The following is a 57,671-nucleotide window of genomic DNA, read 5'->3' as shown; positions in this document are numbered from 1 at the left end:
TGTTGGTGGGGTGAGTTGGGAGCAATTGTCACTACTATTTTTTATTGTGCCAGTATTAGTTGTACTTTGTATGCAAGGTAAGTCATTGGATGTGATGATGCTTGGTGATGTAGCAGCACGGCAATTAGGCGTTGATGTTAGGCGTATTCGATGGCTACTGATCTTAATGGTGTCGTTATTAGTGGGTTGTTCGGTGGCACTTGCTGGTGTGATTGGGTTTGTTGGCTTGGTTGTACCGCACCTATTACGGTTACAATTGGGCACCGAGAATCGGTATTTATTGCCGCTATCGGCTATTTGCGGTGGGATATTATTAGTATTAGCAGATACATTATCACGGGTGTTATTGACTGATGCCGATTTACCGATTGGTGTGGTGACAACATCACTTGGTGCGCCTGTCTTTATTTGGATGCTAATGCGTTCGCAGTTGGATTAAATTATGATAACAATGTTTGATAACGGTGATATTTCAACAGCGGCTGCGTTAATATTAAAAGCTCAGAATATTTCTTTTGTACCGCGATTATTACCTATGTCATTGACGCTTTATAGCGGCCAAATCACGCATGTTATAGGGCCAAATGGTAGCGGTAAAAGCACCGTATTATCCATTTTATCGGGTTTGTTTGATTATAATGGTAGCATTAGATTACTTAATGATGACTTAGTTGATTATGATCTGCCTTCATTAGCGCATGTTCGTAGTTATTTGTCGCAACAAGATAAACCCAACTTTTCAATTCCAGTTTTTCAATATTTATTACTTGCAGTGTCAGCTTTACAGCATGTTGATAATGAGCAATTACAAATCGCACTCGATGAGATTTGCAACCGTTTAGATATTCAAGATAAGTTGCCGCGAAATATTCAACAACTTTCTGGTGGCGAGTGGCAACGAGTACGATTAGCAGCGGCATGTTTACAAGTTTGGCCAGCTATAAACCCACAAGCTAAATTATTATTACTTGATGAACCCGCAGCAGCGTTAGATATTGCTCAAGAGGCGTCAATGTATCAATTAGTGCGGTGTATTGCGCAACAGGGCATTGCGGTAGTGATGGTTAATCATGACTTAAATAGAACCTTACGTGAAGCAGATAATGTGGTGATGTTGGATCGTGGTCACTGCGCCGCTTATGGTAATGTTGAACGAGTAATGACAGTTGAAAAGTTACAAGCAGTATTTAAAACAAGTATCCATAGAATAGATCATAATGGCGTTCCTTGTTTGGTTTTTATTGATTAATTTAAGTCACTAGAAATAGATTAGTTGGTGTTAAGCGATAAAATAAAAAGGCAGATAAACTGCCTTTTTAAAGATGAACTAGTTAAGTGATTATTTGATCTTAAATTGTCCGACTAATTGTTTTAACCCATGAGTTGCTTGATCGAGCTGAGTAATAATTTTTTCTGAATTATGATTCTCTTGAATTAATTTGGTCACAATATCTTGAATAGAAATCATATTACTATTAATTTCTCCAGTAACGGCATTTTGTTCAGTGGATGCTGTAGCAATTTGATTTGTACGATCGTCAATAGCATTAACTGCTTTAGTCACAGATTGAAGGCTATATGAGATTTGATTGGTTGAGTTAACGGCTTCATTACATGAGGCCTGACTCTTTTCCATTGCGTTTACGGCTTGAGTCACTAGATAGTGTAATTTGTCTAGCATCTCATTAATCTCGAGTGTACTGCTTTGAGTTCGACTTGCAAGCTCACGTACTTCATCTGCAACTACAGCAAACCCTCGTCCTTGTTCACCTGCTCGTGCAGCTTCAATAGCAGCGTTAAGGGCTAATAAGTTAGTTTGATCTGCAATATCTCCAATTACTTTTAATACATTATTAATACTATGTGACTGTTGGTTCAAATCGTCAATATACCCTGATGCGTGGGTCACTTCATCAACAAGAGTGTTAATTGAAACTAATGAGGTATCAACTTGTTGTTGTGCTAATAATGCATCATCGCTTACTTTGGTTGTTGAAGATGCAACGTCATTAGTGCTCTCTGCTATTTCATTTGCCGCTAAACTCATTTGTTGCACTGCGGTTACAATTTGCTCTGTTTCACAGTTATGGGAGTCTAATGTCGTCGTTAGCATATTTGTCTGTTGGTGGACATGCTGTGCAGCTGTGGTAAGACCTGCTGTTGATTGAGATACTTTAGTCATAATGTTTTGTAGTTTTGAAGCGAAACGATTAAAGGCATTAGCTAATTGGGCGATCTCATCGTTACCTGCTACATCTAAGCGTTTGGTTAAATCGCCTTCACCATCAGCAATATCGTCTAACGCTTTTGCCATTCGTGTAATCGGTTTAGTAATACGACTTGCGACTAATACAATGACTATAATTGATAATAAGCTAAATATAATAGAAAGGATAATGACAGTTTGGATTTGGTTATTTCTACTTTGTATGAGTTTATTATTGTACTTCAAAACATTAGCCTCAATATCATCTAGATAAAGACCTGTCCCTAGGATCCATTTGCCGTTATTTACAGTGGCAGCATAGCTTTTTTTAAGCTGTGGTTGTTGGCCTTCATTTTTAGGAAAGCTGTATTCAACGAATTGGTTATGGCCTTTAGATGATTGAATTAAAGCTTGAATATAACGTATACCATTAGCATCAATGGCTGCTATTTGATTGGTACCCTGAATTGCAGAATTAAGAGGATGGACAACATTAATACCCTCTATGGTGTAAATGAAAAAGTAGCCAGCGTTATTGTCAGCAAAACGTAATGGGTTGAGTAGTGCTTCAATTTCTTTAATTGTGTCTTGTTCATTACTGCCTTTAGCTATCATGTTGTCGATGACATGCTTAGTAATAAGTACTGCATCTTTTAATTCTTTTTGCCTTTCTTCAATAACTGCTGTGCGATAGTCATTAACATTATTTTTTAATGATTGATTTTGTAGATAGATAATAATTGTCATAGCAATACTCAGAATGAGTATCATAGGAGATAGACTAAGTAATAGTAGTTTGAGTTTTATTGATTTGAGCATAAAAATGTAGAGCCTCTCCAATATTGATGATTATATTTATTGATTACTGATAGTTATGAATTCGACGGATATATAAATATATTTATATGAATTTATAAAATAAGTATAAAAAAGAGGCGTAAATAAGATACTTATTCCAAAAAAATCCTGCTATTACATTATCTTGCAGTTAATTTAAAGAAAAAGACAAAAAAATACTCGCCATAGAGACGAGTATTTAAAAAGTAAGTTCTAATATTGATGATTATTTATTTTTTAAGTAAACAATAGTATTAGCTAAATCTTGTAGGCTTTTGTGTGCACTGGTATTTACTAAGTACTTACCATTTACAAGGAATGCAGGCACTGATTCAAGGGCTGAATTACGCACAATATCTTCAGATTGCTGGAACATCTTAAATACTTCTTTTTGTTGAGCTTCTGTTAGCTCGTAAGGACTTTTTAAGTTGTTATCATGGAAGATTTTATCAAGTGCAGTTTTACGTTGTTCAACTGTCATGTCTTTTGGTGAGTCTTGTACGAAAGCAAATAATTGCTCAACTAATGCATGGCTGGGTTTGTTGTCTGTTTGTACCATTGCTGCATAGAAAATGAAGGCTGCTTTTTGAGCACTTTCATTAAAAATAACGTGAACTTGCTTGATATCGCCATTGGTAAGTTTTTTGATTTCAGGAAGAATGCTTTCCATCTTACGGCAGTGGCCACAAGAAAGAGAAAAGATTTCCGTAACACCTTTCATTTCTGGCATTGGGGTTGGGATCACAGAGTATTGATCACCTTCTTGCGGTGTTTTTGAATCAGAACATCCTGATAGTGCAAATACAGTAAAGAGTAGAACAAAAAAAGCTTGATAAATACGTTTCATGTTTCAGTACTTTTAAAAGAAATTATGATTCTATTATGTCGATAAAATACTGTAAATGCATCGACAAAATGATAATAATCAATAAAAAAATGTGCTATTTAATTCCTTTGAGTCTAAATGTTAAGCGTTTATTGTTATCAATTCATTATCCATAAATAAGGTGTGAATATCTCCGTGTGTTAAATTATAGAATAAGCTATTATTGGCGGCTTTTTTACCGCATGTGAGTGTTAATCGATGTACATTGGATTTGATTATGGAACCGCGAATTGTTCGGTTGCAGTGATGGAAGACAGTAAGCCTAAACTTTTACCATTAGAGAATAATAATCAATATATTCCGTCGACCTTATGTGCGCCAACACGTGAATCTGTGTCTGAATATTTATATCGCTTCATGGGTATTTCACCATCAAACGCGACGGGTGAGCAGGTTTTACGTCGTGCTATGGCATTTAATCGTGAAGAAGACATAGAGGTTGTTGCGGGGGATTTGCAATTCGGTCAAGCTGCACTTGATCTTTATCTCGATGATCCCGAAGAAGTTTATTACGTTAAATCGCCAAAATCATTTCTTGGTGCGAACGGTTTACGTGATGGCCAAATTAGCTTTTTTGAAGATCTTGTTTGTGCAATGATGGTTAATATAAAGCGTACCGCTGAACAAAGTTTGCAACAAGATATTGTTAGTACCATTATTGGGCGCCCAGTAAACTTTCAAGGTATTGGTGGCGAAAGTGCTAACCAACAAGCTGAAGGGATTTTATCGCAAGCAGCTAAACGAGCTGGATTTAAAAACGTGAGTTTTCAGTTTGAACCTGTTGCTGCTGGACTTGAATATGAATCTACATTAACGGCAGATAAAACGGTGCTGGTGGTTGATATTGGCGGTGGCACTACCGATTGTTCGTTAATTAATATGGGGCCTAGTTTCCGTCATCTTACTGATCGTAGCTCTAGTTTATTAGCCCATAGTGGTCAACGTGTTGGTGGTAATGATCTTGATATTCATTTAGCGTTTAAACAATTAATGCCACAGTTTGGCTTAGGCAGTAAAACGATTCGTGGTATCGAAATGCCATTTAATCAATTTTGGAATCCGATTGCGATTAATAATGTTGCAGCACAAACTGAATTTTATGGTGATGCTAATTTACGTGCGTTAGAAAAACTTCGTCATGATGCTGCTGATCCACAATTATTGTCGCGATTAATTCATGTTTATCATGAGACGCTTGGCTATCAAATCATTCGTCATGCAGAAGAAGCTAAAATTGCATTATCGAGTCAAGCACATCACACCGTGAATATGGCGTTAATGCAAGATTTGTTTGAAGTTGATATTTCCGCCCAGCAATTGGCTGAAGCAATAGAAACACCAAAAGAGAAAATGCGCGATCTTGTCATTGAGGCAATGGCACAAAGTCAGGTTAAACCAGATGCTATATTTATGACCGGCGGCACTGCACGTTCGCCTATTTTACGTCAATGTATTGAGCAGCAATTACCGAATATTCCTATCGTAAGTGGTAGCTATTTTGGGTCAGTAACTGCCGGCTTAGCACGTTGGGGTGAACGCTGCTATGGCTAATATATTAATAAAAAATAAAAATTCATAGTTAAATGCCTGCGTGAATGCAGGCATTTTTGAATAAGGAAAACTTATGCTGGTTTAGGTGCATAGGCCGAACACCAACCGTTGATGTTAACTGTCTTTCCTGGAAAGATGGCACAAGGCTGCCAGTCACTACTACTGTTATCATTTCGAATCAAAAGGCAATTTTTACAATTTTGACCTTTAACTGTTGAATGATTAACGTATTTTAGTGCACTAGCTTGTGGGCTATCTTGTTTCAGGTGGGGGAGAGCAGCGGCAGAAGCTGAGCGTATTATTATTTTGTTACCCAGTGTTAAGCCAATAATACCGCCAGCTGTTAATCGTAGAAAGCGTCGCCGTGATGATTTTTTTATCATGATCCTTTCCCTATTCGTTATATTGAATAATTATACTAGCATTACTTATATAAGTAGAAATAAGCGATACTATTGTCCATTGTAATATTACTTATTTTATATTTTTAAATAATAGTATATGGATATTAAACAAACCAGAATAGAGATTATTTTTACTGTCTATTTTGTGATATTGATTATTATTATCATTTACTTTTGTTGTTATATTTCTCTTTAAATAAATCAAAATGATATAAAAGATAACTTTTGAACGATGTTTTAATACTATAACTATCTGTTTATAAGGGCATTAAAAAGAATTCATCTTTGATGGTATTTAATATTTCATTTTCGGTGTCTTTATTTATTGTTTTATTTCAGTCTTAATGTAAGAAAATGCATAACTATAATTTGTAGCTGCTTTTTATTTTATATTCATTACTAATAAAACGGTATAGCGTCATTATTCTTGTTATTTCACATTGGGGAGAAATAACATTAAGAAATATACGTGTTTGGATTAGTTTTACCTGAAATCTTTCAAGGAAACAGTACATGTCTGACGAGAACGTATTCAAACAGCCAAAACCGTTCTATTTGATATTTTCAATTGAATTCTGGGAACGTTTTGGTTTCTACGGTATGCAAGCTATTTTAACTGTTTATATGGTTAAAATTCTTGGCATGTCAGAGACAGCATCTTTTACTTTATTTGGTGCATTCTCAGCATTAGTTTATGGTTCAGTTGCTATTGGTGGCTGGGTCGGCGATAAAGTTCTTGGAACTAAAAGAACCATTAAATTAGGTGCAATGGTACTTGTAGTTGGTTACGCTTTATTAGGTTTATCAGCAACCAGCGGTTATGGTGGTTCCGATCTTATCTATATAGCGATGGGCTTTATTACCATGGGTAATGGTTTATTTAAAGCTAACCCTTCAAGCCTATTAGCGAAAGTCTATGGTGAAAATGATCCTCGTTTAGATGGTGCATTTACAATGTACTATATGGCCATTAATTTGGGTTCATTTTTCTCAATGCTATTATCACCATGGATTGCAGAGAAGTTTGGTTATGATATTGCCTTTGGCGTAAGTGCTGCAGGTCTAGTTATTACACTTATTAATTTCTATATTAGTGGTCATATCGTTAAAGGTATTGGCTCTAAACCTGATATGAAACCAGTTAATAAAATATATTATTTAGGTGTTTTAGTCGGCGCAATTATATTTAGTTTTATTAGTGCAATATTATTACAACATCTATTTTATGCGCACGCTATTTTAATTATCGTTGGTAGTACAATTGTTGGACTATATTTTAAAGAATTATTTTCAACCTCAGGTATTGAACGAGCAAAAATGTTTGTTGCTTTTGTATTGATGCTGCAAGGTATTGTGTTTTTTGTTCTTTATTTCCAAATGCCAACATCACTTAACTTCTTCGCGATACATAATATTTCACATGATTTATTTGGTATTAGTGTTGCGCCTGAACAGTTCCAAGCACTTAACCCTTTATGGATTATGATTGCGAGCCCAGTATTAGCGATGGTTTATAATAAATATGGCGATCGTTTTTCAATGCCATTTAAATTTGCTTTAGGTATGGTGCTATGTAGCTTGTCATTCTTAGTATTAGTGCTTGGTGCTCATTTTGCTAATAGTGACGGTATTGTAGATTCAAATTGGCTTATTCTTTCTTATGGTTTCCAATCCATTGGTGAGTTATTCGTATCAGGTCTTGGTTTGGCTATGGTTGCTCAGCTAGTACCACAGCGAATGATGGGTTTTGCTATGGGAATGTGGTTCTTAACGTCTGCAACCGCAGCTGTAGTTGCTGGTTGGGTTGCCACTTTAACCGCAGCACCTGCTAATGTGATAGAGCCTCACCAAACGCTAATGTTATACAGCCATGTGTTTGGCATTATTGGCTATTCTACGGCGGGTATTGCCGTCTTCACTATGCTTATTGCTCCTAAGCTAACCCGAGTTATGCGTGGTGAGGATTCATCAGCCGAGGTAACTACCGCATAACAATTAGTTAAAGTTACGTGCTTAAATAAAACGGATGTCGACTGATAAAGTCATTGGCATCCGTTTTTATTTGGGGGTAATAATGCGAGAGCAGGAGAGCAGGAGAGCAGGAGAGCAGGAGAGCAGGAGAGCAGGAGAGCAGGAGAGCAGGAGAGCAGGAGAGCATCACAATATGGCCAAAGGCATGCAAGATAAGATAGATAAGAATATGGAAGCTGAAGCTTGTTAGAATAAACGTTTAAGTACGTAAGAGGATTAGTAATGAACCCGTTGCTACAAAAAAGCCCCAGTATCATTTTAAAGTGATGAACTGAGGCTTTTTTATTGGGTGCTAATTACTGAGCAGAGATAGGATTACAATTTTCACTCTGTAATTTAAGGCTCGCAAAGTATTGCTGAGTTTCAGCGATTACAACATGACGTAGCATGACTAAACCAATGAGGTTTGGAATTGCCATTAAACCATTAACGATATCAGCAATGACCCAAATCATATCCAATTGCATGAATGCACCGCCAGCGATGAGCACTAAAAATACTAGCTTATAAGGCATTATTGCTTTTACGCCAAATAAGTAAGTAATACAGCGTTCACCGTAGTAGTTCCAACCCAAAATAGTGGTAAAGGCAAAAAACATTAAGCCGATTGATACCATTAATGGGCCGTAATATTCAGAATGCAAACCAGCAGCAAAAGCATGTGTTGTCATTGTTGCGCCGGCAAAATCACCTGTCCATGCACCTGTAACCACTAGAGTTAAGCCTGTCATTGTACAAATAATAATAGTATCAAAGAATGTTCCTGTCATTGATACTAAGCCTTGGCGCACGCATGAATTAGTTTGTGCCGCCGCTGCAGCAATAGGAGCACTTCCTAATCCTGACTCATTTGAAAATACACCGCGAGCAATACCAGATTGAATAGCCAGCATCATTCCAGCGCCGACAAAACCACCTGTAGCTGCGTGGCCGGTAAAGGCTGATTGAATAACTGTTTCAATTGCAGCTGGTAGCGCGTGGAAATTAGTACCTAAAACAATTAGGCAAGCTATGATGTAGAAGCCAGCCATAAGAGGCACAACTGTACTCGCTACTTTTGAAATTGATTGAATACCTCCTAAAGTCACTGTTGCGACTAATAGGGTTAATATAACAACGGTAATTTCTTTTGGCACACTAAATGAAATCTGAGCAGCTTCTACAATGGCATTAGCTTGTGGGAATGTACCAATACCAAAACAAGCAACACCGACAGCAAAAATGGCAAATAGTTTAGCGAGCCATTTGCTACCAACGCCTTTTTCAAGGTAGTACATTGGACCACCAAGGATTTGGCCATTAGCATCGATTTCGCGATATTTGACGGCTAATAAACATTCAGCATATTTGGTTGCCATGCCAAATAAAGCAGCGAGCCACATCCAAAATAGAGCGCCCGGACCACCAAGTTTGATTGCAGTTGCAACACCTACAATATTACCTGTACCTATTGTTGCAGATAAGGCGGTACATAATGCAGCAAAGCTTGATACATCACCTTCGCCACGGCTATCTGGATCTTTTTTGCCACCAAAAACATATCGCAATGCTAGTGGTAGGTAACGGATCTGGATAAAACCAAGTCGAACAGTAAGGTATAAACCTGTACCTACTAATAAAATTAATAGAGGAGGTCCCCAAACGAAGCTATCTAATGTGCGTAGAAAATTAAAAATTGTGTCATGTAGTGGATTCATTATTCCTCCTTCAACGTACAAAGGAAGAGATATAGAACAACAGGTAAATGTTAGTTACAGAATGGCTTCTGGTTGCTGCTCTTATCTCCTCTGTCCTTTTGCCTGAGAGTTTCACCGTAATATGCTACGGTTTGCTCCTTCGGCGCTCGATTTAACGAGTCTCTCCAGAGGCTCCTCCAATAACAGTCCATACCTATTGCATTACTGCAACCTGGTGCCTGAAAGATTTACGAATTAAAACATGATGGGATCATATCGCTTTTCGCTTACTTCTTCGGCGGGCCGACGTGTTATACCATTATGGTATTCGTCATTGGCCGCTCTCCTGCTATCTTCATCGGAACTCATTTCGCCCGCAATGTTAGGGGATAAAAATGTGATTGTCAGCAAAAAATTAAAAAAAAAAGCGCTTGCTGAATAAAATAAGCGTCAGTTGATAATAAATGGAATATTCCGTATAAAAATAAACCAGCTAAGACGATGGTAGTTATTGTGGCATTATTTCTATTGGCGATAATTTATGCGCGAGAGTTAAGGGTTTAAGGTGCTATCAAGTACTGAAATTAATTCATTATTAGCGTCAGAGGTAATCTCCCACCCGAATACACCACCAAGTCCCTGCTTCTTCGCATACTCGGCTTTAGCTTTTAGTGAGCGTTTATCTTCAAAACTAATATATTCTTTATTTTTCTGATTATAAAGCACTGCGGCCTCGGCATGCTCATCATAGTAATAACGGTAACCTAATTTAGGATTTTTAAGAAAATATTTACTGATGTCGTTGTAATTAAAATATCCAGGATCTTTAATATCAGATCCTTTATTTGACCCCCCGTTACTGCTAAGACCTTCGAATTTATTGAGTGGTATTAAATCAACACCTTGCCATCCTCGGCCATAAAAAGGGCTACCTATAATGATTTTTTGTTTTGCCACTTGTTTATTGATAAGCGTTTTTACTAGATTATCGACAGAGGTATTATTCGGGGTGTTTGGTGTGCTGTATAAGTTGCTATGATGACCAACCACGCTATTCCAGTTACCTAAAAAATCAAAGCTCATTAAATAAAGTTGATCTAGATTTTTAGCTACATGAGGCCAATTAATACCTGGCAAGGTTTTAGTATCGGCATTGATAGCTGCCGAAAGTTGATAATGGCGGTTATGCTTATTACCGAGATAGTCTAATTTATGACGTAATTCTTCAATTAAAAGGCTATAAGCTTCTCGTTCTTGAATTACTTGGTCGTGCCCTTTGCCTGATAAACCATGTCCTCCTGGGTATTCCCAATCGATTTGAATACCATCAAAGAAATCATATTTAGTAATTAGTTCTACTGCTGTATCAATAAATGTTTGACGATAGATAGGGTTGGTAGCAACAGTATGAAAAGGTTCAGAGAGGGTCCATCCACCAAAGCTGGGTAGAATACTTAAATGAGGGTATTTTTCAGATAATGCTTTTAATTGACCAAAATTTCCTTTGTAACTAACGTTAGGTGCAGTTTCTCCAGTAAGTTTTATCTGTAATGCTGCATATTCATCGAGAATAATAGCGGTTCCAATCGGTTTATCTGCGCATTGGGTTTTGATTATTTTTTTGATGTTATCTGGGGATGAATGAACAGGGCCGCATACTGCTAGAAAAGCATAGATTAAATGGGTTAATTTTTCGGCAGGGATCATGCTTGCAGAGTATGGGTTGTTGGGAGTGTAGACTTTCCAATCTGGGTAGTAAGCAGCAACAACATAAGGTCGATCATGCTCAGTAGCATAACTAAGGTTTATTTGAGATAAAAAGCCATAGGTTAAAAGAGAGTATGTTGAGAGTGTACGAGCTGCAGTAGAAAGAGAGATCATTTATTTCTTAATTAATCTTATAAAATTATTTGTATTATTAACCAGATAGATAAAAATCATACATAGACTTGTTGTTATATTTTGATGTGAATCACAAAACTAATATCAAGAGCTAACATCAATTTTCACAAGTATTCGGATGAAATCTTGAGTTAGTTATGCTGATAGTTGTATTTTTCATTAGCACATATTGATGTGAAAAGGCGATGGAATCTAATATTTAGAACAACAAATAAAGCCATTCTAAATTATTTTATTAATAGCATGTAATTATCTTCTTATTTAAAGGTATAAATGAGTTGTTTATATTTAAGACGCAATATTGGATGGCTAAGTGCGTTAGTTGTGATGTTAGGGGGTCATGTGATTTGGGTTAATTGCTGCTATAAAGAGAAATATACCAGTGTTAAGAATAATCTTGTGAAATATCATAATGTGTTGGAAGTATCACCTTATGAACTATTATTAACAATGACTGGATATGAATTGATTTTCATTGAAATTGAAAACTCACAATCTAATGGCTTTAAATTATTACGCATTATCAAGCAACGTTATCCTACTGTAAAAATTGTTATTGTGTATCATGAGCTGGACTCTGAATTAGCGATAGTTGCATTGCGTGCTGGTGCAGAAGATATTTTGATTGCTAGTGCAAATAGACAAAAACTTGATAGTTGTTTAAGCCGTTTACATACGCATAAAGAAGATATAGTTATTGATGATGATATATCGCAGCGTGAACGTTCAATATTACCGGCATTATCTATTATCGATAACGATATTAGTGCACCATTGCGTGAAGAGGAACTTGCTAAAGCCTGTGATTTTTCAGCAACATATTTTTCCCGTTTATTTCACACCACGATGGGAGTGACACTGAAACAATATATTATTCAAAAGCGGTTAGATTTAGCTTGTGGATTACTAAGTGCAGATCATGAAAAAATAGCATCGGTTGCTACTTCAGCAGGATTTAAAGATGTCTCTTATTTTTCGCGTGTATTTAAAAAACATATCGGATGTTCACCGGGGAAATTTCGCTCAAATAATTATAAAGGATCATAGTAATTGGATGATCATTTACAGGTTACAGAGGAGTTGTTTATAATTATCGCTTCTTTCTTTTGATGACTTGATTAATGACTACATTTCATGAATTACTTGGTACTGATGATCGCTGCTCAAAAGCAGAAATAAAGAAAAAATATCGACAATTATCAGTTAAGTTACATCCAGATAAAGGTGGTTCTCAAGCATTAATGCAAATGTTGAGCATGGCTTATCAACAAGTAAGTAAAGGTAATGGCAATAAAAAATGTTCGGATATAATGACTATAAATAACAGTGACGGGCGCAAACAGCAAGTTGCTGACTTAAATAAAAAAATATCATTATTAATTAAAGAGAAAATGCAGTTACAAGCGTTGATTGAGCGCTATCAACAACAGGCTAATAATGGGTATAATGCTGGTGAAAATCAGGCACAACAGACATTAGTTTTATTGCAAACCACTAATAATCGTCTTAATGAACAACTTCTATTGTTACGTCGCCAAATCGAAGAGAATGAAATTAATCCGTCTTTAGCTAACAATAGATTAAACAAACAATCTGTTATGATAATATTTTCAGTGTTAATCATTGTTGTCATTTTTATTGGATGGTTTATTTGGCATTATCAATCTCAACATATGCAGCCTCAACCTTTAGATTTGATACCTACTCCTATTACTGTTCAAGTAAAAAATGTAATAGCGACACAAACAACAACGATGGAAAATATTGATGCCATAAACAGTGCTGATAAAATAATGATGACAGATACAGTGGGTTTATGGCAACAGCGCTATTATGAAGGTACTCGTCAACCTTATATTGCAGTTCGAAGTCTAAATGGATCTTATATAGTTAAAGATTGTCAGGGGACATTTAGCTATTATTCTAATCGTTCTCATAATACATCACGAGTATCGGCTAATTTAATTTTTAGCGCTAATGACCGCCAATTTTCAGTATATCGAATACCTTATGGCAATGGGTCGAGTGATCAACAATGGCTAAATAGTCAGAGTCTAAGTATTAATAATAATATTTTTAGTAATAATGGTTATAAATCAAGTTCATTAGCGTTAGCAGCAGTGTGTAATAATACCGTACCATTTTAGTTACTGTGGTTATTTTAAACCTCTAGTACTATAACTAATAGCAATTAGAGAAAGGAATATTAAATGGATTTATCGTCGTACCAAGGGATTATTTTTGATATGGATGGCACCTTGGTTGATTCAATGCCTGCTCATATTAATGCATGGCAACAAACATGTGCTGATTTTGAGTTACCGTTTGAGCGTGATTGGTTTTACGCAATGGGTGGTTCGCCAACCATTAATACTGCAGTAGCGCTATTAAAAAAATACGACATTGATGCAGATCCACAATTATTGGTTACAAGTAAACTGCGTTATTTTGATGAAATAAAACATAAGGGCGATATTATTCCAGCTACGTTTTCGTTATTACGGCAGCAAAAGGCGCTGCATAAACCGATTGCTATTGGTACTGGATGTTATCGACATCATGCTTTAGAAATACTTTCTACTTCAGGTATTTTACCGTTGGTAGATGTTGTCGTAACGGCTAATGATGTCCAGCGACATAAACCCTTCCCCGATACCTTTTTAGAAGCGGCAAGGTTATTGGGCGTACCAGTCTCACATTGTGTGGTGTTTGAAGATACTGAATTAGGTTGCCAAGCAGCACATGCCGCGAGTATGGATTGTTACCTTGTTCGTGATGGGATTATTAGTGAGTTTAGAGCCTTTAAACGATAGGGTTTAGTCATTTAAATAAATACGCTATCCTTGTAGCGTTTTTTTACTTATTAGTGATGTCATTATGACTAACCATTCGTCACGTAAACAGCCTCAACATCAATTATCTGAAACACGTTTTTGGATTCAGCGTTTAAGCAAAACAGCTATTCGAGCAGCTCATATTTTAGGTGTTGCTATCTCCAGTGGTGGTTTTATTTTCCACCTTGATAAAGCGTTATGGCTTAATTGGTGGCTATTATCGATGTTCAGTGGTGGATTGATGATGGCACAAGAAATTTATCGTTCAAAGTTGTGGTTAATTCAGCTTAAAGGCGTGCTGACATTTATTAAGTTAGGGCTATTAGCATCAATTATTCTGATCCCTCAACAACAGCCTAATATTTATATTATCGTCTTATTACTTTCCGTCTTTATTGCTCATGGCCCCGCGGCATTAAGACATTACTCGATTTGGCATCGACGTGTTATTGATGAGCCAAAAGGGATCAGAAAAAAGAGCTTGAATGGGTAATACCACAACCGTTAGTTGACTTCGTCGCTAACGGTTTTTTATTACAACAGAAGCAGCAAAAAAGAATCACAGTTAGTACACTAAAGAGTATGAATGAAAAAAGGAGTCGGAATGATTAAATATGGGGCGTTATATTTATTATTTACGATCATTTTTGCTGCTGCTGTCATGATAGCTGATCGGATTCATAAGAATCAATTACTTAAAGAAACAAAAGATTCTGTTTATTTAGATACAGACAAAGAGCGTGCGACATTTGCAGCTGATATTGTACGTAAATATATTTTAAAACCTGATCAGCTTTTTCCTGCTGTTGAAAATGGGTTACCGCCGTACCGTTATGGGTATGCTGATTTAAATAATAATGGCAGTGATGAAGTGTTTATTATTATGCAAACCGATGAGTTTTGTACTAAAAATGGCTGTCAGGGGTATCTTTTTAGCCATACTCAGAAAAAATTAGCCAGTTGGAAAAGCATTTATCGACCAGTTTTAGTCGCTGATGAATCCCATAATGGTTGGCGTGATATTTTGATTGGCAATGATAATAAAATGCATCGAATTGAATATATTGCTGGAGGTTACCAAACGGATTTAACTAAAGCCCCTGAGTTTAATAATCGTCAACAAGCGTTAATTGCTGTTGGGTTAGCACTTGATAGTAAATATTATCGCAATGGTGGTAGTAATTTAGCCCTAAATTATTCTCAACCTATATTTGACTGCCAGCAATGCTTTTTGTTTAGTTTTAATCGTTATGATGAATCAGATAATGACTTTTATTTATCCGTAAATACCAAAGATAAAACAGTAACGACTTATCCTTAAAAGTGTATCTAATTGTTTCAATTTGTAAGAATTTAATTCATTATTTTTCAACGGTTTATGTTTTTTGTGCGTTATTGTAAGAATTATGTTTTTTACAAAAAAATACGATTGCTTATAGCCATAGTTCGGTATATATATTCCCGTAATAGATATAATAAAAATTAATTATGGAAGTTATTTGTGGCAAATAAAAAGTTGATTGTATTAGCAATATCATCTGCATTAATGATGGGCTGTAATGGTAGTAGTGATTCAAGTGAGCCTATTCAACCACCTCCAGTTGTTGATCCTGAAAAGCCAGATATTACGCCTCCTGTCGATCCTGATACGTCGATTCCACCGTCTGTTCTCGATCCTGCTATTCAAACGCATATAGCATCGATTAGCACTAGTGGTGTGAAAATTATAGGTGATGTAATTTGTAACCAACAACAACTGAGTAGTGATGGCATCTTTACAGTTAAAGATGGTGAATCTTTTACATGTTATTACGGATCTGTTGAGTTACTGAGTGTACAAGTGCCATTACCTAAGGCTGTAACAGGTGCACTTGATCAGAAGATCCTTAATTTTGATACGAATGCTGCTTTTAGTGATCAACTTGTTGCTGAGAATAGTGCATTACTACTAAAAAAAGTTAGTACATGTCAGTCTACTGCTGGTCAAGTGTGTCTTGATGAATTAAATAGTTTTGATATTAGTGATCTTTATGGTTCAGACAATAACGACGCTATTGATGCTTTTTTACATCCAACAGTGTCAGATGAAGCTGATAAAGAAACAGAACAGGTTGATAAAGCACCGAGCTCACATGTTGATCCCAGTGTAAAACCTGAAGTTACAGTCACTGAAACTGATTTAAATGCAGGGTTTATATCCGCTGCGGCAGAAGAGCATTATGTCTATAAGCCATCATCCGAATTGCGTGAAATAACGTCAGCGGTGTTGACCGATGATAATGGCCAACCAATTACAGGTGTTAATTATTACACTGCTTCTTCGCGTGGGATAACGGATGCACAAGGCACATTTGAATATGTGTGGGGTGAAGTAATTACTTTTGGGCTTGATACTTTTACTTTTGGTGAAGTTAAAGGTAATCAATTAAAGTACAAATTAACCGATGTTACTGATAATACAATTATCAAACAAAATATAACGGCATTGATTGAGCGTTATGCTAAAAAAGATGGGAATAGTGTTCTATTTGGCGAAAACGTACATAAAACGTTTGCTCTATATCCGAATGCAATTAATGAAATTATCAATATAAAACTACCTAATGGTGCCATTATTGAAGGTACTAGTTTCACAGTACCTAATGAGTTTGAGCAACAGTTTAACGCAGGATTAGCACTTGATATTGATAATCAGCTACGCTTGTCGTCTTATGACTACCAAACAGAAATTGTTAATACAGTCAAAACAAGTACTGGTAATATCAATGCAACTTTAAAGCAGCTTTATACAGATGTTAATCAATTTCATATTTTTCATGATATTGGATCTTATTATAGCGCTTCAGGGTATGCGCGATTGATGCGTAATCTCAATATATCAAATACAGCATTTCCAATATTAATGCCAAGAAATGATAGTAATTTCTGGCAATCTTTTGGTGAATATCAAGCGTGGACACGTGAGCTAAAGCCTCATGTTGTTGATGCGAAGACAATTGATGCAAATTCTTCGGTGGTCATGAAACGCCCACCTGTTGTTGGTAATTCTAATGTGACCTTTAATTTACCAGGTATTACTGTTGGTGAGATAGGTCAAGGACGTGTTATTTTTATCGGCAACGCTTTTTATTCGTCAGTATTATCTTGTCCTGATAGTTATTGGGGATCAAAATCGTTAACGATTAAGAACCAGCAGTGTTTATATCAAGAGAATGGTGAATTCGTTGATCCAACCCAAAATACTCAATATGATAATGGCGATATGGCACAATTCTTTAAGAATGTGTTTACATGGTTAGCGACAGATTATCAAAATGGAGCACAATCATTAACGGTTGCGACAAATATTATTCAAGCACCATATTTTGATCATGGCCATCAATCATGGTTACCTAAATATGATTTTTTTATTGATCCTCGATTCAATATAACTCTTGAAAATGTAGCGTCTGGTGGTTACGCAGGATTAGATCCGTTATCAACCCCAGTATTATTACTACAGTCCTATGAGTTAAAAATATCAGTCGGATCGGTAACATCGAATATTGAGCAGCCGAAATTAACTTTAGAAGATATTAATGCCCTGATTGAGTATGTAAATGCTGGTGGACATATTATATTTATGGATTCAATTGCCGAAATAAACCCTGAGCCATTAGCTAAATTAGCTGATATGGCAGGCGTTTCATTAGGTGGTTCAAATGTAGCGCATGATACAACTCAACAAAATAATTGTGGGGTAAGTTATTATTGCCAAGGTAACATAACTCCTAATGTTCATACAGTAACTGAAAAAGAACTGGTTGTTTATGAGCGTTTTGAGTATTTATCTGAGCCGGAATCAAAAATAAAAATTAATAGTGATGGTACTATTACGTGGCCTAAGCCAAATAAAATGCCAAAGTTAGAAGTCGCTTCTTTCCCTATCTCAGATGAAGCTGCTAAACGCTATGCTTTTATCGAAGTCGAAAATGCGCAACAAAAACAAGCAGCTATTGATGAAATTAAAGCTGCATTTCCTGGTGTGCAACAATGCAACGATAGCTATGAATTTGAAGTAAACTGTATCGAAACCCGTAAAGGGCATGGTATTCCTTCATTTGGTAATTATAGTCGTACTAATTATGAACGCTATCCTATGAATGTTGAGGTCGTCGACTCAATGGTTCAGGCGGCTAATTTAGGTGCAAACCTCGATAAGTTATTTGCCCATGAATTGTATTACCGAACTAAAGGTCAGCAAGGTAAGCGTTTATCTCTTACTGAGTTAAATCAGACCTATGATAATACTTCAGTATGGATGTGGAATGATGAGCAATATCGCTTTGATGGTGGTGTTGATGAACTTGGGTTTGAAAAAGCGGTTGAATACCTTAACTGCTACACCAATGATCAGCATAACGGTGGTGGAGTATGTACAACAACAACGCGCGATCAGTTGATTCAGCATAATTTTATTACTGAAAATGGTGAATTGCAGCCAAGTTACCCTTTGAATTATCAAGAAAAACCGTTAACTCGGATTATGCTTGGGCGTTCATTCTGGGATTTAGGAATTAAAGTTGATACGACAACGTATCCTGGGCGTCCATTAATTACGAATGACACTGCTAAGGTCGCTATTTCAACAGCAAGCGGTGGGGTGATCGGTACTGCAAATAATATGCAGTCAACGGGACTATGGGCTCCTCAACATCAAGATGTGACTATTAATGGTGGGGTCGCTGCGACCATAACTATTGCATTGGTTGATGACTTAACGGGAATGGAACAACATGAGTTAGGGCTGAAACGTCCACCTCGTGTCCAGAAAAGTTTTGCATATAATGGTTCATCATTAACGTTTCAAGTACCTTACGGTGGTCTAATTTATATTAAACCTACGGTATTAGATTCTGATTTATCATCAATGGTAAATTTTGACTTTACTGGTGTGGCTAAAGCGTCATTTTGGAAAAATGGTCAGTGGGTTAACCCGATTAACACTGATGTTCCTTTCGCTGAAATTGATACTGGTCATGTGATTTATACAACACCGGTTAATAATATAGCGAATTATACTGTTGCCGATATGAAGGGTTTTAGCGATGAGATGAATACTTTTGCAAATGCAGCAAGTGATTTTCATGGTCGTGATCAGCAACAATTAGAAGGAATGAATCGCCGATTTACTTATGATGCACTGCCTGAGTATCGTCATCGATTTGTCAATGATGTACAAATTAGTATTGGTGCAGCGCATTCAGGCTATCCAGTACAAAGTACAACTTATAATAGTGCAGCAACAACAATTCCAACGAGGCCTGTTGATGATTGGTTATTGTGGCATGAAATTGGCCATAATCTTGCCGCTGCGCCTTTTTCGTTCAGTGGTTCTACCGAGGTGACGAATAATATCTTAGCGTTATATATGCAAGAACAACGTCCAGCTCCAGATAATAGTATGAGCCGAGTCAAGAGTGATATTCAGAAAATGCCAATTCTGTTTGCACGAGATAAAGGTCATGTATGGAGTCATGGGAATGCTGGCGTGCGTTTAGTTATGTTTGCGCAATTAAAATTATGGGCAGAAAATCATTTCAATATTGAACCATGGTATGAAAATGCAGAATTACCATCACTATATGGTACTGATCAAGGTTGGAATATGTTCAAGTTGATGCATCGTAAAGCACGTGGTGAAAAGGGTACTAATGAAAATATTAATTATTGTTCAGCATCTGAAACAGGTTTAAGCCAAGGTGATTTATTGATGGTATGTAGTTCTTATGTATCAGGCTACGATTTATCAAGTTTCTTTACTTTGTGGGAGCCGTCAGAAGTGATGTCAGTATTGCCTAATGGTGACAAACTTTATGATGGTGGTATATCTGCGAAAGGATTACAGGTGTTATCGACGCTTAACCTACAACTACCAGAAATTAAGCCTGAAGATATAACAAGCCTAGTTCAATAGAATTGAAGCCTCGTAGTAAATAAACGCCAACAGCCAGTTAGTCAATCTAACTGGCTGTTTTTAATTATGAATAACCAAGTATCAGTCAATCTATACTACAAATGCTCGCTGATATAGCATCCACGCGGTAAGTTGCTGAATATCTTTTTCGATTAAAGCACATAACATATCTTCAGGAATTGGTGTCGATTCAGCATTAAATGGCGGCATAGCACCATGCTTACAACGGTCTGGAAATGTTTTCTTTATCCATTGTAATTGGCTGATCCAACGTGCAGTAGATTGTGGTTTATCTGACTGAATTCCTAATTTCGTTGCTAATAATAAACTATCGTTTAAACGTTGTATTAAAACCAACAAACTTAACCAATCCTTTGATGTGCGAGGGCTTAGATTAGGCTCTTTCAGTAAATTCATTACTTCGCCGTTCAAGGAATAATAACGTTGTTGGCTTTGGTATAAGTTAATTTTTTGTTCCCATTGTGGTTTATCTAATACAGCAACATATAGGATTTGGGATTTTATCATGCTAGAAGTATGACGATCTAACCAGGTCATGGTCCAACTTGGCGCAATAAAATAATTGACTGAAAATGCGATAGTTACCCCGAATAGTGTGTCGATAATTCGATAGAATGACACATACGTATTATCAGGAGAGAGCAAGCTAATCGCAAATACAATCATTGATGTTAACCAAAACACATGAATGTCATAACGTTCTTTATGATAAGAGGTAAATGCGAAAAAAACTGAAATACTGGTTAGTAGTATAAGGTGCTGTGGCGGCACGAAATATAAACAAACAAAACAGTAAATACCACCTAATGCAGTGCCATAAAAACGGTTCCAAATACGATGGTTAGTCACCGCCATTGATGAAGTCAATAAGACAATAAATGCCGTTAATGAGATCCAATATCCTTGGGGAAGGTGATAAAACTCAGTTAAAAATTGTGTAACAGCTAACGTAACAGCAATCTTACCTGCATGGCGCCATTCTTTAGAATTAAATTTAAGTGCCTGACAAAAATCACTAATGAAAGCGCTACTGTCATTAGTGAATAAGTAAATATTTTTACTATAATCGGGTGCTGAAAAAGTATCGAAATTGTAGCATCGCTTGAATTTCTCTATTATATCAATGATATAAACTGTATTTTTATATTCATTAGTCGCAAATGTAGCAGTGATTTGTTGATTGTTTTTTAATTGTTCAACTGTTGTTTCTATCCATGTAAATAATCTAATTCGCGTTGTTTGGTGAAGGTCAAAGCTAAGTACACGTTCTAAACAAATAATATATTCAGACATTTCTAATAAACGCTGCAGTTCGATTTTTATTTGTAATGCACGTTTAGATGATGACACAGAGTTACTGTAATAAGCCAAGTTATGAGCACTTTGGTAGAATAACTGTCGTTTTGTGGCTAGTTGTGTTTCATTTTCAGAAAAACGTAATTCATTTAACCAGTCAGCAAGGGCATTGTGTACCGTTACTGTATGCTGTTGCAGAATTCGACCTTTAAAAAATGGCCATAAGATTAGCGACGACACCATAACGCATAATCCAGCAAAGATATTCGCCATCATAATAATGGTTAAACTATCACCTACAGAAGCAAAATGAATTGTCATAATGTAGATAAAGCCAAAGTTGTAGCCAAAGGAGCGAATATGAGGGCGTTGATTAGACATTAGGCCATAGAGAATAGCTATTGAGCATAATGTGATGGCACTCAGCCACATATTATCAAAGACAAAAAATGCTAAATAAGTTGCTACAACGGTAATCAGTGCTGAGATCACCAGTATCTGTAATCGTTTTAAATAGGGAAGGTTACGTGCTTGAACACCGAGTAACCATGCAGTGATTAAGCCGGATATTCCCGCACTAGTAAAACCTAAACTATAAAATAATCCTAAGCTGATTAACATTGGAAAGGTTATACGAATAGAATCAGGAATATCTGCGGCGTTGGAAAACCAGCTGCTAAACGTAGTCGTTAACGTTGTTATTTTCATGATGGCGGCTTGTTAGTAGTGAAACATACAGATACGACAAAAGATAGTTAGGAACTAAAAGCTAAATGAGTCGTAGAAAAGTAATAAATATTGATAAGCGAGTAATGGATTATTGGTAATTTAATAGCAAAAAATTAATGAGAAGATAGAGACAGTGCATCATGTGAAGCACTGCTCGTTTCATGTATTTATGCTGATTTTAGTAGCAATTGACCAAGGTAATTCATCGCAAAAGCAGCATCCTGTGCTGCCGTATTTACTTTGGTGATGAGTTGTTGAGCTCGCTCATCATCTTTTAAGCTGATTTTTATCTTATTAACCAGTTGCTCTGACATTTCGGTCTTTTTCTTACAGTCATTAAATAATGCTGAAATAACTGAAATATCAATCTCGCCGCCCTTGTCGAATAAATCGGCAGCAATGTTATATACAGTATGAAATTGATTAGCCGTATCTTTCTTACCTGCTTCAACTTCTTTAGCCCACTCCGTAGACCATGTTTTAAAAATAACGGCAATTTGAGGGTTAGGTTGCACTTTTATTGGTTGCATTATGTAGTCCTTGAAGTGGTTATAACTAGCATAGTAATGCAGCTTATAACGGGATTAAAGCGCAATTTTTAGAAAGTGATAGCATCGGGTAAATTTCATAATGATTGGATGTTTTTACCTCAGAAACTGGTGGTTAACCGTACAACATTGAGGTGAGTATCACATTATTTAGTTATATATTCCATTTTACATCAAGATCTTTGCGAAATGGCTTGCATGCGACACTGTAACGTTTTACGTTAAATACAGCCCTTGGCAGTAGTGATAGCCAATAGGTGCTAAGGAGAAACTCATGATTAGTGTGAACTTCGAATTGGCAAAACAAGCATATGCTAAAGTGCTTATGTATCCTTATGGTGGTGAGATTGAGCAGCATGAATATACTGCACTGCGTGTCTTCCGTTGGGATTTAGCACGAGCTGGCAAGCCAATAGATAAAGCCTTTGATTTAAGATTGCAAGCGGGTGGTTATCGTAAAATAGCGACACAGCCTGCAAGGGCACATCGTCCACTTCCAGCGTGCGTTTTAGCACAAATGAGCGAAAGCTGGAAAAGCCAACATGGTTACCTATAATGTTTGAATGTCCCTAAGGCTAAAGAATTTATTTCTTTAGCCTTTTTATTATATTTGTTTTTATCCTTACTCTAGCCTACATCACGCAACTGAGTTTTTGATCTGGTGCTGACTTCTACTCGTAATTGCCGACAGTAAATGTTCGCTAAGGAGGAGGGTAGTTATGGATTCGGTCAGTTATTTTAATACTCAGCTCATTAAACATCAGCTGTATATTGTTGTCTCTTCTCGGTGATATTGTTGTGTGAAAATAAAGATAAAAAAACCAGTCATCGCTGACTGGCTCTTTAAGTTATCAATAATATTTACTTCTATTATTTATCGAACGTATTTCCATTCGCTTCACGTGCTTCTGCGATGGTATCTGGATGCCATGCACCTTCGATATCTTTTAGTTCTTTAAATTTAGAACGGTCAAACTCTGGTGTTTTACCGGCTTTAAGTTGTTCTTCGTAATCTTTGATGACTTTAATTGCCAATCCAGAAAGGAAAATAAGCGCAACAATGTTTACTAGCGCCATTAAGCCCATAGAAACGTCGGCTAAGCTCCAAACTACAGGAAGAGAAGCGACTGCACCAAACATCACCATGCCTAAGACACAAAGACGGAATATCAGTAAGCCTTTCTTAGTATTGCCATTTAGGAACATGATGTTTGTTTCTGCATACGAGTAGTTTGCAATAATTGATGAGAAACAAAATAACAAGATAGCAGAAGCAATGAAATAGGTCGTCCAATCGCCTAATTGGTTGCTTAACGCTTGCTGCAGTAAACCAATACCTGTTGCTGCATCTGGCGTGTTCATTACACCGGATAACATGATCATTGCTGCTGATGCCGTACAAATAACGATAGTATCAACAAATACACCTAACATTTGTACGAAGCCTTGTGATGCTGGGTGGTTAGGATTAGGGGTTGCACTTGCAGCAACGTTAGCCGCTGAACCCATACCTGCTTCGTTTGAGAACAAACCACGAGCAATACCACTTTGCATTGCCTGTGAAGCAGTAAATGCAACACCACCGGCAACAGCTTCATGCCAACCAAATGCACTTTTAACAATAAGTGTCAGTACAGCGGGTAATTCAGTAATATTCATTGCCACAATAACTAGCGCGATAGCTAAATAGCCAACTGCCATGATTGGAACAATTTTGGTTGAAGCGTTGGCTACACGTTTTAAACCACCCATAATAAAGAATGCGGTAAATACTACGATTACAATACCTTGTGTAGTTTCATTCCAACCAAAAGAGTGGTGTAGTGCGTCTGTGATGGTATTTGCTTGAACGGCATTGAAGACAAAACCAAAAGCAATGATAAGACAAATTGAAAAAAGAGTACCCATCCAGCGTTTGCCAAGACCTTGCTCCATATAATAAGCAGGACCGCCACGGTATTGGCCGTCAACATCTTTTACTTTGTAGACTTGGGCCAGGGTTGATTCGATAAAAGCGGTCGCCATACCAAATAAAGCAATCAGCCACATCCAGAAAATAGCACCAGGGCCACCGATAGTTAATGCAACTGCAACGCCGGCCATATTACCCGTACCAACACGTGCTGCCATTGATGTACAGAAAACTTGATAAGAACTGATACCATTTTCAATATCACGTCCACTTTTTAATACATGTATTGAGTGGCGGAATTGACGTATTTGAATAAAGCCAAGACGAACACTGAAGTAAATACCGACACCAACCAGTAAATAAACGAGAAGCTGGCCCCATAAAACGCCGTTTACTGAACCAATAATCGCCATTAAGGTGTCATTAATTGATCCTAGTATATTTCCATTCGTAGAAGTCATATTTTTTCCTGTTAATAAAACTATGTAGCCTCGTAAGGTTACTTAGTGAAGAGGAACATTCATCATGTGTGAGTGCTCTTGCTATCGGTTGCTATAATAGGTTTTTTATTGATAATAATTTGCAATATATCTAGTCATTAGTTATTACAATTATTAAACATGTAACCGATTTCATTGCCATGGAAGGCGATGCAAGGTAGCACAAAAAAGCGAAAATCCAAGGGGACTTATATCACAAAAAAAGAATTATTACTATGTAACACGTTACATTATTAACAAGGTGGTGTTATTTTACTCTTTATAATCAATTGGTTATAAAAAAATGTGAATAGGGTTATAATAATTATATTGTACGCCGTACATTATCGTATGTTGAGATTTTATGGATAAAAAAAACGACATAGATATTATTGATTATGATATTTTTAGATGAAGTTAGTTATTCAAACAGCCGCTATAAAGGCAGTTAGACGGTGAAAAATTATATTTAAGGAGATAGAGAGCAAATTAGATATTACTCTCTTATTTTAGAAATAAAGCTAAATATGAGAATGCTTACTTTCCAGCAGCTTCAATGTATATTTTCTTATGACAATTGCCATAAAAAGGACGTCCCTTAGGGCCAGACTCAAGCAGCTCTTGAACACTGTTGTTAACATTAAATGATTTGCCTATATTCAATCTAACTTCATTTAAATAACGGCCTTGGCTACACGCTAAGCTAATTCGATCAACAGCATCGGCTCCAAAATGAGAAATAAGGTTCTTTTTAAAACTCGCGGTTGAGACATTATTGCCTATATTAGATTTTATAAATTGTCCGATTGCTGAAGCATCTACTTTTTCTACCAGTTTCGTTGCTGTTAAAAAATAGGCGTTATCATCGAGGTTTTGACAGGCACCGTGTTTTTTCCACTGATATTCACCAAATTTTGTTTGATAATAAAAATTTGGCATCCACGGTGCGATTTCTTTGACCGTCGAAGCTGAGAGGTCTAAGCGTGCGTAACGATCACAATAGCCATATTTGGTACCGCAACTGGTTTTGTTAGGCCACAATCCATGCAGAGTTAAATTAGTAATGTTTAATTTACCATCATTAATTGCCGTACATTCTGGTTTATTGCCCTTATACTTAAAGTGCTCGCAAAATCCTGGCTGCCAGGTTAAGGCTAATACATATGAATCAAAATCATTGCGAGTATCACAGCTTTTTGACGATGTGTTTAATGATGCTGATGAAGAGGGCTGAGTTATAGCTTCATTATTAAACTTTGCTGTACCACAAGATTTACTAACCCAACGCATAGCTGGGGATGCATTAGGGATAAGTATTTGTATCCAATCATATTCTTTTTTATTAATAGCTTTTATTGCATATTGTTTATTATTAATTAATTGGGTGTTATCAGGGTTGGTTTGTTTACGAAAGGATTGGTAGGCTTCACAATGGCCATTTGATGTAAAACTACCAGAAGATCGAATTGATGCATTTGCAGCCAGACTAGAAAAAGCAATGATACTACCGACAACTACGGTGACTAAAAGAGAATTAGAGCGCACAATTTGCCTATTACTGAAGGATAATTAATTGCTAACTATAGTAGATTATTACATTTTTATTAAGGGATATAATCCGATACATAGAATAATAGAATGTGATATTGAGCGAAAAATCGAGTCAAAAAAGGACATATTCTCAAATTTAAATGAATAAATTGACGATTTTTTTAAATTAGTGTTCACAATAAAGCTAACTCAGAGTAATATTCACAGAAGTAGCGTCCCCTGCTACACGAAAATGAAAAGATCAATTATAATAAAAGAGTCTTTAATGTGAACAGATCACTTAAAGAGTGTTGGTGAACAGATACCAATCTCATTTATTCATCTGAGGTTATTAATTTCATTTAGCTAAATATAGAACAATGTTAATTTATCTGATTAAGATTGATCATCTTATCAATGCATGCTTAACCATTACAGTGTTAAAGCAAATTTGTATTATTATCCGAGGTTATTAATGGACAGTTTCGCTGCTGCAGAAAAAGCGCTCAGTGCGATGTTAAAAAGTGTAGAAGCTACAGGTGAAGTAAAGGAAGCCCGCATTGACTATCGTCAAATTTTAATTGATTTTGCTGATGAAGTTCCAGGTCGCCAAAAAGCGGTAATCAAACGTATTCCTCTGCAAAAAATCAATAACCTAATTGCTGTATTACATGAGTTCAAACAAGAATCACGTCAATCTCGTATGATTGAGATTTTAGCGATGATGGAAAAAGACGGTGTCTCACCGCATGATCTCCTTATTGAAGAGTTATCTAACGAAGTTGAATAACTATATGAATCAATAACTAAACTGATTTAAATGTTTATTTATTAAAATATAACTATGCCTATGCTGCTGATATCTTAATACTATATTTATTGTGTAATATCGATTACAGCCTTCTTATTTTAATATAGTAAGTTGCATTTTTATATTAATTAATTATTTAGTATGCAGAGTTAATTATATTAGCTCTGTATAACCTCGCTTATATTCGTATTATTGAAAAACATTGCGGATAGTATGCATTGCTATCCGTCTTTTCTACGTCATACAATTAAACGTCGTTTTATTTTATTGCTAATTTTGTAAGCCTTTAATTTATAAAGCTACCTGTTTATGTTATTAATAAATATTATTTTGATTAATTGGTCACTAAGGATTTTATGTGGGTAATATTAACTGCAATGAACCTTTTATTAAAGCTCAGCACATTACTAAATCTTATCATGGTAAAAAAGCATTAGAAAACATTAGCTTTAACTTATCTAGTGGGCAAATTCTAGGCTTACTTGGTCATAATGGTGCAGGTAAATCGACATTAATAAAAACCTTATTAGGTATGCACAGTTGCGCGGGGGAGTTAAGCATTTTTAACTTATCTCCTGAAAAACATCGTGAAAAAATAGTTGAAAACCTTGCTTATATTTCTGATGTGGCGATGTTACCTGATTGGATGACAGTAAACCAATTAATGGCATATACATCAGGTGTACATTACCGTTTTGAGCGACAAAAGATGCAGCAATATTTAGCTCAAACTAAGATTAATCTTAACAGTAAAATAAAAACGTTATCGAAAGGTATGAAAGTGCAATTGCATCTAGCACTGGTGATGGCTACGAATGTTAATGTGCTTATTTTAGATGAGCCAACGCTTGGGTTAGATTTGATGTATCGTTCGACCTTCTATCGTACTTTGATGGCATGGTTTACAGAAGGTGAGCGAGCATTAATTATTGCGAGTCATGAAGTAAATGAAATAGCCCATTTATTAACAGATGTTTTAGTTCTTAAAAATGGCCAAGCGGTTTTACAAGCTCCATTATCATCATTAGCTACTGAGTTTACGATTTTATCTGTTAATGAAGATAATATTGTCGCTGCTAAACAATTAAACCCGTTAGCAGTAAACTGCCAATTAGGGCAATATCGATTATTGTTTGAAGGTGTTGATACCTCGAGACTAACCCAGCTTGGTGATATAAGCCAACCAAGTCTTGCTGATATATTTTTAGCTAAGCAGCAGGAGACGGTATGAAACAAAGCTATACATTGATCAAGAATGAATTATTAGAACATAAAATAATCATACGATTACCGCTATTTTTGGCATTATTTACCATGCTAGTGGTGGTATTAGTATTAAGTAATATTAATAACTTTTCTTTTAATATTCAGATGAATGGTATTGATGGTTGGCAACCACCGATCACAGCGTCATCATTTGCTGGTGTGGTTGGTTCGGTGTCTTTATTTATTGCAGGCATTGTATCATTACTGAGCTTTTTTACTTATTCTGCAAGGGCTCTTGCAAAGGAGCGTAAAGAAGGTAGTTTAGCTTTTTGGCATTCAATGCCGGTGAGCGATAGTAAAGCGATTGCGATTAAATTATTGGTCGCATTGGTTGTTATTCCATTGTTTTCATCATTGCTATTATTATTTGTTGATATAACAGTATGGATCGTCGCTATGTGGGTTATGCCAACGGACATGCTAGTTGAAAATTCACTTTCTTTAGTTGCGATTGGATTACATTGGGGACAGTTTATTTCAATGATGGCAGCGATGAGCTTAGCTTTATTACCCATTGCTTGTGTTATTTTTTGTGCTTCTCAGTTAACTGAACACCCATTATTGGTGCTGTTTGTTGCGATAACCTTAGTTAAGTTCATTAGTTATATGTTGTTTGACTCGATGGCTATAGGCACTTGGCTTAATAAAGTCAGTAATTTGGCGTTTAATATTTTAACCAGTAATCATCCTTGGCAAACATTAACCAGCGTGGGAATGGTAACATTATTAGGGTTACTAGTTTTATCGGCGGGAATATTTAAGACAAGTGTGCATTTACGTAGCAGTGATTGAGCGTAATAGTATAATATTAATGTTATTAAAAGAGAATGTAATGATACATTCTCTTTTATTTCGCTTCTAATTAAACCATGGTTATTTTATTTCATATATACATTCGTATATCGGTTTAATTACAAAAATACATTTAATAATTAAGCAGCAGAAACTGACTCAATGTACTGTACTTCATTTTTATATTTGCGAACATTACGAGATAGTGTGCCTTTTGGTAGCTCATAACGCTTCTCAGCTTCGTAGCTTGATAGCCCATCAAATACTACTGCTGCAACAGCAACACGCTGGTTTTCTGATTTGAAGATACGTTGTGCGATTAAATCATATTGTGTATTAGTCATAGTCTTGCCTATTTGATTTTTTTAGAGTGAGATAATGGTCGTTCCAATTCGTCCACTCAATGCTTGAAAAACGGTCGACTTGTTATATATATAACAAGTAAACAAATGCTGTTAGCAAGACAATAGCAATATGAACCTTAACAGAAGATTAATAGAATTATTTTTGTGGTTTAATTTAGAATTTAAAATGAAAAAGTAAGACTTTCTGTCAGTTTTTTTAATCATAGAGCCAGTAATTGTGCTTTATTTTTAAATAGGTAATGTTAGATTGAATATATGTGGTGAAATAAAGGGAGGTGCTAACTCCCTTTATTGAGTTATTTTGAAATTAATTAGCCAATAAGACGTAATCCATTTGGCAACGCATCACCAAATACGCGTTTTGTCTCTGCTTCTGTCAATATTTTGACCTCGGAAACCATTTCGATCCAGCTATCTGGGGCTTTACTTTGTTTTAATTTATTAATGACTTGCTGGCGTAGATCGTCATTAATATCTAATGTTCTATCACCTGTCATACGTGTCATCATTACTGCAGCAAAACCAATGTATGATTCTTTACGCCAATCATAAGTCATTAGCTCAGGTAAGCAGTAAGAAACATGCTCTGCTGATAATAAATTATGGGTACTGCCATAAAAAGGAGAGCGAGTTGCTATACGACCAATTGCCCACCAATGTGCTTGTGCATATTGAGTTTTTTGAAGACGGCCAAATAGCCACTCAATTAACTGGAGCTTTTTATCAAACGGTAAATGCTCTAAAGAAGCCGCTAAGCGTACCATATCTTCATAACTACGCTCTTGGAGCTCTTTATTTAGCTTGGCGTTACGGCTAGCGCCAGGAGTAATATATTTAGCAAGATCTTTATAGATAAGAAGCTGTTGTTCTTGCGTTAAACCTCCCGCAACACGACGCCAAAATGTCCACCAATCACACCATGTTTGGGTATTAGTATCAAATTGAATGCCATGCTGATACAGCTGCCAGATTTGTTCCATGCGATATTCATCTGCAGGATAGCCAAAGCCTGGACGCATTGTAAAACCGGTTAGTTTTAGCCAATTACGTTCATGAAGATCTGAACGACGACGGCGCTTTTTACTGTCAAGTAAGGCATTGGCTAGTTCACGTAAACAAGGTGTCTCCCAATTATCTCGTTTACCTAATATTTTATCGAGATCATTACGCAGCGTTTTGACTGCTTTATTGTTATCTGTAGTTTTACTGCCACCAAATACTTTTTTAACTGCGTCAATCGCTTCCGGCATTCGAGCTGGAAGCTCACTTTCAGCGAGGGTGCTATCAGAATCATTATTGCGGTTTAAACGTGCTAAATCTTTGCGAATAGCAAATTCAACTTTCCAACGTTTAGTGTTGTCTGTGAGGCTAACAGCTTCAATTTGAAGCGTACCCACTTCTGTTAGCTGACAAGCTAAAGTAACTTCTTCACGATCTTTTTGGTTTGCTGCGAGTTGATTACGATCACGATCACTGTCTAAGGTCGCGATAAAAGGAGGTAGGCTAACATAGCCATCACCTAATATCTCAACCAGTTCACCCACATCGTGATGTTTATCATTCGTTGATGAGACTAAGTTAAATCGCACAGGTTCACCTAAGGTTAATGCAAATTTACGGTGGGTTAGTGTAACTTCGATACCTTCTTCAATGCCTTTTGGTAATAAACAGATACCTTGCTTTGTACCTTTGTTTTCACCAATGGTAAGGAAGAATGAACGTGCTGAACCACCGCCTATTTTTAGCTGTGCACCATGACGAGCTTTAGCATAAGCAACAGCACCAAATGCAACGGCTAAATCAGGGTGAAGGTTTTTCAATTCAGTGACAGGTGCGCCACGCCAGCGAGAGATTATATCTAGGGTACGGGCGGAAAGTAGGGGACTGTTAAATACGCCACCATTGAGCAATACCGCTACCGGAATAGCGGGTTGATCATCACTAATGACAATTGAATCTGGATAGCGAAGATTAAAATCATTAAATGCTTCACGGCAGACATTATCGTGTAGATCAATAAACTGCGCCACATGCTTACTAATCGCAGGATCTGCGGCATAGGGTAAGCCAAACTCAACCATAGCGGCTTGACGCTGGTTTGGTTGATCGGTGAACTCAGTGATAGGGAAAAAGCCATCAAGCGCGATACTGTGTACTTCTTCACGGTTTAACTCAATACTTTTTGCACCACCAATCAAACGCGAGCCACTGCCGAGCATAGTGACTTTAGCATTGTCTGGCGCATTACCTGATAATAACTTTTCTTTCACTTTACGGGTTTGCTGAATCAGTTTTGATAATGCAGCAGGACTTAGTTTCTTAGATTCACCATGTAATCGCTGCTCAGCGACATGTGCTAAGGCTAAATCGAGGTTATCGCCACCTAGCATTAAGTGATCGCCAACCCCAATACGATCAAGAGTCAATTTACCTTGATCACTGCCGACTTTAATTAAACTTAAATCGGTGGTACCACCACCAACATCGCACACCATTAATAATGGAATGTCTTTTAATAATTCATCCGCTTGTTGGCGGTTTTGGGCATACCAGTCATAACAAACAGCTTGTGGCTCTTCAAGTAATAATACTTTTTTTAATCCAGCCAGTTCAGCAGCTTCTAATGTTAATGCACGTGCTGATTCATCAAAAGAGGCAGGAACAGTAATTACAACTTCTTGTTGTGCAAGTTTATCGTTTTTATGATGATAATCCCATGCTTGACGGACATGGTTAAGGTAGCTCGCACTGGCAATTACAGGAGATACTTTCTTTACATCAGACGTTGAAGCTGTTGATGACCACGGTAAAATGGCTTCGTTGCGATCAACATGCTGGTGAGATAACCAACTTTTGGCACTGACGACTTGACGTCCTTCAACTTTGGCGCCCAATTCACGGGCAAATTCACCAATAATTACGCTTGGGATTTCACCTTTTACAAGTTCAGCGTTCCAAGGTAATACCAGTTGGGTTATATCCATTTCCCCTTCTGCTGGGTGATAACGGAATGAGGGTAACAGTGGTTTACGTACCACTTCACCCGGTGCAATTAATTGGTCGATTTCGAAAATATGCATCGGACTTGTTTCTAACGTATCCGTGATTTCACTATAGGCGACAACGGTGTGGGTAGTACCTAGATCAATACCGACAAGGTAGCGTGGAGAAGATGAAGGCATGCTGACTCCATAAAATAATTGAAATGAGAAAATAGCCAGATGGGAAACGGTCGATGTGTCAGGTTTGTGGGGAAAAAACAGGTGAGTATAGCCCCCTGACATGTTTCATTGGCTAGTTGTTAGATAAATAAACGGCGCACTATAAAGTGCGCCGTTGTGTTCGTCATTACGCTTCGCGAACGTCAAATTCGACTTGCCATTTCTGACCGTTATCCGTCGCAATCGCTTCAAGGCATAACATGCCCAGTTCTGTAACATGCGAGGCGAGTTTAACAGGAATAACTTCGCCGGCAGTACGACCTTCAGAGACTGGTAGGGTCATTTGAATCGCGGGTAACTCTTCCATTTCTTCTGGTTGCCACCAATCAAGGTGAGTGCCTGCAATATCGTCACGACGTACAGTTGAACCAAAGAATTTAAACTGTACTGGCTGACCGATAATCAAACCAAACTCTTGGCTTGGTACATCGGCTTGGCTGCCTTCTTCCATACCAAAAGGTGCCACACATAGTGCTTCTAATGGTGGCTCCATTCCTGGAATAGCAGGCATTGCACTTTCAATACCGACGTAGTAGCTACTTGCTATACCACCACGAATACGTACCCCTTTACCGCGGCGTACAAAGCCGTAGTATGAAGCACCACTTGCAACCGCAAGATCAAGATCAAGGCCTGAAAGTAACTTCGCTTCTGTTGAACCTGCTGTTGTTAACCAGTTATTGATAGTAGATAACAGACGCTCTGACAGTAATGATGATTTCAGTACACCACCGTTGAACAAAATAGCAGTAGGGCGAATAAAGCCTTCGTGTTGTTGTTCATATTGTGCAAATAGTTCTTCTACAGCTTGGCTTTGACGGCTTAAGAATCCAGCAACATGGCGTGATACCGCAGCATCTTGTGCATATGGCAGACCCATTTGGGTTAATGCGCCACGAGCAGTTTGTACTGGTAATTCATCAATAGGTGTCTGTGGGAAGAAGCCTTCAACCAAGGTTTGTTGTACTTCTTCTTGTGTTAGTTCTGTTTGTAATGTGCCGCCTAGCAGCTTAGAACCACGACTAGGAACAACAATCGGCATCGATTGTAGTTCAGCATCGTTTAATAGTGCTTCTTTAGCATCACGACAAGCATGAGTAATTGCCAGCACTTGCCACGGTTGTAATTGCTTGCCTTCTTGCGCTAGCTTCATCTTTAAGCGATAGGCTAGAGCAAGATCCATGTTATCACCACCCAATAGGATGTGATCGCCAACAGCTACACGGTTAAGCGTTAAGTTACCGTCTTCTTCTGTAACTGCAACTAACGATAAATCCGTTGTACCACCGCCAATATCGACCACTAGAATGATATCGCCAACAGCGACTTGGTCACGCCAGTTATCGTCGTTATTCTTGATCCAGCTATAAACAGCAGCTTGTGGCTCTTCAAGTAATGTCAGATGCTTAAAGCCAACATTACGCGCCGCTTCTGCAGTTAATTCACGCGCAGCAGGATCGAAAGATGCCGGTACTGTGATGGTGACATCTTGATCACAAATAGGCGTGTCAGGATGTTGGAAATTCCATGCATCAGCCATGTGTTCAAGGTATTTTTGTGTCGCCTCTAGTGGTGATACTTTAACCACTTCTTCAGGACTATTTAGTGGTAGGAATGCCTCGCGGCGATTAACGCCACCATGACAAAGCCAACTTTTCGCGCTTGAAATAAGGCGAATAGGTGTCTTACTACCTAGATTTCGTGCCATAGCACCAACAATAGCATTAGGTTTTGCATTCCAAGGAAGTGCAGTATCACCTTCAGCTAGCTCTGATTCGTGAGCTTGGTACATAAATGACGGTAATTGATTTTTATCTTCCACATTACCAGGAGTGGTTAATTGTGGAATCGTCATTACTGTGACATCAGCGTTTTCATTCTCAAGATCGACATAAGAAAGCACACAGTGTGTTGTGCCTAAGTCAATACCCACGCTGTAACGATGTTGTTGTGTGTCTTGCATTATAATTCTACCTCAGCGGCTGCGATGATATGTACATCATGGCCTTCTGCCAATTTAGGCAATTTAACATTTGTCACTTTCCAACCGCGATGGATCAGAGTGCCACTAAATGGCGCTTCACCGACCACGTTACCCGTTAGGCGTACTTCAGAAGCATTAAATCCTTGGGGTAGGGTGATGCGAGATTCTTCATCTTCAGAACGAACTGGTTCAAAGCTAAAGTATTCATTAAGTACTTTTTGACCACCTTCATGAATAACACGAGCAGCAGCACCAATATCAGCATCTGCAAAGCCTTTAAGATCTTCTTGCATGAAATCAATAAAGCGCGCGTCTTGTTGTAAAAGTGACAGTAGTTGGAGTGCTGAATCTGGTGTTGATGTTTTTAGTTTTGGTTCAACTTCTACTTCAACGATCTTTTCAACAATTTTTTCTACTTCAACAATTTTTTCAACAGGTTTCTCGACGATCTTCTCAACGATGATCTCGACGGGTTTTTCAATCTCAACGATTTTTTCTACTTCAATCTCTTTTTCAACAATTTTTTCGATCTCAACAGGTTTACCTTTTTTCGTTAGATACATTAACAAAAAGATCACTGCTAATGCGCCTAAGATTGCGTGCCCCATGTCGATACTCGTTGGCATCGCCGACAAATCTACGTGCATCGCTGATAATTCAGTGAGCATATTGGAAAAATCAAAAGCCATATTTGTTTACTCTTAGCGGTTAAAGGTCGATTCGCGAAACGTTCTGTTAGAATCAGCTTCAAATAATTGCATGAATATTAGCATAGACCTTTTCGAAACGTGTTATCTATACAAGGTTTTATCTCTTAAAATCCCGAATAAAAGGTCTCTTCGCTTAAATTACAGTCAAAAGATTAAGTTAAATACAATGAAAATTATGTTTAATTTTTAACTGAAAATGTAGCTATCATAATATATGGAGACTGGTGAAAACAATTTCAAGCTAACTGTTTGTATTAAAAGATCAACCTAGATTAAATTGTGATAGATGACAGAAGAGCTGAAACTTTACTTGAAATTTGTTGTTCGGTGGTGGTTCAATACGGCAATTGGCAATACGTTGTCTAAACTGACTAGAGAGACTAGCGGTTAATTCTTTATAAAATAGGTCAAGATATGTCGTCTGATTATACTGGCAGCAGTGCCGCTTATGCTCGTCAAGAAGCGGGCTACCGTGAAAAAGCATTAAAAATTTATCCGTGGGTATGTGGTCGTTGTTCGCGTGAGTTTGTTTATTCAAACCTGCGTGAGTTGACGGTACACCACGTTGATCATGATCATACTAATAACCCTCAAGATGGTAGCAACTGGGAATTATTATGCTTATTTTGTCATGATCACGAACATGAAAAATACACTGATGCAGATAATGGTCAGGGGAGTGTGATTCGTGCTGGTGAAGATGATCATCAAGCGGCGACATTTAACCCATTTGCAGATCTTAAAGCGATGATGGCGAATAAAAAATAACGCGATCGTGATTAAGTAAACACTGTTGTTAATGATAATGAAAAAGCCAGCATTTACAGAGGAGCCGTGTTTTGACACAGTTCACTGAATGCTGGCTTTTTACTTTTTACATTAAGTGCGATTAAGTACCTAAAATTTGTAGCGGTAGGCTAAGTAAACTGTCACCTAAACTCGCAAAATAAGCAATAATCCCTACAAAAGCAGCAACAAGGCCTATATACCACACCGTTGAGAAAATTTGACCGTAGCGATCTAAAGGCAACAAATGACTCTGATGGCGTTGTCGCCATTCAAAGATGATTTCTAAACTGCCCATAATCAGTAAAAAGCCAAATAAAGTTAGCCCTAAACGATAACTTAAAATAACCCCAGTGACGGCTGCTAATGCGCAAGCAATAATACCGATTTTACTGTTCATCGAAAAACTAATACTTTTCAGTACATGGCCACCATCTAATGGCAGAATCGGCAATAGATTGAATAGATTTAGCAGCGCATTAAAAACGGCTAACCCGGCAAAAAACATTTCTCCGGTGATCCAATAAGCAATCATGCTGACTAAGGACATGATTAAACCAAAGGCTGGTCCCATAATTGAAATCACGACATCTTGCCAACGAGTGTTAATTTTCTCGTCGCTTAATGCTAACCCACCAAGGAAAGGGATTAGGTAAATGCCTTTGGTTTTCATGCCAAAATATTTCATGGCTCGAATATGGCCATATTCATGAAAGACCAAACACGCTAACAAAGCTAAAGCAAATTGAATTGAGAATAGCCACGAATAAGCGGCCAAACTGGCTGAAGCAAGAACAACTTTAATTAATTTAGCACTTTTAAGTGCTTTCATGCCTAATGATGCTAGTCCGATTAGGCTGAATCTTTTTTCTGGTTTTATGGGGTTTTGAGGTTGCTGGCGTTCAATATCTTTATCATTACGCTCACCCTGCGCAATCATTTGCTGATCAGCACTGGCTTGATAATGGATCAGAAACGGCTGCCAACTCAAAGTGCCGTTAAGTTGGCATTGAATAGTTTGTTCATTATTTGATAATTCAAACTGATGTGTAAATTGATCTGTATCGGTTGGCGCTGCTGCAATTTGGGAAACTAGCGTGTTATCCCAAAACAATTGTTGCCATCCAGCCATTGAGCCTTCAAGTCGCAGCGGCTTACCTAAAAAATCGATAGCCAATAGTTCCAATGCATTATCCATAGTGTAAAAAAAGATAATGGGATTATACGGAAAAAAATGTACTGAACGAGCTTATGTTACTGGTTGTTACATATTCTTCTGTCTTGTTATTGACCTTGCTTGGAGAATATAACTTTAACTGTCATGACTAAAATATACAGGTCGGTTTTGATCCAATTTGAGAGAGAATTAAGTGATAACGCATAACTATGATCAAAACCAACTTTGGAACGTACATCATCAATGCAAGTATCATAACCTTGGCTTATTTGAGCTAAGCCAGTAATTCCAGGTAAGACACCATAAGTACGCTCACTAAAATAAGGAATTTCATTTTCTAATTTTTGATAAAAAGGGGGCCTTTCAGGGCGAGGACCCACTAAAGACATATCACCACGTAATACATTGAACAATTGTGGTAATTCATCAAGACGAGTTCGGCGTAAGAAGCGGCCAACATGAGTGACACGTTGATCTTCTTTAATGGCAAGTACTGCTCCCGTATCATCTTCAGCATCTTGTTCCATGCTTCTAAATTTTATCATTTCAAAAATATGAATTTTGCTAGGTGTTGCCTTACCCACGCGTAGTTGACGATAGAAGACATCACCTTTAGAGTCGAGCTTAATGGTTAAAGCAATAAGTGGAAAAAAGGGTAACACAATAATTAATATAATTACGGTGAGACATAGGTCAAAAACACGTTTAGCAATCATAGTCGGTCTATGAATCCGTTGATGTTTTATTTTGCGAGATGAACCTAGCATTGCCAATCTAATATTATTTATGCACACGATTCAATGGTCCTATTAGTCTACGGAAAATATAATTTATTCCACCAATAAAATTAGCGGCATGCCCAGCAATAAGATATGCCAATATTTGAAAAGATTTATGCGAAAAAATACGAGGGAGAATGATCCCTAATATGCCAAAACTGTAGCCTAAAGTTTGGCAAATAAAGGCAATTAAAAATAATGGATAAGTGATTAATAGCCCTGAGCCAATATAGGACATAATCATAAAATATGGCATGGTTATTCTTAAACCTTTACCTGAAAAAAAGGTAAAAGCGGTGCCTCTATATTTAGGATTAAATAAAGAGAACAAACGAATGAGTTGTTGTATATTTCCAGCAGAAATACGTAAACGTCGAGAAAAATCATCTTTTTTATCGACATAATCGAGTTCTACTGCACAAATGCTAGGATCATAAATAGCATGATAACCTTGCTCAACAATACTCATTGGCAGAATAAAATCATCGTTAATGGTTTCCTTATCTAAAGGAACAAAAAGAGACGTTCGAAATAGATAAAATGCGCCATGGGCACCTAAGCTATCACCAAATGTGGCCTCTTGTTGTTTAATTTTAGTTTGGTAATCCCAATATTTTCTTTCTCCAACAGAACTTGGGGTTAGTAGGCGATAGGTCGCATTTACAACTCCGACATAGCTTTTTTCAAAGTGCTTAGCAGCAATGAGTAACGCATCATAGGAGATTAACGCAGAGACATCACTTAACGCGATGATATCGCTATCGTATTGAGGAATAAATTGATTCAGAATAGCGACTTTGCCTTGATTTTTTTCAAGGGATAAAACTTCGATATGGGTATCAGAACAGAGAGCTTCTTGAATAGTATTGTTAGCTATTTCGACGGTATTATCAGCGCAACCATCACAAGCGATAATAACTTTTAGCTTATCTGTTGGGTAATCTAGATATGAAATATTACGTATTTTTTCTGCAATCCATTGTGATTCATTATAAGCCGGAATAATGATGGTTATTGTTGGTAAGGTACAGTCTTGGTTGTTTTTTGAAAATTTCCTTGGTGTTGGAGATATAGGTTTTTGTGGATGACGTTTAGCAAACCAACTTAAAAGCATTGGATAAAGTGCATGATGATAAATCACGGCAAATATGCTAAGGGATGTCATAATAAAGAGAAAGAGAATCATATATTTCCTCCAGAGAAGTAAAGTTGTTCATAAGCTTTTGTCATCGCTTGAGCATGATTATGTGTCAGAATAAATTCTCGGGCATCATAACTAATAGTATGGTGTGGCATTGATTTAATGGCAGTAGATAAGGTGATTGCAGTATTGTTTGGCACCAGAATACTATCAGCACTTAATGTCTCTTTTACACCACCAACATCATTTGCAATACAGGGTATACCGCAAGCTTGGGCTTCTAATATAGAGAGCGGAAAGCCTTCGTTATTTGAAGGTAAACAAAATAGATCAAGAGCCTGATAAAACGTTGGCATATCATCAATATGACCTAAAAAGTGTACTCGGTGAGTTAATTTATATTGTCGCACTAATTGCTGTAATGCGACGAGTGTTGAGCCTGATCCTGCGAATAATAAATGAAATGAAGCGGGTAATAATCGGAGGGCTTCAATAAGGTGCTGCTGTCCTTTAATGGTTTCAAAACGGGCGGCATTACCGATCATGGTCGCATGTTTAGGTAGTGAAATTTGAAGCTTATTTCGAGCTTGGTATTTATCTCCAATCGTAAATAGACTGGGATTAATACCATTCTTAATTGTATAAATAGGGTAGGTTTTAAATATATTTCGTATTTTACGACTAACAAAATCAGCGTCAGCTACCACTATTGGCGTGGATAATTGGAGGGAAATATATTGTATAACTCGATGTTTATAAGTGTTTAAGTGCCATGCATCATGTTCTGTATGAATGTGTTTTATGCGGTTGCAATTATATTGAATAGCACAGCTTGTATAGAGTAATGGTCCAATATGGTGTGAATGGACAATATCAGCTTGATAGTCTTTCAATACTGAATGCAACTTTTTTATGGTCGATAATGATATTCCTTGAGGCTTATCTAAGCCTATTATTTGGTGTTTAAATGGCACTAATTGTGTCCAGTTAGCCATTATTTGTTGTGTTGAGCCTTCCATGCTGCAGATAAAAACGCGATAACAAGGATCGCTAAATGCCAACATATTTAAGACCATTGTTTCAAGCCCGCCGGGGGATAAGTGCTGCACAACATGAATAATGGTTTTCATTACACACTCCTTATGATTCATATATTAGAATGCAGGGATTGTGCCAGTTAAAAGTTTTTTATATTCAGCAGGTTATTTTTAGTTTAGTGGGGTTGTCAAAATGAGAATGAATATAATAGTGATTTGATATAGTTCAAAAAGATTCGAAAAGTGGATGTTATTAATTTTTATTCGCTATTTCAGATTGCTTGGGAATACGACTGAGTATAGGGACTGAACTCAACATTGTAATTTGATCTTTTCTCCTAATGCTGGTGTCACAGACTTCGGTTAAAAAAGCTAATCCAGCACCTAAACCTATTCCACCAATAAAGCCTGCAATAGCAAAGAAGTAAGATGGGAAATTGGATGGACTCGTAGGTGTATAAGGGCGATCAATAATTTTAATTCGTTTTTCTTGTTCAAATACTCCTAATGATCGGGTTAATTTTGCCATTTCAAAACGATTGACGAGGTCGTTATATAATTGACGTTTTAATACTAGATCGCGTTGTAATTGCGCTAATTGTTTTTCATTTTGACTAAAACTTGCGACTTTCTTTTCTATTTCAGTAATGATGACTTCCAATACGCGAGTTTCTTCTTCTAATGCGTCAACTTTAGCGGTTGCTTCTTGAAGCTCTTCTAGTTGAGATAATAAAATAGGGGGAGATTGCGCTATATTTTTACCTGGATTACTACTGGCGATATCCCACAATTGTTCTGTACTGAGTCCCGCTGGTTTTTGTGATAATAATCGTGTTCGCTCTTTTTGTAAGCGAGTTAAATTGCGTAAGCGTCCCTGTATTTGGCTATGTTTAGGCGTATATTTAGCTTGTAATAAGGTGAGTTCTGCTCGAATTTTAATGATTTGTTCTTCTAATTTACCTATGACTGGATTGGTTTTTGATAGCTGTAAATCAATAGAACCGAGTCGTTTTTTTGCGCCAGCAAGCTCAGCTTGGCGTTCATATAAACGCTGTTTGAGTTTAGCTAAACGATCTAAGCTGGATAGCTGCATTTCTGGATGCGTTGTATTTTCTCTGTTTTTAAAATCGACTAATTCCTCTTCTGCGATATCAAGCTCTTTACGCCTAAACTTAATATGTTCGGCCAAGAATTGACTAGAATCTTTCATTGAAGAGCGTTCAGGGGCAAGTAACTGATCAGTGAAATAGCGACTGATTGTTTCTAATGTTGTTTTCATTCTATCTGGATTATTTGATCGATAATCAATTCGAATTAAATCTTTACCAGCCATTCTGACGGTAAGACTTTTGGATAACTGAGCAATAGCTTTATCAATTTCTTGTGGTGACATTGATTTATGTGTATAGCCTCTTTCCTCAGCGACAAGACCTAATATATGACGGCTATGAAGCAGGGTTTGCAGCGCACTAAGGCGTTCTTTTAGCATGGTTGAAACGGCAAGATCTTCTAAAAATGGATTCATTTTTGCTGTTTCTTGAATAAGCATGCTGGTATGGGACTCATAATGCTTAGGTGATAATTTAGCAATAACAAGCCCAATAAAAGGCATAATAAATATCGGAATCACAATCATATATCGCCGTCGCCATGCGGCAGTTAAGATAATATAAAAACGCTGGCTTAGTGAAATCATAACGCTTTTAGCCATTGTTCAAGTTGATGTGCTTGTGCTCGCCATGTTTGTTGTTTACTTAACGCAATTTGTCGTAAACGTTTACTCTCTGCATCAGTATTTACATTGTTATTGTTATCCCAGTACGCTTTTATGAGGTTAAGATTTGTATTGAACTCGATAGAATTACGCGCAAGGTAAACAACCGATTTATAAGGTAGAACTGCAGGAAATGGTGTGCTAATAACCGGTGTGCCAGTAGATAAATATTCTAATAATTTTAATGGATTACATGCTCTTATTTGAGAGTTGTCGACAAATGGCAATAAACTTACTTGCCAATGTTGGCTGTATTGCGGTAATTGGTAGTGTGGCTTTTCACCTAATAAATAGAGGTTATCATGCTCAAGAAAAGGCGAGTAACCTAATGTGTTTTTTCCAATGAACACGAAATTCCAATCTGGATTATCGGTAATAATATTATTTAATAAATTGTAATCGAGCCAGTGTGATAAGCTGCCGTAAAATCCTGCAGTAGGGCGATTATTATTGGGTAAGTCAGAAGCTCGCGATACTGGATTATTAAATAGATTAAAATCAACGCCATGCGGTAAGTAATGCACTTTGTGTTGCGGAAATTTATTATATAATTTCATGCTTGCGGCTAGAACGAGATCAGCTTTGGCGATGAGTTTTTTTTCATGTTCACGGACAGTCGCATGATTGACACCGGCTAAAGCTTCAAAATCATCGCCACAGTAATAGACAACGCCATACTCGCCTAATAAGCCACAAAGATCAGCGACAGTTGGCAGTGATGTCCATAATAATGGTTGATATAATTGTGCTTGGTTTAAAATAGGAATTAATTGCTTACAAATGAGCTTCTTTGCTATCCAGCGGGCAAATTTACTTTTAGGTGCTGGAATTGTTTTTAGAGTTATGGTTTGAAAAGGCGAGGTTTGTGCAAGATGTGCAGATTGTATTTTTGATTGAGTAAGTTTGTCGAAAATACGTTTTATATCGTGCAAGGTAAATTGCGGCTGACGTAAACCAATAGAATTTACCCAAATAATTTTTCGAGTGAGCGCGAGATGCTTAATAAGATGTTGCGTGCTTGAGGGTAATCCGCCCCAATCTTCAGCAAAAACGATGAGATCATGCTTCATGATGTATCCTTACCTTGGGAGTGAAGAACATCATTTTTCAATGTTTTTATAGCTTTAGCTGGATTGCCTGCAATCAAGGTATTAGGAGGAAAACTTTTAGTTACCACACTCCCTGTTGCAATAATTGACCTTGCTCCGATTGTTACATTGCCAATAATGCTGACTCGTGTGCCTACCCATACATCATTTTCTAAGGTGATATTACCGATTTGCTGTGGTAAATCAGGTAAACCTTGTGCCCGTAAATGAGGGTTTATTGGATGACCTGGGTAGCCACATAAAAATCCTTGGCCAGCAATACGTACATTATCACCAATATTAATTTTGTTACCGACAACAACTGTTGTTTGCCAACCGATATCGACGTTATTACCAACGGAGAGGGTCGGATAGATAGAATCAGAGCGACCTATAAAGGTAGTTTTTCCAGAAATTCTGCAATCATTCCCAATCGTCATAATGAGTGGGCCATTAAAAAATGGTAAGCCGTTATAGAGTAAAGTACGTTTACCGTAGCTGTGTAAACGGCCTTTAAAAGCAGGAAGGTAATAAAAAAAGTGGCTAAAATAATGCCACAGAGTAATGATAGTCTGATGTAGACAGTAAAGACAAAGATTAAACCATTGCGGTGAAGGCAGTTCGAATACACGAATAAACGAGACTAGTCGGAACAATGCCATAGGGAATGGATGTTTACTATTTTTAATCCATTTCTCACATCGAGCAAAAGATAATAAATACATCATCGCTATGCCTTATTTTATGCACTATCTTAGTACTTACATAGTCTGTGCCAATAATTTCTTTAATTTTATCAATTCGTTAGCAATTAAGTGGTCATGTTTCTTAAATTGAGAATAATAATGAGAAAAATTATGGTTCGAGTTTGTCTAATACCCGTTTTGATATATTATTTATTGCAATAATTAATGCAGCTAAGATATAAATTGGCCAGGTAAAACCTTGTGTTAGAAATGTTCCAGATACAATCGTACCGATAAGTCCTGCGTAGACTCCCTGCGCACTGACATAAATAACAGGATCCACTTGATTTTTATATTGTTGTAGCTTTTGTAAAGTAAGTTTAATATTTTTAATTAGAATAATAATTAAGCTAACGAAAATACCTAGTCCTATAAAGCCTGTTTCTGCTAAAACCGAAAGCCAAGTGCTATGAACCGCATGATTCATGCCGTCCCAATATGATGTGAAAAAAAAGAAGTTAGGGTAAAAGTTGCTGAGACCAACACCTGATAACGGGTTAGCAATTGCCATCCTGAAAGCCGCTTGCCATGCGTATAAACGACCCATTGATGATTCATCAATTCCAACTTCTGCGCTACCACCAGAGGTTCTATCTGCTATACCTGCAATTGTGAAGAGTATTATGCCTGTAATAGCAGCACTGCTAATCAGTAGTATTTTTGATTTTACGCGCTGCAACCCGTAAATGCCAAAGACAGCAATAATACCAAGTAGACCCCCGCGACTTTGAGTAAAGATTACGGCACAGAATAAAATAATCGTTACGATTAATCCAAATAAACGATATGGCCAAGATATTTGATGAGTTAGTAATAGTGCTATTGAAAATGAGATAGGGAACATTAGTACCAATGCTAAGTCGTTAGGATCACCTAGCATGGATCCGAGATCACGACCTATAGTAGTCCGGGTGCCCTCTACAAGCCCAATCCCTTTAATTCTATTATAAATTGCAGTTATGGCGACGATCAGTCCAGATATAATAATTGCTTTTAACGTTAATGCTAGTTGCTGAGGACGTTGAATTAGAATGGCAACAGCAAAAGTCATAACAATTATTTTTGAATAAATATCTAGAAAAGATTCTAATGCGAGACGACGGTCTATTGCAAAAAAAATACCGCTAATAATAATCATGGTAAATGCGGTAATTAATGTAAATTCACGACACCAGAAAAGCTGGATTCTACGATGAATAAAAATCTGCCATATAAAAGCTGTGAGTGAGATTATAGATAAATATTTTGGTATTTTAAAATCATATAAAAATGGAAAAACTTCATGTATTCGAAAGAATGAAAAGATAACAAATAGTAGTACGATTAAAAAAGGATTATTGAGGCTGTAATAAACGCCAATAGGTATTATTCCTATCGTTATAATTATCAGAGGATGAGGTATAAAATACCATATAACACCTACAATGATAGAAATAAAAAATGTGATTAGCCAATATGATTTTGATGATTTAGGCTGTGTGTCATTGGAGAACATCATTATCTCTTTTGAGTAATTTGTGTTGATTTACCCGTTATGGGGAAGATAATTAGCTGATTCCAAAACGCAAAAATTAATAAAGTAGATATTGATAAAAAAGCATTAGATAAATGTAATAATATGGTGCTTTGATATTGGCTTAATCCTATAGCTACGGCACTTATAACAAATAAACCGGCAATTTTTTTTATGGCATATGGAAAAGCAAAACAACGTTGAGATAGCCAGTAAGTGCTAAGTGTCCTGATACTTTGGGCTACGATTAAGGCAATGAGCACCCCATTAATTTTATAATAGGGTGTAAGTAGTATTATCATGGTTACTCCTATTATTGTCGAAAAGATATTAATCACTAATAATTTTTTTGTTTCTTGCTTAACTAATGCCCCTAAATTAATGAGTTCATTAAGTTCTTTGATAGCAAAAATAACAGCTAAAATATAAACCATCTCTTTGGCTGGTTGGTAGCTTGGTGGCATAAACCAATCTATAAAAAAAGGTGAAAAATAACATACCAAAACAGTTAAAACACATAATAAGACAATACTTATATGGGTAATTTCTGTTGTTGTATTCGCTCCGTTTTTAGATAAATACTCAAATCGTTTAGGCATCCACCACATACCAAATGGTTGCATTAGTAAAACAAGTATTAATGCAAATTTAAAGGCAATGGCATAAAGTGCAACGTCGTTAAATGAAACATAAATAATTAAGAACCAACGTTCGAGACCATTAAGTCCGAAAAATATGACACCACTGAACATTAAAGGTAAGCAATAGACTAAATATATTCGTGTAATGCGAAGATTAAAGTGATACTTAATATAAGTGGCTTTATTCATTTTATATTGAATATAGATAACTGCGACAGTTTGGATCATCGCACTAATAAAGCCTGTTAAAATTACTTCAGTAACGCCATATCCATAGTGAAGTACAATCATGACTAACAGTGCTTGAAGAAGTGCTCTTCCGGTTGTTAAGTAAAAAAATACCCATGCTTTTTCTTTCATTCGTAATGCTGCGAGTACAACCATAACAACAGCTTCAAATGCTAATGGTATTAACAGAAGTTCAAGTTCAAGAGTTGAACTTTGTAAGACGCTAATTTGACTTAATAAAGGACATAATATCCAAATTATAGGCAGAGAAATGGCGGCAATAATAAGACTGAGAATAAAAATATCTGCAGTAATCTTATTTTTTTTATTTTCATTTGCTATTCCTGAAAATCGATATAACGCTTCATGTAATGACAGCCCAAAAATAATACTGATAATAATAGCAATAGTCGAAAGAACTTCTAAACGGCCTAATTCTGATTGAGAAAGGTGAGTCGCGATATACGGCAACATTATAAGAGAGACACCTTTCATTAGTACAATACTCGTACCATAAAGAATGATATTTTTGATAGGTGTTGATAATGACCATATCTGCATCTGTACTTATGCTCGTACAGATATTGATAGGTATTTGTTAACTATGATCAGGTTTAATATTTTATTACGAATGGACTTAGATCGACCGATATAGAAAACTGGGATAAAAACAAAGACATAATGACTGTTACCCATAATCTTTCCTTATTTATCTAAAACACTTATATCAAATTATTAAGGTATGAAGATAAAATGAAGCAAAAGGAGTGCCAAGTTATTGTGGTGTTAATTTATTGAAAATAAAGGATTTTAATCTTTTTTGACCATCCCCATATTGATAAATCTATATTCTTAAATTGAGAATACACTTAATGACTATAAGCGGTTAATAATTCAGGGATTACAGCGCGTGATGAATAAGATTGGACAATTGTATTTTGAGCCTTTTTTTGTATTTTATCTCGCTGTGATTTTTGTAACTGAGACCAATGAATCACTGTAGCTGCAAGGGATTGAGGCTCAATAATCCAACCATTAATATTGTGCTTAATAAGTTGATGAATATTACCGACAGCAGTAGTAATAACTGGGATCCCATGACCCATCGCTTCAAGGGCTACCATTGGTAAGCCTTCATATCGGGAGCAAATGACTAATAGTCCGATATGGGACCATATATTATCCATAGATTGCTGTTGCCCATGAAATTGTAAGTTTGAGGGGGCATGTTGACGTAAAGTGAAAGCTAAAGGACCATCCCCATAAATATGAAAAGTGAACTGTGGTAAATGTAGAGCGAGTCCTACAAATCGTTCTGGTGCTTTTTCGTGACTTAAGCGGCCAACAAAGGCAATCTGTTTACCTTGGGAAAGGGTAAGAGAATCAGTATTTATAAAATTATTAATAACGTCGGTTTTGAATGGAATCCGTTGTTTTATATCATCACTGACGGCGAAATTTGTGTGATTCAAACATGCACTCCATCGATCAACTGCATCATATAATTTCACTTTCCCTGTAGGTATTTCTCCGGCATGGAAGGTATTAATAAAACGAATATTGCGCTGGGTACAAAATAGGATGAGTCGTAATAATCGACAATAAATAGCGGCTTTGTAACCATGAGAATGAATAACGTTGGGACGATGTTGTAACGTGAGGCGTAGTAGTGATTGTATTGAACCAGATAGAAAATGATAGTCAATTTTGGCATGAGTAAGTAAATGGGTTAATGGGTGTATTTTATTATAACGACATAAAAAAATGACGCTAACATGTTGATGATGAAGAGTTAAACCTTTAGCGAGTTGTAAAATATGTGACTCAATGCCACCAATATCTTTACTGTCGACTACCAGCCAAATACGTAAAGATTTAATCTGACTCTTCATAGGTATCCCAAATTTGTTTTTTCCTATATAAAGTTGATGGGCTTAGTTCAAGTAATACTGCCGCATTTAGGACATTTCCTTCGCAATAATCAATTGCATTTTCAATAACTTCACGTTCAATATCGGCCATTGGACGAATGAGGTTAGTATTAATAGTTTTTTTATCATCATTTTCGGTATTTGATGTAGCGACGGTATGCAGTGGTGGATCTATGTTTGCTGGTGGCTTTATAGGGGTGACGTTATTTTGCTTTTCTTGTGACTTTTCAGGCGTTTTAGTAGAAGACGTTAATTTATTAAGTGGTTCAGGTAAATGTTCCATTAATACATGCGTATCATTGTGGAGCACAACAATATTACGAATGATATTTTGTAATTGACGGACATTACCAGGCCAAGAATAATGACAGAGTTTTAGTTCGACATTACGTTTTATAGCTCTAAATTTTTTATTATCTTCTTTCGCATATTTTTTCAAAAAGAAACGTGCAATATCAATAATATCAGTGTCTCGGTCTCGAAGTGGAGGCATTTTGATAGGGACAACGTTAACTCGGTAATACAAATCTTCACGAAATCGTTTTTCATTAAGTTCGAGAAGAGGATCGCGGTTAGTCGCGCAAATAATACGTAAATCGGTGCTTACTTCTTTACTGCCACCGAGAGGAGTGAAGCGGCCAGTTTGTAAGAAACGGAGCAATTTCTTTTGCATTTCGAGCTCCATTTCACACAATTCATCTAAAAAAAGAGTGCCACCATTTGCTAGCATTGCGGCACCTTTGCGATCAGTCGTTGCACCAGTAAAAGCCCCTTTTACATGGCCAAATATTTCACTTTCCATTAAATCGCGAGGAATTGCGCCGCAGTTAATGGCAACAAACGGTTTATTATAACGTTGGCTTTTATAATGAATAGCTTCAGCACAGACCTCTTTACCTGTGCCACTTTCACCTGAAATGAATACATTGGCATTGGTGGGGGCAACAGCATCAATAATTTTGTATACTGCTTGCATTGGTAGACTAGATCCAATAAAACCTTGATACTTTTTGTAGTTAAACGTGTTTTGAATGTCTTCAACTAACATTTCAAGCTTATTATTTTTAAGGTGATTTTTAATTGAGGTTTTAAGGCGATCGGCTTGAATCGGTTTTTCTAAAAAATCATTTGCACCATTTTGAATGAGTGTAACAGCGATATCTATGGTGCCATGAGCTGTTGCAATAATTACTGCTGTTGGTATTTTTTGATCTCTAATCCATTGTAGAATCTCTTTACCTGATATATCAGGGAGTTTGAGATCTAGAATGATTAACTGGGGTGGATTCTTTACAATAAAATTTTTAGCATCCTCACCTGTTGTTACATGAAAGAATTCGTAAGGTTCATTCTTCACATACTGTTTATAAAGAATCGCTAATGATGTTGAGTCTTCTACTAAAAGTACTTTTTGTAGCATAATAACATCCTGTTTATAGAGAAGTTTAACAACTAAATTTTATTGGTTTTAGTCTTTTCCTAAGTTTATAAATATGAGCTATTAGCGACTGATTTTTTGAATAAATACATATAAAAGTGATAGTTAATCAGTGATTAATTATCTTTATATAATAATCAATTCTAATCTTATCAGTAATTATAGTCGTATTTTTAAATGCTTGGTGAATAATAATAAGACGGGTTAATTCTATGATTAAGTAGTAGATATTAAGCCGAAAGGAAGGTATTAAATGAAGTAATAGTCTAAATGTCACAATTAATTACCATAAAATAGTGTCATTTTTTTTCAATTAGTAATAGTAATGCATCATCATTCGGAGGTGTACCTGCTAATGTATCAAAAACGTGCATTATTTTCTGAAGTGCGATATTAAGTGGAAGGTTTGCTGTTATAAGTAAATGTTTTTTTATTGATAGCTCAAGTGTTTCACGTTCTGTTATGGTGTTGCCAGACTCAAATAAGCCATCAGTTAATAGTACCAAGCGTTCATTTTTGTTTAGGATTAGAGATATATTTTGATATTCTGTGTGAGGTAGCAATCCGGGTAATGTACCTTCAGCTTTAATTGGATGTAGTCTCTTGTGATGAATGTGTATTGGGTAAGGATGACCAGCACTGCTTAATTTAATCGTATTAGAGTTAATAAAACTGAGGCAGCAGCCAGTTAACATTGTTTGTGATAGTAATTGATCTTTATATGCATTATCAGATAATTTCGTGAGTAATTGTGCTGGTTGGGTTAGATCTGTATTTTGCATTAGTCCGCGGATATAGCCAATATATGCGTAAGAGAAGAATTTAGCACTCTCATCATGTCCCATAACATCAGCAAGTAATAATTGTGTGATGCCGTTATGACTCGTCGATAGGATAAAATCCCCGCCACCTCGCCCTGTGTTGCGTTGTTGGAAAGCTAATCGCCAGTGATTTGAACTAAGGTCAACCTGTGGCAGCAGTGAGGCTGTGATTTTTTGATTAACTTGCTGCGAAAGGAAATGATAAACCTGATTAAAGCGTGTAAGTACGCGATGTATTGAATTGAGTAACTGCTTTTTTTTAATGGGTTTTTTTAAATAATCATCAATACCTAAATCGACAGCATCATGAAGTATGGTTTCATCTAGTGAATGAGATAAAAAGATAAAAGGCGTTGAAGATGTTTTGATTTTTTCCAATTCTTGTCGTAATTCAATTCCGCTCATTTCTGGCATTTGAATATCTGAAATAATTAAGTCGACTTTTTCATTTTTTAGAAAGGTTAAGGCTTGTTTACCGTTGGCTGCAATACTCACGTTAAATTGTGGTTTTAGATACGCACAGTAAAGCTGAACTTGAGATTTATTATCTTCAACTAATAAAATATGAGGCTTAATACGATGTGTATCGCGCTCCCAAAGGATAGTGAAAAGGTTATAGGCGGGTTGAGACTGATAAAACATTTCATCTGAAGTATTATTAATTATATTTATACCATAACCACAGCCTTTTAATATATCCGTCTTCGTTTTGGAATTTATTATTGAACGATGCATGGTCGGATCCCATGCTTCACCATGATCTTTAATAAGTAATAGCCATTTCTTTTTTGACTTTCTAAAGCTAACCGTAATATCACGACTTGGAGGCGTCGCATGAAGAATAAGATTAGTACACCACTCAGAACAACATAATAAGCAGTGTTGTTTTACATTTGTCTTAATATCAAGATGATCAAGAATTTTAGATAATGATTGACGTAATACTCGTACTGATTCAAGTTTTGTTGGCTGGATGCTTTCAAATAGGAGAATGGATTCTGCCATTACTACACCAAAATAGATAGAAATCGGTTATTTTTAATAAACTTAATAAGTTTGGTCGATATTTTGTCAGGTAAAAAAGTACAGCGTTTAATTTCACGACAAATTTCATTTTTAATATGTGGTTGAAATTGGTCATTAAATACCAGCCCAATTAGGTTTGCATTATGTGCTGCTAATTTATCTAGCGCATCTTTGATTTCATTTTGTCGTGTTTGACCAGATAGAATGATAAGAATAGTACCATCACAGCAACTTGCAACTGTATGTGCTGGAATATTATGTAGGGATGATTGAGACAGTGGTGAGGTATCTATGATAATTTTATCAAATTCTAATAACCATGTTGCGATTGTTTTTTTCAAGTTTTGAGGCTGACGTAATGTAATAATATGAGCTTTGTCTTTAATGATCGACGTACCTAATACCCCCACTTTATTATGAGGATCATAGGCTAAATAATCGTTTGTTTGATTGTTGGAGTATGGCTTTTTTATAAACTGCGTTAAAGGAATTAAACTTGGATTTTGAAAATTTAGATCGACTAATAGGGTACGATAACCAGCTAATAAATGACGTTCAGTAATCGCTTGCGCTAGTGAAGTAACGCCTTCTTTGGGATTGCTAGATGTAATGCATATTGAGTGATAGTTCTGTTGCTCGAGGAACAAAAAAATATCTTCAATTTCCATCTGGTATGACGGGATTTTCATTACAAAGAGCCAATCAAAGCCAGTGTTGCAAGTACTTGGAATATATCTTGGATACCAAGACGAACATTTGCCAGAATACTTTCATCTTTAGTTGGTACATAAACGGTGTCTCCAGCTCTTAATACAGGTAGCATTTTATAATCGCCTGTGCGGCTAAATTTGATAAGATCAAAGGTCCGTGCTTGCCCTTGATGACGCGAGTTATTAATAACACTGATTTTTTCAGGGTAAGCATTATCGGTTGTACCGCCAGCCTTAGCTAAGATATCTAATATGGTCATAGAATCATGAAATCGATAACGTCCTGGTTTATGAACTGCACCCAACATGCGAATAGTTGTTTCATTAGTTTCATCTATCCATATACGTTTTTTTTCTGGAATATAAATTGAGTCACCGGTTTTCACTATCGGGAGTAGTGATTCATCACCGGTTTCAAAATAAAGTGCTAGGTCTAATTTAGATACTTTTGAATATTTTTGGTTTCGGTGCGTGACGCGAATATTATGCAGGTCAGCATCGATTGTCGGTCCATCGGCAGCAGCAAGAATATCTAAAAAATGGAGATTATTAGTAAAGCGATAACGACCTCCAGAATTAACTTGTCCAAAGATATAAATAGAACTGTCTGATGTTTGACGTACCCATTGTGATTTATTATCTGTTGGATCGAGGGGTAAATCTCGAATTCTGATCGTTGCGCCAGCTCTAATGATAGGGAGAGAGGACTCAGGCCTTCCTTCTAACATAAAAGTATCAAGGTTAAATGTATAAACAAGGTTTTTTCCGTTAGCGTCTGGAGTCACAACTTCGATGTTGGCGGTATCTGCTCGTACCGTTGGTCCACCGACATGGGCTAATAAGTCGAGGAAGGACATTTCATCAGACCATTCTATTCGTCCAGGATCTTCTACTTCACCAAAGACACGTACAGCACGATGAGGTGCTATTTTTAACCATGATTTTTCATTCATATCTGTTTTTTCAGGAACAAAAATAGCATCGCCAGATTCAATTAATGGTGGTGCTTGATAATTAGTTCCTTCGGTATACCCAGAGAGGTCAAAATTAATGACTTCACCATGGGATTTTATGATTCGAATTTGACGAGATTCTGCAAATCGAGTGGGGCCTCCTGCATTGGCAAGAATGCCCATAAAAGTTGCTCCTTTTTTACCTTCGTATGCACCGGGACTAGCTACCTCACCCATGACATAGACGATATTGGCACCAAATTTAATCTCTTCTTGTTGTTTCGGAATAAAAATGGTTGAACCTGGATACAGCTTGGGTAGTAAAGTTTCGTCACCTGAGTCTAAGTATTTTTTCAGGTTAAAAGTACGTGGTTCATTATTAGAAATAACTCTGATTTGCTCAACAGTCGCATAACGAGTTACACCCCCTGCACGCATTAAAACATGCACGATAGTGGCATCCTCTTTATAAGAAAACGTACCAGGGTCGTGAACTTCACCAAAGACTTTGACAGCGTTTTTATCATCAGCAGCATCACCAGCTTGTGCTAATTTAGCGGTATCAAATTCTTGTTCAATATTACCAATCATTGCTGATGCTGGAATAAACAGGGTATCGAGAGACTGCAGGGTCGGTAATTTTGATAGATCACCAGAGTCTAAAAACGATTTATAATTAAATGTTGTTATTGTGTCACCACGACGCAGTTGCAAGCGATTGAGCTGTGCGCCTGGCCGTAATCCACCAGCAGCATAAAGTGCCAGTTGCACCGAGTCAGTGTCAGCAATAATATACTCGCCAGGCTGATTAACATAACCTTGAATATTAATAATCAGTTGTCGTTTACTAATAAAAACTCTTAAGTGATTAAGATCCTGCATCACGGTTTTTAAGCTCATAGTAATAATCGTGACCATTTGTTGTTCTGTTTTTCCGGCAACGGTTAAAGGGCCTATTTCAGGTAGGGTGACTTGACCTTGCTTATCCACTTGAAACGTTGTGTTGAGTGATTCTTCTCCGGGTAAAATAATAGTTATAATATCACCAACACGAACCGTATTTGCTGATTCAGCATAGGCAAATTGACCGATTAACAGAAGGTAATAACAAGAGAATATAATCAGCCTAAATAAACGCATTGTATTTACCTCCAAGAGAAGTCATCAAGCATGAGAGGTTGATTTATATGCATTAATTCAATAGTGACTCGACGATTACTCAAATGCTCGCGTGCTTGTGGTGTAGAAAAAGAAGGGGGTTGAGAGTCTATTGAGTCAATATGAATACGGTTAGGGTTAAGTCCAAAAATACTGAGATAGCGTTGTATTTGTTCGGCGCGTTGACGAGCAAGCTGGCTGGCAGGTATATCGGCTGAAAACGCATCGCTATGGCCTGTTATTAGTATTTTGTAATTATTGTTTTTTGCAAGTAATTGCGAGGCAACAGATAAATTAACAATGTATTTAGGATCAAGCTCTGATGAGTTAAAAATAAATTGATCAGCTTTATTGAGCAGATTATATATCTTTTTGGTGAAGACAATATTGTTTGTATCAGTGTCGCTGTCTATTGGGGGTTGGCAGATTTTTTGTTTTTTTGCATAGTTTGTTTGTTGCTCCAATCGTTGTAATAAATTTCGTTGAATAATAAGGCTGTTGGTGGCATCTATCTCTAATCCACCAACAAGCTCACTCGCTATTCTAGATTCATTTTGTTGAGCTTGGAGTACAGTTGCAGGAAAACACCATTGAGATTTATTCATGATTAATTCATCAAGATGACGGGCGACAAGTTCCCATTCAAATCGTAAACCATCTTCAGGGCCTAATGGTTGTAGATGCTCTAATATTGTCGATCGAGTGTTTAAATAATTATTAGTGCCTCCACCACGACCAGGTTCAGCAAAAGTAGTACAACCTGGCGTAAAAAATAAGCTAAGTATTAGAATTAACCCTAAGTTATGCTTCAGTTTTCTGAGTTCCATATCGTGATCATCTCCATTATACAATGAGTGCTATTCACGGCTTTCGTTTACAGGTATAGCATTCTCAATTCGTAGCAGTTTTAGTAATGATAGTGGTTGTCCATGAGCATTTTTTATCCGCATACTATGCTGTTTTTCCGTTAGTCTTTTATAGAGATAGACTAAAGCCCCAATCCCTGATGAATCTAAAAAAGCGACATTTTCCATATCTACGTCTATATGTGGATGTGGTTTGCTAATTACATCATCAATGGTTGATTGTATATTTTGACATCCAGCAGCATCCATATCACCATTGATAGATAACACGATCGTATCGTCATTTATCTCTAATTGACGTAATTCCATATTTGACACCTAATTAATTAATGTTGAGGTTGTTAACAATTTAGCAGTAATTGTGCCAATAATATTCTTATTATTTTTCAGTGCCTTGAGGGTTTTTGTCAGAGCGGTAAAACTAAAAAATGTAATTTCTTTATTTGCAATGCAGTCTGATAGTTAATCTATTCTGGCATAACAGCTGATTTATTTACTGTGGATTAAGTAATAACAGTGACGATATGTCGACAATAGTTAGCATAAAAATAGAGATGAATAGAAAGGGTTAATTGATATGTCATTAGTTAGGAATAATGTTAAATAAAAAATAATAACGTATTGTTATATATTGGTGTTTTTGATTTTTAGTCACTAAAGTATAGATTATTCTAAATTTGACAATAAAAAACGTAGTTTTGCTTTTTACTCGAGTGCGAAAGGACTATTATAACGCCTTCTAACTATCATGTTTTTTAGTAAATCATTAAAACCCAAGGCTATAATATCGTATGAGTTCTAAGCATATTCCTGTTTTTTCTTATTCATTGCTGCATCCTCGCTATTGGGGAACGTTAATGTTGATAGCATTAATGTATCTTCTTAGTTTATTGCCTTATCGTGTACAGTTTTTCTTAGGACAACGTATTGGCCGCTTAGCTATTAAGCTAATGAAAAACCGCCGTCATGTAATTTATCGTAATCTAGAACTATGTTTTCCATCAATGAGTGAAAACGAACGAGAAAATTTAGTTAAAGAAAATATTGATAATACAGGGTTAGCATTATTTGAAACGGGTATGGCATGGTTTTGGTCTGATGCACGAGTGTGTCGTCACGTCACGATTAAGGGCATGGAATATATTGAACAATTAGAGCGTGAAGGTAAAGGAGCATTAATGGTTGCTGTGCATTCAATGAATCTTGAGCTTGGTGCACGTGCTTTTGGTATTAAAAAGTCGGGCATGGGGGTTTATCGTCCCAATAACAATCCGTGTTTTGACTACTTTCAATATAAAGGTCGTTCACGTTCTAACCGCACCCTTATTGATCGAAAGGATGTTAAGGGTATGTTGCGCGCACTAAAGTCAGGCGAACGAGTATGGTATGCACCTGATCATGATTATGGTGTACGTCGTTCAGTATTTGCTCCTTTATTTGCGGTTGAGCAAGCATGTACAACAACGGGCACGAGCTTATTAGTTGATGCGACTCATTGCGCTGTAGTGCCATTTACCATGGTACGTGATAATGATTCTGGTCATTATACATTAACAGTATGTCAGCCTGTTGATGGCTTTCCTAATAAAGATCCAGAAGCCGCTGCTGTTTTTATTAATAAGATAGTTGAACAATCAATTATGGCCGCACCTAGTCAATATATGTGGCTTCATCGTCGTTTTAAAAATCGTCCAGAAGGACAGCCAAGCCTTTATTAATTAATGTTATATTATTAATACAATCAAGCTCACTTTTTAAGTGGGCTTTTTTATTGTGTTCTTATTAGTGATTAAATTTTGTTTATTAACGTAATAATAACTAACCTTAATCACCGCTGTATAATGACGATTGTCGCATGGTATTCACTTGCATTTAATAAACTATTTCACCTAATATAACAATAACATTAGT

At 36.7% G+C, this 57,671-nt stretch carries 45 protein-coding genes and 1 riboswitch (1 of these 46 cut by a window edge); of the genes, 16 read left to right on the top strand and 29 right to left on the bottom strand.

The genetic code is table 11. From position 1 onward, the window contains the following. Together btuC and btuD are read left to right on the top strand one after the other, a co-directional pair. Positions 1–439 carry the end of a vitamin B12 ABC transporter permease BtuC gene (gene btuC / locus PPBDW_RS09480; protein ID WP_036795079.1) on the top strand. It extends 554 nt beyond the left edge of the window, so only the last 439 of its 993 coding nucleotides appear in the window; its start codon lies beyond the left edge, outside the window; its stop codon occupies positions 437–439. Positions 440–451: 12 nt separating this feature from the next. Further along, the gene (gene btuD, locus PPBDW_RS09475; RefSeq protein ID WP_081045067.1) at positions 452–1,249 is read left to right on the top strand and encodes a vitamin B12 ABC transporter ATP-binding protein BtuD; all 798 of its coding nucleotides are present in this window, start codon (positions 452–454) and stop codon (positions 1,247–1,249) included. Positions 1,250–1,339: 90 nt separating this feature from the next. On the opposite strand, the gene PPBDW_RS09470 is transcribed toward btuD, so the two are convergent. Then, complete coding sequence (locus PPBDW_RS09470; RefSeq protein WP_243423007.1) at positions 1,340–2,953, bottom strand: methyl-accepting chemotaxis protein; 1,614 nt, start codon at positions 2,951–2,953, stop codon at positions 1,340–1,342. Positions 2,954–3,269: 316 nt separating this feature from the next. Continuing rightward, entirely contained in the window at positions 3,270–3,890 is a 621-nt protein-coding gene (locus tag PPBDW_RS09465; protein WP_036795076.1) for a thiol:disulfide interchange protein DsbA/DsbL, read from the bottom strand. A gap of 237 nt (positions 3,891–4,127) precedes the next feature. Here PPBDW_RS09465 and yegD point away from each other — a divergent pair, with 237 nt between their 5' ends. Next, positions 4,128–5,480 carry a molecular chaperone gene (gene yegD / locus PPBDW_RS09460; protein ID WP_036795075.1) on the top strand — a complete coding sequence of 451 codons (1,353 nt, stop codon included), beginning with the start codon at positions 4,128–4,130 and terminating at the stop codon, positions 5,478–5,480. 71 nt (positions 5,481–5,551) lie between these two features. On the opposite strand, the gene PPBDW_RS09455 is transcribed toward yegD, so the two are convergent. After that, positions 5,552–5,863 (bottom strand): high-potential iron-sulfur protein, encoded by a 312-nt coding sequence (locus PPBDW_RS09455; RefSeq protein WP_036795073.1) that lies wholly within the window; start codon positions 5,861–5,863, stop codon positions 5,552–5,554. A gap of 534 nt (positions 5,864–6,397) precedes the next feature. Between PPBDW_RS09455 and dtpA the strand changes: the two genes are divergently transcribed. Further along, positions 6,398–7,876, top strand: a complete 1,479-nt coding sequence (gene dtpA / locus PPBDW_RS09450; RefSeq protein ID WP_036795070.1) for a dipeptide/tripeptide permease DtpA — start codon at positions 6,398–6,400, stop codon at positions 7,874–7,876. 335 nt (positions 7,877–8,211) lie between these two features. Here the strand turns inward: dtpA and PPBDW_RS09445 are convergent, their stop codons facing one another. Both PPBDW_RS09445 and PPBDW_RS09440 read right to left on the bottom strand, forming a co-directional pair. Continuing rightward, the gene (locus PPBDW_RS09445) at positions 8,212–9,612 is read right to left on the bottom strand and encodes an alanine/glycine:cation symporter family protein (RefSeq protein ID WP_036795068.1); all 1,401 of its coding nucleotides are present in this window, start codon (positions 9,610–9,612) and stop codon (positions 8,212–8,214) included. Between the two features lie 80 nt (positions 9,613–9,692). After that, a riboswitch (glycine riboswitch) is annotated at positions 9,693–9,790 on the bottom strand. A gap of 353 nt (positions 9,791–10,143) precedes the next feature. Then, positions 10,144–11,472: a glycoside hydrolase family 18 protein gene (locus PPBDW_RS09440; protein WP_054262051.1), complete on the bottom strand. Its 1,329-nt coding sequence runs from the start codon at positions 11,470–11,472 to the stop codon at positions 10,144–10,146. A gap of 420 nt (positions 11,473–11,892) precedes the next feature. On the opposite strand from PPBDW_RS09440, the gene PPBDW_RS09435 reads away from it, so the two are divergent. The 6 genes from PPBDW_RS09435 to PPBDW_RS09410 all read left to right on the top strand — a co-directional run bounded on the left by PPBDW_RS09435 (position 11,893) and on the right by PPBDW_RS09410 (position 20,283). Then, on the top strand, positions 11,893–12,540 hold the full coding sequence (locus PPBDW_RS09435; RefSeq protein WP_230850379.1) for a helix-turn-helix transcriptional regulator: 648 nt from the start codon (positions 11,893–11,895) through the stop codon (positions 12,538–12,540). 74 nt (positions 12,541–12,614) lie between these two features. Next, entirely contained in the window at positions 12,615–13,640 is a 1,026-nt protein-coding gene (locus tag PPBDW_RS09430) for a J domain-containing protein (RefSeq protein WP_054262050.1), read from the top strand. Positions 13,641–13,703: 63 nt separating this feature from the next. Then, complete coding sequence (locus PPBDW_RS09425) at positions 13,704–14,306, top strand: HAD family hydrolase (RefSeq protein ID WP_036795066.1); 603 nt, start codon at positions 13,704–13,706, stop codon at positions 14,304–14,306. A 64-nt stretch (positions 14,307–14,370) separates the two neighbouring features. Further along, positions 14,371–14,820, top strand: a complete 450-nt coding sequence (locus tag PPBDW_RS09420) for a hypothetical protein (RefSeq protein WP_036795064.1) — start codon at positions 14,371–14,373, stop codon at positions 14,818–14,820. 93 nt (positions 14,821–14,913) lie between these two features. Continuing rightward, on the top strand, positions 14,914–15,648 hold the full coding sequence (locus tag PPBDW_RS09415) for a hypothetical protein (RefSeq protein WP_146145946.1): 735 nt from the start codon (positions 14,914–14,916) through the stop codon (positions 15,646–15,648). A 225-nt stretch (positions 15,649–15,873) separates the two neighbouring features. Further along, a complete protein-coding gene (locus PPBDW_RS09410) occupies positions 15,874–20,283 on the top strand; it encodes an SslE/AcfD family lipoprotein zinc metalloprotease (RefSeq protein ID WP_054262108.1) in 4,410 nt (1,469 codons plus the stop codon). 90 nt (positions 20,284–20,373) lie between these two features. On the opposite strand, the gene PPBDW_RS09405 is transcribed toward PPBDW_RS09410, so the two are convergent. Continuing rightward, positions 20,374–22,308, bottom strand: a complete 1,935-nt coding sequence (locus PPBDW_RS09405) for an FUSC family protein (protein WP_036795061.1) — start codon at positions 22,306–22,308, stop codon at positions 20,374–20,376. A 188-nt stretch (positions 22,309–22,496) separates the two neighbouring features. Then, complete coding sequence (locus PPBDW_RS09400; protein WP_036795059.1) at positions 22,497–22,859, bottom strand: hypothetical protein; 363 nt, start codon at positions 22,857–22,859, stop codon at positions 22,497–22,499. Positions 22,860–23,151: 292 nt separating this feature from the next. Between PPBDW_RS09400 and PPBDW_RS09395 the strand changes: the two genes are divergently transcribed. Then, positions 23,152–23,433, top strand: coding sequence for a hypothetical protein (locus PPBDW_RS09395; protein ID WP_036795058.1), 282 nt, complete (start codon positions 23,152–23,154; stop codon positions 23,431–23,433). Between the two features lie 314 nt (positions 23,434–23,747). Here PPBDW_RS09395 and PPBDW_RS09390 read toward each other — a convergent pair whose 3' ends face one another. Together PPBDW_RS09390 and PPBDW_RS09385 are read right to left on the bottom strand one after the other, a co-directional pair. After that, entirely contained in the window at positions 23,748–25,250 is a 1,503-nt protein-coding gene (locus PPBDW_RS09390; protein ID WP_036795057.1) for an alanine/glycine:cation symporter family protein, read from the bottom strand. A gap of 555 nt (positions 25,251–25,805) precedes the next feature. After that, the gene (locus PPBDW_RS09385) at positions 25,806–26,813 is read right to left on the bottom strand and encodes a ribonuclease T2 (protein WP_036795056.1); all 1,008 of its coding nucleotides are present in this window, start codon (positions 26,811–26,813) and stop codon (positions 25,806–25,808) included. A 460-nt stretch (positions 26,814–27,273) separates the two neighbouring features. Between PPBDW_RS09385 and PPBDW_RS09380 the strand changes: the two genes are divergently transcribed. The 3 genes from PPBDW_RS09380 (at position 27,274) to PPBDW_RS09370 (ending at position 29,667) form a co-directional block, all read left to right on the top strand. Next, positions 27,274–27,588, top strand: coding sequence for a hypothetical protein (locus PPBDW_RS09380; RefSeq protein WP_036795054.1), 315 nt, complete (start codon positions 27,274–27,276; stop codon positions 27,586–27,588). A 379-nt stretch (positions 27,589–27,967) separates the two neighbouring features. Then, positions 27,968–28,840 carry an ABC transporter ATP-binding protein gene (locus tag PPBDW_RS09375; RefSeq protein WP_081278646.1) on the top strand — a complete coding sequence of 291 codons (873 nt, stop codon included), beginning with the start codon at positions 27,968–27,970 and terminating at the stop codon, positions 28,838–28,840. Further along, positions 28,837–29,667: an ABC transporter gene (locus tag PPBDW_RS09370; protein WP_036795052.1), complete on the top strand. Its 831-nt coding sequence runs from the start codon at positions 28,837–28,839 to the stop codon at positions 29,665–29,667. Before PPBDW_RS09375 ends, PPBDW_RS09370 begins: the two co-directional genes overlap by 4 nt. A 140-nt stretch (positions 29,668–29,807) precedes the next feature. Here the strand turns inward: PPBDW_RS09370 and PPBDW_RS09365 are convergent, their stop codons facing one another. The 4 genes from PPBDW_RS09365 to PPBDW_RS09350 all read right to left on the bottom strand — a co-directional run bounded on the left by PPBDW_RS09365 (position 29,808) and on the right by PPBDW_RS09350 (position 35,884). Continuing rightward, on the bottom strand, positions 29,808–30,011 hold the full coding sequence (locus tag PPBDW_RS09365; protein ID WP_036795050.1) for a hypothetical protein: 204 nt from the start codon (positions 30,009–30,011) through the stop codon (positions 29,808–29,810). A gap of 332 nt (positions 30,012–30,343) precedes the next feature. Further along, entirely contained in the window at positions 30,344–33,214 is a 2,871-nt protein-coding gene (locus tag PPBDW_RS09360) for an Hsp70 family protein (RefSeq protein ID WP_036795049.1), read from the bottom strand. Between the two features lie 166 nt (positions 33,215–33,380). Further along, positions 33,381–35,216 carry an Hsp70 family protein gene (locus tag PPBDW_RS09355; protein ID WP_036795048.1) on the bottom strand — a complete coding sequence of 612 codons (1,836 nt, stop codon included), beginning with the start codon at positions 35,214–35,216 and terminating at the stop codon, positions 33,381–33,383. After that, positions 35,216–35,884, bottom strand: coding sequence for a DUF2760 domain-containing protein (locus PPBDW_RS09350; protein WP_036796415.1), 669 nt, complete (start codon positions 35,882–35,884; stop codon positions 35,216–35,218). Before PPBDW_RS09350 ends, PPBDW_RS09355 begins: the two co-directional genes overlap by 1 nt. Positions 35,885–36,361: 477 nt before the next feature. Here PPBDW_RS09350 and PPBDW_RS09345 point away from each other — a divergent pair, with 477 nt between their 5' ends. Next, positions 36,362–36,715 carry a YajD family HNH nuclease gene (locus tag PPBDW_RS09345; RefSeq protein ID WP_036795047.1) on the top strand — a complete coding sequence of 118 codons (354 nt, stop codon included), beginning with the start codon at positions 36,362–36,364 and terminating at the stop codon, positions 36,713–36,715. Positions 36,716–36,836: 121 nt separating this feature from the next. Here the strand turns inward: PPBDW_RS09345 and PPBDW_RS09340 are convergent, their stop codons facing one another. The 16 genes from PPBDW_RS09340 to PPBDW_RS09265 form a co-directional block, all read right to left on the bottom strand. Continuing rightward, positions 36,837–37,919, bottom strand: a complete 1,083-nt coding sequence (locus PPBDW_RS09340) for a site-2 protease family protein (protein ID WP_036795046.1) — start codon at positions 37,917–37,919, stop codon at positions 36,837–36,839. A gap of 98 nt (positions 37,920–38,017) precedes the next feature. Beyond that, positions 38,018–38,677, bottom strand: a complete 660-nt coding sequence (locus PPBDW_RS09335; RefSeq protein WP_036795044.1) for a sugar transferase — start codon at positions 38,675–38,677, stop codon at positions 38,018–38,020. Between the two features lie 13 nt (positions 38,678–38,690). Beyond that, complete coding sequence (locus tag PPBDW_RS09330; RefSeq protein WP_036795041.1) at positions 38,691–39,875, bottom strand: glycosyltransferase family 2 protein; 1,185 nt, start codon at positions 39,873–39,875, stop codon at positions 38,691–38,693. Further along, positions 39,872–40,960, bottom strand: a complete 1,089-nt coding sequence (locus tag PPBDW_RS09325; RefSeq protein ID WP_036795039.1) for a glycosyltransferase — start codon at positions 40,958–40,960, stop codon at positions 39,872–39,874. The genes PPBDW_RS09330 and PPBDW_RS09325 overlap by 4 nt, the downstream gene beginning before the upstream one ends. 160 nt (positions 40,961–41,120) lie before the next feature. After that, positions 41,121–42,563, bottom strand: coding sequence for a GumC family protein (locus PPBDW_RS09320; RefSeq protein ID WP_036796414.1), 1,443 nt, complete (start codon positions 42,561–42,563; stop codon positions 41,121–41,123). Further along, positions 42,560–43,711, bottom strand: a complete 1,152-nt coding sequence (locus tag PPBDW_RS09315; RefSeq protein WP_036795036.1) for a glycosyltransferase family protein — start codon at positions 43,709–43,711, stop codon at positions 42,560–42,562. The genes PPBDW_RS09320 and PPBDW_RS09315 overlap by 4 nt, the downstream gene beginning before the upstream one ends. Next, positions 43,708–44,457, bottom strand: a complete 750-nt coding sequence (locus tag PPBDW_RS09310) for an acyltransferase (RefSeq protein ID WP_341534684.1) — start codon at positions 44,455–44,457, stop codon at positions 43,708–43,710. Before PPBDW_RS09310 ends, PPBDW_RS09315 begins: the two co-directional genes overlap by 4 nt. A 127-nt stretch (positions 44,458–44,584) precedes the next feature. Next, complete coding sequence (locus PPBDW_RS09305; RefSeq protein ID WP_036795031.1) at positions 44,585–45,970, bottom strand: O-antigen ligase family protein; 1,386 nt, start codon at positions 45,968–45,970, stop codon at positions 44,585–44,587. A gap of 2 nt (positions 45,971–45,972) precedes the next feature. Continuing rightward, complete coding sequence (locus tag PPBDW_RS09300) at positions 45,973–47,418, bottom strand: lipopolysaccharide biosynthesis protein (RefSeq protein WP_036795029.1); 1,446 nt, start codon at positions 47,416–47,418, stop codon at positions 45,973–45,975. Positions 47,419–47,726: 308 nt separating this feature from the next. Next, entirely contained in the window at positions 47,727–48,749 is a 1,023-nt protein-coding gene (locus PPBDW_RS09295; RefSeq protein WP_036795027.1) for a glycosyltransferase family 4 protein, read from the bottom strand. Then, positions 48,733–50,208, bottom strand: a complete 1,476-nt coding sequence (locus tag PPBDW_RS09290; RefSeq protein ID WP_036795026.1) for a sigma-54-dependent transcriptional regulator — start codon at positions 50,206–50,208, stop codon at positions 48,733–48,735. The genes PPBDW_RS09295 and PPBDW_RS09290 overlap by 17 nt, the downstream gene beginning before the upstream one ends. A gap of 317 nt (positions 50,209–50,525) precedes the next feature. Further along, positions 50,526–52,052, bottom strand: a complete 1,527-nt coding sequence (locus PPBDW_RS09285; protein WP_036795024.1) for a response regulator — start codon at positions 52,050–52,052, stop codon at positions 50,526–50,528. A 2-nt stretch (positions 52,053–52,054) separates the two neighbouring features. After that, on the bottom strand, positions 52,055–52,762 hold the full coding sequence (locus tag PPBDW_RS09280) for a CpsD/CapB family tyrosine-protein kinase (RefSeq protein ID WP_036795023.1): 708 nt from the start codon (positions 52,760–52,762) through the stop codon (positions 52,055–52,057). Further along, positions 52,762–54,876 carry an SLBB domain-containing protein gene (locus PPBDW_RS09275; RefSeq protein ID WP_036795022.1) on the bottom strand — a complete coding sequence of 705 codons (2,115 nt, stop codon included), beginning with the start codon at positions 54,874–54,876 and terminating at the stop codon, positions 52,762–52,764. Before PPBDW_RS09275 ends, PPBDW_RS09280 begins: the two co-directional genes overlap by 1 nt. Positions 54,877–54,881: 5 nt before the next feature. Beyond that, entirely contained in the window at positions 54,882–55,721 is an 840-nt protein-coding gene (locus tag PPBDW_RS09270; RefSeq protein ID WP_107186529.1) for an OmpA family protein, read from the bottom strand. Between the two features lie 30 nt (positions 55,722–55,751). Continuing rightward, positions 55,752–56,069 carry an STAS domain-containing protein gene (locus tag PPBDW_RS09265; RefSeq protein WP_036795021.1) on the bottom strand — a complete coding sequence of 106 codons (318 nt, stop codon included), beginning with the start codon at positions 56,067–56,069 and terminating at the stop codon, positions 55,752–55,754. A 482-nt stretch (positions 56,070–56,551) separates the two neighbouring features. On the opposite strand from PPBDW_RS09265, the gene PPBDW_RS09260 reads away from it, so the two are divergent. Continuing rightward, complete coding sequence (locus tag PPBDW_RS09260) at positions 56,552–57,478, top strand: LpxL/LpxP family Kdo(2)-lipid IV(A) lauroyl/palmitoleoyl acyltransferase (RefSeq protein WP_036795017.1); 927 nt, start codon at positions 56,552–56,554, stop codon at positions 57,476–57,478. The last annotated feature ends 193 nt before the right edge of the window (positions 57,479–57,671 follow it).

Source organism: Photobacterium kishitanii, from assembly GCF_000613045.3.
GTDB classification, from domain to species: Bacteria; Pseudomonadota; Gammaproteobacteria; order Enterobacterales; family Vibrionaceae; genus Photobacterium; species Photobacterium kishitanii.
The sequence above is the reverse complement of the archived record's forward strand: the minus strand, read 5'-3'. Positions and strand labels throughout refer to the sequence as shown.

What these genes read in the sequence shown, in the direction of transcription:
- btuD (WP_081045067.1), top strand. Translation starts at nt 452, where the DNA reads ATGTTTGATAACGGTGATATTTCAACAGCGGCTGCGTTAATATTAAAA.
- PPBDW_RS09470 (WP_243423007.1), bottom strand. Translation starts at nt 2,953, where the DNA reads ATGACAATTATTATCTATCTACAAAATCAATCATTAAAAAATAATGTT.
- PPBDW_RS09465 (WP_036795076.1), bottom strand. Translation starts at nt 3,890, where the DNA reads ATGAAACGTATTTATCAAGCTTTTTTTGTTCTACTCTTTACTGTATTT.
- yegD (WP_036795075.1), top strand. Translation starts at nt 4,128, where the DNA reads ATGTACATTGGATTTGATTATGGAACCGCGAATTGTTCGGTTGCAGTG.
- PPBDW_RS09455 (WP_036795073.1), bottom strand. Translation starts at nt 5,863, where the DNA reads ATGATAAAAAAATCATCACGGCGACGCTTTCTACGATTAACAGCTGGC.
- dtpA (WP_036795070.1), top strand. Translation starts at nt 6,398, where the DNA reads ATGTCTGACGAGAACGTATTCAAACAGCCAAAACCGTTCTATTTGATA.
- PPBDW_RS09445 (WP_036795068.1), bottom strand. Translation starts at nt 9,612, where the DNA reads ATGAATCCACTACATGACACAATTTTTAATTTTCTACGCACATTAGAT.
- PPBDW_RS09440 (WP_054262051.1), bottom strand. Translation starts at nt 11,472, where the DNA reads ATGATCTCTCTTTCTACTGCAGCTCGTACACTCTCAACATACTCTCTT.
- PPBDW_RS09430 (WP_054262050.1), top strand. Translation starts at nt 12,615, where the DNA reads ATGACTACATTTCATGAATTACTTGGTACTGATGATCGCTGCTCAAAA.
- PPBDW_RS09425 (WP_036795066.1), top strand. Translation starts at nt 13,704, where the DNA reads ATGGATTTATCGTCGTACCAAGGGATTATTTTTGATATGGATGGCACC.
- PPBDW_RS09420 (WP_036795064.1), top strand. Translation starts at nt 14,371, where the DNA reads ATGACTAACCATTCGTCACGTAAACAGCCTCAACATCAATTATCTGAA.
- PPBDW_RS09415 (WP_146145946.1), top strand. Translation starts at nt 14,914, where the DNA reads ATGAAAAAAGGAGTCGGAATGATTAAATATGGGGCGTTATATTTATTA.
- PPBDW_RS09410 (WP_054262108.1), top strand. Translation starts at nt 15,874, where the DNA reads ATGATGGGCTGTAATGGTAGTAGTGATTCAAGTGAGCCTATTCAACCA.
- PPBDW_RS09405 (WP_036795061.1), bottom strand. Translation starts at nt 22,308, where the DNA reads ATGAAAATAACAACGTTAACGACTACGTTTAGCAGCTGGTTTTCCAAC.
- PPBDW_RS09400 (WP_036795059.1), bottom strand. Translation starts at nt 22,859, where the DNA reads ATGCAACCAATAAAAGTGCAACCTAACCCTCAAATTGCCGTTATTTTT.
- PPBDW_RS09395 (WP_036795058.1), top strand. Translation starts at nt 23,152, where the DNA reads ATGATTAGTGTGAACTTCGAATTGGCAAAACAAGCATATGCTAAAGTG.
- PPBDW_RS09390 (WP_036795057.1), bottom strand. Translation starts at nt 25,250, where the DNA reads ATGACTTCTACGAATGGAAATATACTAGGATCAATTAATGACACCTTA.
- PPBDW_RS09380 (WP_036795054.1), top strand. Translation starts at nt 27,274, where the DNA reads ATGGACAGTTTCGCTGCTGCAGAAAAAGCGCTCAGTGCGATGTTAAAA.
- PPBDW_RS09370 (WP_036795052.1), top strand. Translation starts at nt 28,837, where the DNA reads ATGAAACAAAGCTATACATTGATCAAGAATGAATTATTAGAACATAAA.
- PPBDW_RS09365 (WP_036795050.1), bottom strand. Translation starts at nt 30,011, where the DNA reads ATGACTAATACACAATATGATTTAATCGCACAACGTATCTTCAAATCA.
- PPBDW_RS09360 (WP_036795049.1), bottom strand. Translation starts at nt 33,214, where the DNA reads ATGCCTTCATCTTCTCCACGCTACCTTGTCGGTATTGATCTAGGTACT.
- PPBDW_RS09355 (WP_036795048.1), bottom strand. Translation starts at nt 35,216, where the DNA reads ATGCAAGACACACAACAACATCGTTACAGCGTGGGTATTGACTTAGGC.
- PPBDW_RS09350 (WP_036796415.1), bottom strand. Translation starts at nt 35,884, where the DNA reads ATGCACGTAGATTTGTCGGCGATGCCAACGAGTATCGACATGGGGCAC.
- PPBDW_RS09345 (WP_036795047.1), top strand. Translation starts at nt 36,362, where the DNA reads ATGTCGTCTGATTATACTGGCAGCAGTGCCGCTTATGCTCGTCAAGAA.
- PPBDW_RS09335 (WP_036795044.1), bottom strand. Translation starts at nt 38,677, where the DNA reads ATGCTAGGTTCATCTCGCAAAATAAAACATCAACGGATTCATAGACCG.
- PPBDW_RS09330 (WP_036795041.1), bottom strand. Translation starts at nt 39,875, where the DNA reads ATGATTCTCTTTCTCTTTATTATGACATCCCTTAGCATATTTGCCGTG.
- PPBDW_RS09325 (WP_036795039.1), bottom strand. Translation starts at nt 40,960, where the DNA reads ATGAAAACCATTATTCATGTTGTGCAGCACTTATCCCCCGGCGGGCTT.
- PPBDW_RS09320 (WP_036796414.1), bottom strand. Translation starts at nt 42,563, where the DNA reads ATGATTTCACTAAGCCAGCGTTTTTATATTATCTTAACTGCCGCATGG.
- PPBDW_RS09315 (WP_036795036.1), bottom strand. Translation starts at nt 43,711, where the DNA reads ATGAAGCATGATCTCATCGTTTTTGCTGAAGATTGGGGCGGATTACCC.
- PPBDW_RS09310 (WP_341534684.1), bottom strand. Translation starts at nt 44,457, where the DNA reads ATGATGTATTTATTATCTTTTGCTCGATGTGAGAAATGGATTAAAAAT.
- PPBDW_RS09305 (WP_036795031.1), bottom strand. Translation starts at nt 45,970, where the DNA reads ATGTTCTCCAATGACACACAGCCTAAATCATCAAAATCATATTGGCTA.
- PPBDW_RS09300 (WP_036795029.1), bottom strand. Translation starts at nt 47,418, where the DNA reads ATGCAGATATGGTCATTATCAACACCTATCAAAAATATCATTCTTTAT.
- PPBDW_RS09295 (WP_036795027.1), bottom strand. Translation starts at nt 48,749, where the DNA reads ATGAAGAGTCAGATTAAATCTTTACGTATTTGGCTGGTAGTCGACAGT.
- PPBDW_RS09290 (WP_036795026.1), bottom strand. Translation starts at nt 50,208, where the DNA reads ATGCTACAAAAAGTACTTTTAGTAGAAGACTCAACATCATTAGCGATT.
- PPBDW_RS09285 (WP_036795024.1), bottom strand. Translation starts at nt 52,052, where the DNA reads ATGGCAGAATCCATTCTCCTATTTGAAAGCATCCAGCCAACAAAACTT.
- PPBDW_RS09280 (WP_036795023.1), bottom strand. Translation starts at nt 52,762, where the DNA reads ATGAAAATCCCGTCATACCAGATGGAAATTGAAGATATTTTTTTGTTC.
- PPBDW_RS09275 (WP_036795022.1), bottom strand. Translation starts at nt 54,876, where the DNA reads ATGCGTTTATTTAGGCTGATTATATTCTCTTGTTATTACCTTCTGTTA.
- PPBDW_RS09270 (WP_107186529.1), bottom strand. Translation starts at nt 55,721, where the DNA reads ATGGAACTCAGAAAACTGAAGCATAACTTAGGGTTAATTCTAATACTT.
- PPBDW_RS09265 (WP_036795021.1), bottom strand. Translation starts at nt 56,069, where the DNA reads ATGGAATTACGTCAATTAGAGATAAATGACGATACGATCGTGTTATCT.
- PPBDW_RS09260 (WP_036795017.1), top strand. Translation starts at nt 56,552, where the DNA reads ATGAGTTCTAAGCATATTCCTGTTTTTTCTTATTCATTGCTGCATCCT.